The organism is Staphylococcus sp. SM3655, assembly GCF_016917315.1.
GTDB lineage: Bacteria > Bacillota > Bacilli > Staphylococcales > Staphylococcaceae > Staphylococcus > Staphylococcus aureus.
In genome coordinates this window covers 807,400-865,070 of the sequence record NZ_CP070305.1, presented here as the reverse complement: position 1 = coordinate 865,070, position 57,671 = coordinate 807,400, and the positions used below count along the sequence as shown (strand labels likewise).

Genomic DNA, 57,671 nt, shown 5'->3' with positions numbered 1-57,671 from the left:
GCTGCATAATAAATTGACGTCGCACTATGTGCCATAACAATCTTAACTTCATATATTGACACTTCCTCCATTCACAAGTGCTAAGCTATCTGTTATTCGTTGTTGAAAAGCTAATTGACTTTCTTCACCACGATATATTTCATGATATAGACGCCCATCTTTAATAAAAATGACTCGCTCTGCATAAGACGCATCGATATTTGAATGAGTTACCATTAAAATTGTCTGTTCCAATTGATGAATCTCTTGAAATAACATCATCAATGCCTTTGATGTTTTTGAATCAAGTGCACCTGTAGGTTCATCGGCTAGTAAAATCGTCGGTTTAGTAACTAATGCACGTGCAATGGCAATGCGTTGCTTCTGACCCCCAGAGATTTCAGAAGGATACTTGTTTAAGAATCCCTCTAAATGTAATTGTACTGCCAACTGATGTACCCTTTGTTCTATATCTTTTCGTTTAGCACCAGCTAAAATTAATGGCATCATTATATTTTCTTTATTCGTCATTGTTGGTAAAAGATTAAAATCTTGAAAAACAAAACCTACCATTTGTTGACGATACAGTGCTTTACTTTTATTTTTCATATTATTTAAATGTGCGCCATCCACAATAATGTCACCTTCAGTTAGTCCATCAAAAGAAGCAATTAAATTTAGTAGTGTAGACTTCCCTGACCCAGACTCACCCATAATTGCAACAAATTCATCAGCTCCAACTGATAAATTCATTTGATTAAGTGCTGTCGTAGCATTCAAACCTTTACCATAAACCTTTTTTACATGTTTCACTTCTAGCAACATGGCATGCACCTCATTTCTTTGTTAGTTCTATATTAAAACAAAAAAATACTAATAACATTTAAATTAGTAAAAAAATGTTACTAGTATACTTACAATATTGAAAGTTTTTATTCATCTGGAAATTGAATCGTAAATGTTGTACCCTCATTTTGTTTAGATACGACTGAAACAGGATGGTTTGTGTGTGTTGAAATTTGTTTTACGATAAATAAACCAATCCCACTTGAGTTACTTTGGCGCTGGCCATTATAACCTGAATAGCCCTTATCAAATATTTTAGGCAAGTCCGCTTCACTAATACCGATACCATTATCTTTTACGTATAATTGATTGGATTGCTCATCAAATTCAATCCATATATCTTTACCTCTCGCATACTTAAGTGCATTATTTATTAATTGTTCTATCATTAAAGAGGTCCATCTAACGTCAGTTAATACTTCGTGATGACAAGGTTCATAATGGATTTTTGTTTTTTGATCAATAAACTGTATTGAATATTTCATAATAATTGGGCGAATGATATTATTAATCGAAATTTTAGTGACAGAAATATCAGAAGTTTCATTTAATAACTTTAAATAACTAAGTGCTAAACTTGTATAGTTATCAATTTGAATAACCTCTTGACGAACACGATTCACAACATTAGGCTCATCTCTTTCAAGTAACAGTTGTGCTGCAGTAATGGGTGTTTTCATTTGATGTACCCATGTTAAAAAGTAGCTCTCTACATCATTTTTATATTCAATTTGTTCATTTTTAAGCTGATACAACGCAGTTTCTAAGTTTTCAATTTGTTGTTGTTGGCTTATAGTTTTTACAAAACTTAAATATTTAATACCTATGAATATGAGTAATAATAATAAAATAACGCCAAGTGCTAGTAAATATGCTTCTAATGGCAAATGATACAGGTAAAACATTAAGCCAAATAAAGCAAAAATAACTATGACTATTGCTATTTCCTGAGTAATACTTTTAAGAAAGGTCATTGCATTCACCCTATACTTTATATCCGACATTTTTCTTTGTAATGATAAAATCATTAACGCCAATAGTATTTAATTTTTTACGCAGGCGCGTCATGTTAACAGCTAATGTGTTATCATCTATGAAGTTTTCTGATTCCCAACATTTTTCAATTAAAGCAGTTCTACTTACATATTTATCTTCATTTTGAAATAATAACTTTAATATTTGTAATTCAGTCAAAGATAGCTGTATGTTTTGTTCTTGATACACGACTTTTGCTTCATCTAATATTAATGTACAACCTTTAACCGTCAATGAATCATTAGCTACTGACAAGTCATAAGTTCGTCTCAATAATGCTTGAATTTTGGCAATCGTTAATGACAAGTTAAATGGTTTTTCGATAAAATCATCTCCCCCCATTTGTATTGCCATAATTTGGTCCATATTATCAATACGGGAACTAATAAATATAATTGGCACATTAGATGTTTTTCGGATTTCTTGACACCAATGAAAACCATTTAACGTTGGCAAATTAATATCTAGCAATACAAGCTGAGGTTGATGTTGGTTAAAGATAGACAGTATATCATCAAATTGTTCAACGACAATAACACCGTAATTCCATTTTTTAAGTTCAGATGCTAAACTTTCTGCTATAACAAAATCATCTTCAACAATTAATATTTTCATCTATAATCTTCTTCCTTCAATTGAATTATCCTTTGTTATCTTTTTGTTCTTTAGCCTGCTGCAATGACGGCTCTTGATTTGAACTTTCCGTGTCATTTGTATTTTGATTTAGTGTATTTGCTTTTTCTTTCTCGAGTTGCTTTTTCTTCGTACGTTTACGCTCCTCTAAAATAGACAACACTATAAAGAATATGATTAATAATGGAGATAACATTACTAGTATCATTTTTCCACCTCAAATTATATTTAATTCTATATTTTCACACGCTTCTATTCTAACGCTTTCTATAACAAATTGTCATATATATTCATTTTTTGTTATTCTAAATCACTCTGTTTACATATTTTTAACTAAAACTACATAATTGCTCAAAATTCCTCTTTTACACTGAAGACATAGTCATATACTCAGGAGGATGTCTTATGTTATCAGTTAAAAAAGCCACAAAATTTGCAGTTGCTAACCTTATTATCGTGTCAACGGTTTTTAGTTCTGTCACACCTGCAATTGCGCAATCCGATAAAAGTTCTAAAGATGAAAGTTTCGCGGTTGGTAATACTAAAAATCCAAAAAATGTTATCTTTTTAGTTGGCGATGGCATGGGTCCATCATTTAACACAGCTTATCGTTATTATAAAAATGATTCGCATACCAAAGAAATGACCCCTACTGCTTTTGATTCATATTTAAAAGGCACAAATCGTACATATTCAAATGACCCAAAACAGAATATTACTGATTCTGCAGCTGGCGGAACAGCCTTTAGTTCTGGCCATAAGACATATAATGGTGCCATCGGTGTTGACAGTAACAAGCAGAAAGTAAAGACAGTGCTTGAACGTGCAAAAGAAAAAGGTAAGTCGACTGGTCTTGTTTCAACAGCTGAATTAACAGATGCAACACCAGCAGCATATGCTGCACACGTGACTTCTAGAGATGATAAAAACGAAATCGCTAAACAATTTTATAAAGATAAAATCAACGGAAAGCATAAAGTTGATGTTTTATTAGGCGGCGGCGCTAAATATTTCGGTAAAAGTAATGGCAATTTAGATAAAAAATTCAAAAATGATGGTTACGACCTTGCCACGAACAGTAAGGAGTTATCAAAATCTGATAAAGATAAAGTTCTTGGTTTGTTTGCAGATAAAAATATGCCACTTGCAATAGATGCTTCTAAAGATGAACCATCATTAGCTGATATGCAACAAAGTGCACTTAGTAAGCTTGAGCGTAATAAAAAAGGATTCTTTTTAATGGTCGAAGGTGCTTCTATAGATAAATCAGCGCATTCCAACGATATTACAGGCGTTATGTCTGAAATGGAAGGTTTTGAAAAAGCATTCGATGACGCCATTCAATATGCTAAGAAACATAAAGATACACTTGTCGTTGCAACAGCAGATCACTCTACTGGTGGTCTAACAATTGGTAAAGATAAAGGATACGAATGGAATCCTCAACCGATTAAATCTATGAAACACTCTGGATCATATATGACAGAAAAAATGGCTAAAGGTGAAGACCCTGAAAAAGTTATTAATGAAGGTTATGGATTTGAATTTTCACAAGATGATATGAAAAAGGTTAAAAAAGAGAATAAAAAGCTAAAAAGACTACTTAAAAAAGAAAAAGGCGAAAAATCCGCAGAAGTAGAAACGCAAACAAAAGCCCTACAACACGCTATTCAAAAGCCAGTAAATGATAAATCTTATACAGGGTGGACTTCCGATGGACATACAGGCGAAGATGTTAATACCTACGCTTATGGACCTAGATCAGAATCATTTAGTGGTAATATCGAAAATACAGAAAGCGCAAAAATAATATTTGATATATTCAAGTAAAGCATAAAAAAATTCCCGAGCACTATAACAAGGTGTTCGGGAATTTTTTATGGTTTAATTTAGTACTCAATGTTAGGTGCTTGGTTAACACGTTCTTGGTATTTTTTAAATGCGAAGTATAAACCGCCAACTAATGTTAAAATAACTGCTAATTTTTTCATCATTCAAACTCCTTTCTAAGATGTGTTGAAACTGAGTTCAATTAAATTATATGTTTTTATTATACACTTTTTGACATATTTTTTAAATTTAAGAATGCGAAGATTTTTAACATTTCTGATGCTAGCTTTCTTTTTCATCTTTCAAATGCTTAATAAAATCAAAGCCAGGTCGCCCTTTAGCCAATGCTTCCATCACATCATACCAATCCGAACCGACTTGTTGATATATATTTTGCAATAATTCATCTTGCGCCTTGTTCAATTCAGCAATGAGTTGATCGCCTTTATCCGTCGAATATAATTTTTTGACACGTCGATCAGTCTCTAAAACTTTTTCAATAATGAGACCTTGCTCTTTTAATTTTTGAAGTGTTGCATGTGATCCTTGTTTAGAAATTTCTAATATTTCTAGTAATGATTTAATAGTAATACCAGGTAATTTATTGATAAAAAACAAAAAACGATGATGCTGACGACTCATACCATACTTCTCTATAATTTCATCAGCGGTAGTAATAAAGGTTTTATATGCAAAATAAAACAACATATGCTCATAATCGTTTTTATTGGTCGACATGATGATGACTCCTTTCAAAGCGTTAACCTCATTATAATAAAATTTATAATGTAAGTCATACAAATGATGATAAAACTATAAGCTAAATCTAAGTTTCACGAGAAACATTTTTGTGTATCAGCAAATTGCGCCAATCATATTAATACAAAAATAATTTAAACACTTAGAAATGTTAGTCGTGCGTAAATAGTTTGTATCTCTCACTCTGTGTATTTAATGCAGCCACATATTTTCCAAGAAATAATTAATCATTCACCATCCATGTTATAGCACGCTTAATCGCTTGATCCCAATATGCATAATCATGATCTCCTGGTCCATCTTCAAATTGATAAGGAACATTTTTGCGTGATAAATAATCGATAAAATCTAAGTTGTCTTGATATAAAAAGTCTTGTTTACCACACATAATGAGCAATTTTGGAATTTGTTTATCTTCAGCTACAGCTTTGTCTAGCAAGTAATACGGATCATGTTCAGTTTCTTTAACACTTGAAAGATTGCCAATTATGGCCTCTTTTGAAAAATCATTCCACTCTAGATCCATTAAATTTTGCGCTTCAAACACAGCAGATAATGGTACAGCTTTGGCAAATTTATCCCCTTGTGTTAATGCAAATTTAATTGTGCCATATCCTCCCATAGAGTGACCTGCTATAAAATTGTCATCACGCTTTTTGGAAAGTGGAAATATTTGATGAACATAATCATATACTTCCAAAATATAATCATAATAGCTATGACCATATGCCATGTTAGCATATGCGCTATGATCTACATTGGGCATAATCACAGCTAATTTGTGTTCATTCGCATACCTTTCTATGCTTGTATATCTCATATATGTCGTTTCATCACTTGATAATCCATGTAACAACATTAAAGTTTTTAATGGTTTAGCAGTTGTATCGTTATTAAAGAAGCTTTGATCTTCCGGTAAAATGACTGTCAAATTTTGATGCATACCAATTGTTGGTGAATGATAGTTTAATGAAATATAAGCCATACGTCATGACCCCTTTCTAATTCTACTTTATCAACATTTTACGCTTAATCAATTCACTTTAAAATCATTTTCAACAAAAAAAACCGAATACAAATGTATTCGGCCTAAAAAAGTATTTACGCTTTTTCTTTATGATCTTGCTTGCGTTTTCTAAACAATAGTAATGATCCTAATAATGCCATCATTGCACCAAATAAAGTTGCATTTGTGTTTTCGCTCTTATCTCCTGTTTCTGGTAAAGCATCAGTTTTGTGTTGTTTTGATACCTTATTAGAATGGTTTACTTCACCTTTAGGATTTGATGGTGCTTTCTGTTCATTATTTGGTGGTGTAACTCTTGAATCGGAGTCGCTATCTGAGTCCGAATCGCTATCTGAGTCTGAGTCGCTGTCTGAGTCTGAGTCGCTATCTGAGTCTGAGTCACTATCTGAGTCCGAATCGCTATCTGAATCCGAGTCGCTATCTGAATCTGAATCGCTATCTGAGTCTGAGTCGCTGTCTGATTCTGAATCACTGTCTGAGTCTGAATCGCTATCTGAGTCTGAATCGCTGTCTGAGTCTGAATCGCTATCTGAATCTGAGTCGCTGTCTGAGTCTGAATCGCTATCTGAGTCTGAGTCGCTGTCTGAGTCTGAGTCGCTATCTGAGTCCGAGTCACTGTCTGAATCTGACTCACTATCTGAATCTGAGTCGCTATCTGATTCTGAATCGCTATCTGAATCTGACTCACTGTCTGATTCTGAGTCGCTGTCTGAATCTGAATCGCTATCTGATTCTGAATCGCTATCTGATTCTGAGTCGCTGTCTGAGTCTGAATCGCTGTCTGAGTCTGAATCGCTGTCTGAATCTGAATCGCTGTCTGAGTCTGAATCGCTATCTGAATCTGACTCACTATCTGAATCTGAGTCGCTATCTGATTCTGAATCGCTATCTGAATCTGACTCACTGTCTGAGTCTGAGTCGCTATCTGATTCTGAATCACTGTCTGAATCCGAATCGCTATCTGAATCTGAGTCGCTATCTGAATCCGAGTCGCTGTCTGAGTCTGACTCACTATCTGAATCTGAGTCGCTATCTGATTCTGAATCGCTATCTGAATCTGAGTCACTGTCTGATTCTGAATCGCTGTCTGATTCTGAATCACTGTCTGATTCTGAGTCACTGTCTGAATCCGAGTTGCTATCTGAATCTGAGTCGCTATCTGAGTCTGAATCGCTGTCCGAATCTGAATCGCTGTCCGAATCTGAGTCGCTATCTGAGTCTGAATCGCTATCTGAATCCGAATCGCTATCTGAACCTGAGTCGCTGTCTGAGCCTGAGTCACTGTCTGAATCTGAATCCGGATCTGGATCTGGGTCTGGACTTGGTTCTGGATCTGGCGTTGGCTTCGGTTCTGGATCTGGACTTGGTTCTGGGTCAACCGGTGGCCCTGGAGTTGGGTCTTTCGGATTTACTGCTGAATCACCATCAGCACTTCCACCACCATAACGTACAACATTCTCATTATTCCAACCGAAAATACTGTAGTCTTTACCTGTCGCTGGGTCAATATTTTCTTGAATAACCTGTGTTTTCAAGTTTTTACCAGTATTATCATAGTGACCTTCCACTAATACAACATACGTTTTAGTAATATCGCCAAAATTAATACTTGCTACATTTTGGTATTTATAAGTGATTTTATCCTTAAACTCATTCGTTACTTCTTTAAGGTTAGAGTCATTTGGGTCCGCATAGTAGCTATCTGATAATTTAGATGTATCATTCACTTCAAAAATTCTCAGTTTTGTATCTTTAGCACTTACTTTACCGCTACTTTCTTCGATTTTATCTTGGTAACCTTTAATATACACCCACGTATTACCTAAAACTCGTTGCTTAGGGTTAACAAATACTGTTTGCTTGTATGTGTTTTGACCTGAAGCTGTATCTACACCAATAATTTGAGAAGAAATGTTCGCGCCATTTGGTTTATCAATTCCTGCAATTGGCGAACTATAGTTATAAGTAATTTTATTATTAAACATTTCATCCGCAATATTAATATTCGCATCATATGTTCCTGATTTAGGTGCCTTTGCTCGGTCTGTAAATAAAGGTAATGAAAATTGTCCGTTAATATTTTCTTTATTATTTACATAATCTGTAAAGACAAATGTATACGTCTTAGTCAAGATATCATATGTTGCTTTAGCTACAACATCGCCATTCGTACTTTTAATATCTGCAATTGGCATCGTATTATTTGAATTAGAGTAATCCACGTCTCCATTACCAGTTAAACTATCTGGTAACTTCGCTGTAAAATAATCCCCTGATTTCACTTTCCCTGCCACTTTAAAATTTACCGCCATAAATGTGTTACCACTTTGGTTAGGGTCAAATGTAGTCTTTTCTAACTTGAAATCACTTGCCGTAACTTGACCATTTACATTTGTACCTTTAGCATCAGCAGCATTTACTACCGGTTCAGCAACAGCTAAACTACGTACAGCTCTCGTTCTAACACTTGGTTTACTAGTTCTTTGCGCATTGGAAATCGTTTGTGGTGATGATTGTGGTAAATCTAATGTTTGAGGATTTTTAAGCTCACTGTTTGTCGCTATGCTATTAGCATCATTCGTTGTTTTATTATCTACTTGAGAATTTGCTTCTTGAGGAACAGTTTGATCTTGCATTTTTGCAGCAGTTGCTTGATTTTTAATTGCCGTCGGTTGAGGTGTTTCATTTGTTGAAGCTGGCTCTGTTGTAGTGGTATTGCTCGTTTGTGTAGACATTGGTTTTGTTGTGCTATCTACATTCGCACTGTTTGTGTTTGCACTAATATCAGATGTATCATTAGCAGTTGTATTTAATTGAGGTGTTTCTATCATATTGTTTTTTTCGGAATCTGCACTTGCATTATTTTTCGAAGATTGCGTTGTATCGTTCGATTGTTCTGAAGCTTGTGCTTGATGATTGCCTATCCCAAATAGTATAGTTGCCCCTACTATTACTGATGTGGTACCTACTGTAAAACGTCTAATCGAATACTTATTCTGCTTATTCGACAAATAATCAATTCTTTTTTTCAAAAATATTACTCCATTTCAATTTCTAGATTAGTCTAAATTGTATAATGAAATAAGAATTATATCAATTGCTTTTCGAAAAAAATTACGTAAAATTTGTTTTCTTCCTATTTATATAACTTAAAATTTTCTGTTAACTAGCAAAAATCAATATACTATTTTTACACTATTACAAATTTTTTACTTTTCAAAAACTTAGAAGTTCTAAATTTTTCATCACCTTAAATTTTACTGTAATTTCAACAATCAAATTTAACTAACATTTTAAATTATTCATCATGCTAGCAAAAAAGGCCTAACGTATAAATGTACGTTAGACCTCATGTTCAACTTATTCATTTTACATTGTATATTAAACACATACATCATTGAATAAATGTTTGCTTACTAACCAATTTTTATGATCTTTAACAACAAGTTTTTCATCTTTAAGTTCATGAATAATATGACCAGCTGTTTCCCGGGAAATCCCAGCCATATCACTCATGAGTTGAATAGTTAAAAACTGTTTGATTTCATAAAATTCATCTTGATCGTATCCTACTGTCTGACATAGATGGCATATCAATTTGATAATTCGATCTTTAGCAAATTTACTTGTTAATGCCATGTTATAGTTCATGTGTTGCTGCTCATTATCATTTATTAATGCAAAAAGTGTCAAAAATATATCATCATTAGCTTTGCACAAAAAGGCCATCAATTCTCTAGGCAATCCAAGAACTGTACAATCGGTTAATGCTGTACACAATTCGTTAACCTCTTTCGGATGAAATAAGTTACTGATTGGAAATAATACTTGCTCTTTATTAAAATAACGATATACATCTCCATTTTGATTGTAATGTTCTCTAATAATGTTACCTTCAATTAAAAAGTAAATATTGCTACTTTCTTGTGGCGAAAAATAAATAACTTGGCCTTTCGTATAATGTCTGACAAAACATTCACTTTGATATGGTTGTAATATACTATATGGGATATTAATGTAATCTGCTAATGCCTTTAGTTCATGTTCTAATTTATTATTTCTACCCAAAATAAAGTTTTCTGTCATAAGTTAAACTCCTTCAAACCTTGCAAAGTGTCAGCAGACAACTTTTTCATTTGAATCAACGGAGAAACATATTTAATGTTTTGTCGCGTGATAAAGTGCTACATGTGAATGTGTGTACCTTTATTACCAATCAAAGCTTCGTATGCCTGCTCTAAATTGGTAATGATAACTTTTTTGTTTTCCCCACTTTCAACAAATCGTATCGCAGCTTCTATTTTTGGCAACATCGATCCTTCCACAAACTTACCTTGTGCCGCGTATTTTTTCAGTGTTGCTACATCAATATCATCGATTTGTTGTTGATTAGGTTCATTAAAGTTAATAAATACATTTTCTACATTCGTAAGAATCATTAAGGTATCTGCTTCAATCAGCGTTGCTAATTTCTCACTAGCAAAATCTTTATCTATAACCGCTTCAACACCTTCATAGGTATTTTCTTTTTTTATAACTGGAATACCGCCACCACCGCATGCAATGACAATATTTTTACCGTCTGCTAAAGTTCGAATTAACTGGTGTTCTAGTATAGATTGAGGTAGTGGTGACGCAACTACTTTTCTATAACCACGTCCTGCATCTTCTTTAAAGACTGAGTCTGGCTGTTCTTTTTGTAATTCTTCAACTTCTTCTTTCGTATAAAAAGGACCAATTGGTTTAGTTGGGTTATCAAATCGTGGATCATCTTTATCTACTTCCACACGTGTAACGATTGTGCCTACAGTTCTATCACTATTCATTTCAGTTAAAATGCGATTGATTTCAGTTTCCAACCAATAGCCTATCATACCCTGTGACATTGCACCACAAGTATCCAATGGCATTGCCGGCGTTGTGTCACTGTTCGATTTAGCTTGTTGGATTAATAAACTTCCAATTTGTGGACCATTACCATGTGAAATGACAATACGCGCTGGTGAATCAAATAAAGGTTTAAGGTTTTGCATCGCACATCTAATAGCTGTTTGTTGTGCTTCAGCTGTTGCTTCTGTTGTCTGTATCGCATTACCGCCTAATGCAATGACAATTTTCTCTTTCATATTTTTGTCGCTCCTTTTAAAAAACATTTATCGTTCCCATCAATAACTTAATTAACCCGATAACTGCAAGTACGATAATAATCATAAAAAGAATATAGTCTGATTTAATCAAACGTGTCTGATTATTCTTTTGAACGATTGTATAAACAAGAAGAGCTGGAATATAAAGTAACATCGTCAATAATAAGTAATTGATACCTGCTGCATATATAAGCCATATAGCATAAATTGAGGCTATGATACCAATCGTCCATTGTTTAGTAGTTGCTTGCTGTCGATGCTCTAAAGTGTATTTAACTTGGTAAAATGCACTGAACATGTAAGGGTATAAAATAGCACTTGATGCTAGTGAAAATGCAAATTGATACGCACTCTGTGTAAATAGCATACTTATTAAAAATAATTGTACTAATATATTGGTAATAAGCAGTGCATTTACAGGTGCTCCATTTTTATTTTCTTTAGCAAACCATTTTGGAAATAATCCATCTTTTGCAACAATGAAAGGTAATTCACCAGCAAGCAGTGTCCATCCTAACCATGCACCTAGTACCGAAATAATTAAACCAATATTTACAAGTGTAGATCCCCAACCACCTACAATAGTTGCAAGCACCTGTGCCATACTTGGCGAATCTAATTGCGAAATATGATTTTGCAAAATCACGCCTTGAGCTAATACAGTTAATAAGAAATAGATAATTAAAACTGATATAAGTCCTATAACCGTGGCACTACCTACATCTTTTTTATTTTTAGCTCTACTAGAAAAAATTACTGCACCTTCGATACCGATAAACACCCAAACTGTCACTAGCATCGTACTTTTAACTTGGCTCATTGTGCTCGCCCAACTAAATGGCAATACACCCTCTGACGTCATACTGAAAAAGCCTGTTTTAAAAGTGTCAAAATTGAATGCAATTATCATGCATATGATTACAAGTAAAATCGGTATTAACTTTGCAACAGTAACAATACTATTGATAAATGCTGCTGTTTCAACGCCTTTTAAAATCAAGAAATGGACACCCCAGAGTAGTAACGAGGCGACAATAATACTTGGTAATGTGTTGCCTCCTTTAAAAATCGGGAAAAAGTTACCTACTGCTGACATCAATAGTGTTGCATAGGCAACATTGCCTAAAAACGCTGAGAACCAATATCCCCAAGCACTGATAAATCCTACAAAATCGCCAAATCCTGCTTGAGCATAACTATAAATACCACCGTCTAGCTCCGGCCGTTCATTGGTTAAATTTTGAAATACGAACGCTAATGAAATCATTCCTATAGCTGTAATAATCCAACCAATAATAATGGCTAATCCACCGGCTTTACCGCCCATATCAGACATTATATTGAACGCACCGCCACCAATCATGGATCCTATAACTAGTCCAATTAAAGAAGATTTACTGAGTTTGTTATCTCCTGATTCGTTCATATTCATTTCTCCTTTAATACCAATATGAGGTGTCTGTACATGACACTTATATCATCAGACACATCATATTCATATCGTTCCATTTAGTGATTAACTCCCCAATGTTGCTGCCATTACTGCCTTAATTGTATGCATTCTATTTTCAGCTTGATCAAACACTTTTGAATGTTCACTTCTAAAGATTTGGTCTGTAACTTCCATTTCAGCTAATCCATATTTTTCATAAATTTCTTGTCCATAAAGTGTATTTGTATCATGGAATGCTGGTAAACAATGTAAGAATATCGTTGAATCTTTACCTGTTAAATCAAACATCTGTTGATTCACTTGATAGTCTTTTAATAAATTAATACGTTGTTCAAATTCACTTTCTTCACCCATCGATACCCAAACATCTGTATATATAGCATCTGTATTTTCAACTGCTTCTGCAATATTATCCGTAATCATGACTGAACCACCATATTGACTCGCTTTTTCTTTTGCAATATCAACATATGCCTCTTTTGGATTTAATGATTTAGGTGTACAAATTCTTACATTAACACCTAACATAGCACCTGCTACCATTAATGAATGCGCAATATTATTACGTCCATCTCCAACGTAAGTTAAGTTTATTCCTTCTAGATATCCAAAATTCTCTTTTATTGTCATAAAATCAGCTAACATTTGTGTAGGATGCCAATCGTCTGTTAATCCATTCCACACCGGTACACCAGAGAACTTCGCTAAATCTTCAACAGCTTGTTGTGAAAAACCACGGAATTCAATACCATCGAACATTCTACCTAATACTTTCGCAGTATCCTCTACAGATTCTTTTTTGCCTAATTGAATATCATTTTTTCCTAAAAATTCTGGATGCGCACCTAAATCAATAGACGCAACTGTAAACGCAGCACGCGTTCTCGTCGAATTCTTTTCGAATAGTAGTGCAATATTTTTTCCAGATAAGTAGTGATGCTTAATACCGTTTTTCTTATACTCTTTTAATGTAATTGCAAAATCAATAAGTCCTTCGAATTCTGCTTTGGTAAAATCACTTTCTTTTAATAATGATCTGCCTTTTAAATCATACGGTTTTTGAATTTCTGTCATTATTTTCACCCTCGTTTCTATAATTTATTACGTTAAATGTCTTCTCTGAATAATGGTTGACTCATACATCTAGGGCCCCCACGTCCACGTACCAACTCGCTACCAGATATTTCAATGACTTTAATGCCTTTTTGTCTCAATAAATCATTCGATACATAGTTTCTATCGTAAGTCACTACAACGCCTGGTCTTATACATAATGTATTTGAGCCATCATTCCATTGCTCTCTAGCACCATCAATGACATCACCATTTCCTGTTGGAATGAATTGGATATCATCTATACCTAGTACGTCTTCTAAAGTATCTTTTAAATGACTAGATTGTTTGATGGCAATATCTTTATTTACGTCATCATATTCAATAATAAATATATTCATATTGCCTTCTGCCTTTAAAATGGCTGAATGCATTGTAAATTTGTCATAATCTATCATTGTAAATACTGTATCTAAGTGCATAAAAGTTCGACTAGTTGGAATTTCAATTGCTACTACTTTTTTAAACGTCGCCTGCGGATTTTCAAAAATACGTCGCGCTAACTTTTCAATAGCTTGTGCAGATGTACGTTCTGAAACGCCTATAGCCAAGACATCTTTAGATAAAACAAGTTCATCGCCGCCTTCAATATTGAATGGGCAATCTCGATCTAACCAGATTGGAATATTCGCATCTTTAAATCTAGGATGATGCTTTACAATATATTGAATAAATATTGATTCTCGTCGTCGTGCTCTCCAGAACATCCGATTGATTGTTATACCGTGTCCTATTGAGGCTTGTGGATCTCTAGTAAAATAAAGGTTTGGCATTGGATCTAAATAGAATGGATACTTATCATCCATATACTCTACTAGATGTGTACATTTCGGATTAATTTCTTCCTTACGTACCCCTGACATTATTTTATCTACAAGTTCTTGATTAGAAAGTGTCGCAAATAATGCCTTAATTTCTTCTTCATGACCTAATATTGTTTTTTTAGACTCTGCTAATACATCATCAATAAATTCACTTCTTACTTGAGGATTTTCAATACTTTCAGCTGCTAACTTCTCAAGGTAAAGTACTTCAACACCCTCTTCTCTTAGCACCTGCGCAAAATGGTCATGCTCTTTTTGAGCTACTTCTAAATATGGAATATCATCAAATAGTAATCCATCTAAATAATCAGGTACTAAATTTTCTAATTCTTTTCCAGGACGCTTAAGTAACACAGTTTTTAAAGCTCCAATTTCGCTATTTACTTTAATTGGACCATCTGTCATGTCTATTTCCTCCTTTTATCTTTGAATTCATTTAGAGTATAGACAATCTTCAAACGCTTACATGTGATTATATTCACATAAAGAAAGTCGAAAATTTCATATCTTTTTGTTATACAATACATAATAATGGATTTTTATACATAAATAAAGGTATTTTGGGTCAAAATATACATTTTTTATTCAAAAATACCCATAAAAACATGTTGTATAAAGTTTTTTATACAGTCAATTGAATGACTATGAATTCTTTCTTTCCATAAAAAAACGCGTACACAAGTTAATATTTGGTAACTAACTTGAGTACACGTGATACGAAACAAATTTTTATTATTCATTTGATACATGTCTATTTAAATAATTTTGCATATACGTATTCTGCCATATCATTTGAGGCAGTTAAGATTAATGTAGTGTCATTTCCACTCACCGTACCTAATATCTCTTCTATATTTAGCTGATCGATAAAATAGTTTATGCCTTGGGCGAAACCAGGTGAGGTTTTGACGATAATGTATGAACCATTGATGATTGAACTTAGAACTTCATGTTCACAATAGTGTCTAAACTTTTCTCTCATCTCTTGTTCTGTTTGATTATTAATAGCTTTATAAATCCATGTCTCACAATCGATAGGGACACGATATATATTTAGTTCCTTCAAGTCTTTAGCAATTGTTGTTGCACTATATCTTACACCAAAATATTCTTCAATATATGAAATGATTTGTTCTTTTTTATAAATCTTATGCTTTTTAACTATTGTAGAAACAATTTCTAATCGTTTACTTTTCTTCATATTGTAAACTCCTTTGGTAGTTACGTTTCTTGTATTAAAAAATAAATTCATGCATGTTTCATTTATAATTTAACACTTTGTTTTGCAAAAGATAATAAAAATACATGTAAATTTTTTGTGACAACTTTTAAAATGAATTTTGTATTCTAAGTCAGCATTTAATTATCACATATCTACTACTTGTAATGATTTTAGACTGCCGAGTAGTCTTTCGGCAGACAACCCTCACACTCCTCTCATCTAATTACAAAGAGAGGGTATACCTACAAAGTCAATTATCAATGTAGGTATACCCCATATATAAGCTGTATTTAAAATTTAATTATTTATAAGTGTTTAACATTACTTCTTCTTGTTTATATATTTTTACTCCACGCCTACTTCATTCCATGCTTCATACACCTGTTCAGCTGTTTGCTCGTCATATAAATCTTTAGCCGCTTGGTATAATGCATCTTTACAATCTTTGAAGTTTGAATTACTTGTTAAGTATTCCGTTAATGCTCGGTAGTAAATTTGTTCTGATTTAGATTTCCCTATTGCTTGAATCACGTTATAAGCTGCTTTATTTGGAATTCCAGAATTCGTATGTACGCCACCATTATCTTTTTCAGTGAATACATAGTCTTTCATATGAGCTGGTTGACCAAATTGTTCTGGGTTTGACATGCTGCGTAAAGCGTCTCCCTCTTTTCCAGGTGTGTAGACATCTTCACCCATTAAGAAATCCTCGTCATCTACAAAGTATCCAAAAACATCTGAAAAGCTTTCATTTAGAGCGCCTGACTGGTCCTTATATTCTAAGTTCGCTGTCTCTTGTGTCACACCGTGTGTTAATTCGTGTGCTACTACGTCATTTGCACCCGATAAACTTGTGAATGTGCGACCATCACCATCACCATAGATCATTTTGTCACCGATCCATGCGGCATTATTTCTGTTATCTTGACCACCGTAGTTATTAACATGCGTTAATGAAACAATTGGACTACCTTGGTTGTCATATGATTCACGACCAAATGTGTCTTTGTAATAATCATATGTTTGTTTAGCGTAATAATTTGCATCTACGCCAGCACGTTGCTCATCTTTTACGAAGTTTTCATCTTCATTAGTAATCAATGTTGCTTGACCTGTTTGATCATTAAAGCTAAATGCTGATAATTTACCTTGATGCGTTAAATCTTCTAGGCTAAATCCACCGTCAATACTATTGATATTGATATCTTTTGTATCGCCAAGTACACCTTTTCCTTTACCAGTTTCTGCAGCTTCTTTAACTAAGTTCATTTTTTCTAAAATTTCGCCAGTTTGAGCATCAATTTTAACTTTCCAATGTGAAATTTCTGGTGTCACTGTAATTAACTCAACATTATAAACGTATTTATTACTGTCACCATCGATTTCAACTTTGTTTTCTTTAATGACTTTATCTTTAAGATTTTTCGCTTTATTCTTATCAATCTTAACTGCTTTAAATGCTTTGTCGGCTGCGTCATCTTTACTTAATGTCACTTTATTCGTTGGCTTTACTTTCTTCGCATCAGTATCCCCATTGATTAAAACGACTTTTCCTGATTTGTCTGCGTGTACTTTCACTTCTTTGTCAGGTGCATGAACACCATCAACACTCGGTTGCAATGTATAATGCGTAAATCCTTTTTTATCAGTTTTTACATCAGTAACAGCGTAATCTTGATAAATATTTTTTACATTTTCGGATTTAGGCAATTCTTTTAATGCTTTGACCGCATCACTCTTTTGAGTCACCTCAAATTTAATATCAGAATTAGCTGGTTTATTTTTTGAATCAATCGCTAATGCTGCTGGTGATAAAGTGCTCAACAAGGTTAATGCTGCCATACTTGTAAATGCATATCTTGAAAATTTCCTCACATTTCATTCCTCCTGAAATCTTAAAAACAGCTTATAAATAAAATATTAATTTAATTTTTCAGAAAAGTAAATGATTATTTCTATTTATTTCTATACTTTTTGTTCGTTGATTTTATTTATTGATTCTTTTCTTTTTTAAAAATGTTATCTGTAGCTAAATAAAATTTTAAAAATTGAGCTTAATTATATTTTAAAATTTATCAAGGCTTTATTTTTGTGAAAATATTAACAAATACAAAATAGTGCTCTATATACTTAATCAATGCTTGAAATATGTGAAATAACTATTTAAATAATCATGATCAAATAAACATTTTTATCAATTTCAAACAACTATGTAAGACGCAATAATCGTTATTATTTAATAAAAAAGACTAGAATGCGGTATCTCTCCTCACACTCTAGCCTTAATATGCCATTATTTTATTTACTTGTTTTGTATGGTGTATGTCCAACTGTTACTTCGACAACTCTATTATGATCAACGACAAACCAGATGCCTAATGTCTTTTTAGCATTTTGATAGTAAAAAATACCGCTATCAGCTTCCTTTGTTTTACCATTTTCTTTTTTCAAGTCCTTGCCATAAGCTTTTTGGATATCTTTTAATGAAATATTATTTTTAACTACAAATTGCAATTGACTTGCTTCGTTTCCTTTTGCAGAAACACCTTTAAAAGTTTGATCATATTTCTCTACTTTTTTTATCGTATTCGTTTTAGCTAATTTAATACCATTGAATTTCACATTATCATACTTAATCGCGTTAATAAAATTCTTATCCAGAATAAAATTAGCATTATTACCAATATAACCATTATAAGTATAATATGGGGTTATTGCTGCCTGTGCCTGTTTACTTGTTGGCGCCGAATTTTCAACAACTGTTACTCCAATCAGTGTGCCCAATGCTAATGTTGCTGCTACACAAACTTTACTGGTTTTATTCATAATTATCTCTCTTTTCCATACAAATATTTTATTCCTTACACTTTTATTATAACTTTTTCAGCCATAAAAATACTAATGATTATATTTATAAATACATAACAGTTTTGTTATACTAATTGAAGTACACAAAAAACAATGAAAATATTAATATCGCCTACTTTTCTAATATTTATTTTTTTAAAATGATTATGGCAATATTGAAATAAATTATTTAGCTTCACGTATCAACTACTTTTCATTAACATGGAGGCGTTATATTTGAAAAAACTTCTTATTACCATCGTAATTATCGTATTAATCGGAGCACTTGGGTTCGCAATTTATGCTGCAATAAATCATTCTACATCATCAAGTAATAACCAAGAACAAGAAAATAAAGCTACGCATAAAAAGACAGAAACCGAAGAAAATGATCAACAAGATGATAGTGCAGACAAAGCAGATAAAAATCAAAATAATGGCAATAACGTTACTAATGACAATCAACCATCTTCACAGTCAAATGTTCCTAACAACCATTCAACAGCACCATCGAATACGCAACCAGCTCAGCCAAAAGACTCAAATTCAAATAAAAATAATACTCACGATGGTGGTAGTCAATCGTCAACAAACAACCAAAATAATCAACAACAGAACACACCACCTGCTAATAAATCAAATAATACCAATACGTCTTCTAAACAAACACCTCAAGCACAATCACCTAAAAATTAATCATTTACCTGATACGTCCACAAGTATCAGGTACATAAATTCAGAAGAACAGCAATATGATATTTTTCTATTTGAAATATCTTACTGCTGTTCTTTATTTGCATAATTCGCACTCTGTTAAATTCATATAAAAGTTCGCTTTAATGTCATTGACGTATGTATAAGCTCTCATGTTTAATAATATTAATACACCTTTAAAAACGCTTACACGGAAAATTTAGAAAGGAGGTACATGTTAAATGCTTGATAGACACTTAAAACTACTCCAGTTTTTTATTAAAAATCCATCAAAGCACATTAGTTCTAATGAAATTGCTGAACATGTCAATGTTTCAAACCGCACAGTTCGCAATGATATTCATGTTATCAATAGCAATTTTATGGATGATATCATCGTTAGTATTAAATCTAAAGGATATCAATTAAATACATCGCAGTATACCTTAGAAACGATAACTGAACGTTACACGCATATTCAATCATATAAAGAAAAACTATTATTATCTATGGCGTATCAACTGCTAATGCACAATAAATCGCAGACATTGCAACAACTAGAGCAAGATTATCTATTATCTAAAACTGTGCTCAACGACTATTTCGTTCGAATTCAACAATGGTGTCAAAAATTTAATATCGCTTTAACAATCAAGAAAAAACAAGGTATTGTGGTCGATGGAACAGATAATGATATCACTAATGCCATCATCCATTTAAATCAATTATCATCAGGGCATGTACATGTTGAAGACCTAATTTTAAATGAATTACCTGATTCACACCAAAGGATGATTTCGCATATTATACAAGAGACACTTCAACAACATAGTATTGAAACAACTGATATTCAAATACAACAGCTTTTAATTCATCTCATTTTAATCATTAAACGTAAGCAATCTTTAAGTGAGCTAGACACGTTAAACCACGATTCAAAATTGATATCTCAATCTTGCATTAAGCAAATCAACGAAAGATTAGGTTATGACTTGAACGAAAAAGTAATCAATATGTTTTCATTCTTTATTGCTTATCATTTTAATAAACTCGATATTGGCATAGAACGTATATTTATACAAAGTTATATTGATCGCTTAATCGAATTGATGCAGCAACGTATTCATATACCTTTCAATGAAGATTCGATTTTACAACAAAATTTATATAATCATTTTAGTAAAGCATATTTACGTATCACTCAAAACATTTATTTAAACAATCCTTTAGTTATAGAGATTAAAAAACTCTATCCCTTTGTGTTTAACACACTTTTTGAAGCGATTGATAAATTAGCAATTGATACTGATATAGAGATGAGCGAAGATGAAATTGCATTTTTAACAATTCATTTTCAAGCTGCCATCGAGCGTCGTACCAAAACACAATTAAATGTAGTCATTGCTTGTTATTATGGTCTAGGTGTGTCGAATTTTTTAGAAACTAAAATAAATAACTTATCCGAAGAGTTGTCAGTGATAAATACGATTAAACTAGAAAATATAACACACTATCACTTTGACAATGTAGATTTATTAATAACGACCCATGATATTCCAAAACAAACGCTAAACATACTTCCTAAGCACCTAACGACTATCAAGGTTGCACCATTATTTTCTGAAGATGACCGTCACAAAATCAGACTCGTTGTGAAGCAAAAGCAAAATCCAGTTCAAGCACATCATCATATGGACACTGTCAATTTCCTTGTCGTAAATACTGAACAAAAATCACGGCATACTGTGCAAATTTTTGAAGAAGCTCAAAAAATATTACAAGCACATCATGCGATTGTAGAAGGATATATCGAATCAGCTTTAGAGCGTGAGAAATCATCTTCTACATACATAGGTAATTTTATGGCGATTCCTCATGGAGATCCTGAAAAAGTTTTACAATCACATGTGCTTATTTTTCGCACAAAAGATGTTTTTCCTTGGCGACAACACGATGTCAAACTTGTCTTTTTCTTAGCGATTTCGCATAAAGACAAAGCTTTTACAAAACAAATGATGCAATTAATTGCTAACTTGGATGATGATTCAGTGAACCATTTATGTAGTTTAGATGATCATAGTTTAAAGCAACAGTTATTTGAATACTTACAAGAATAATTGCCACTAGTAACGGTAATTATTCTTTTTTTTAGTATCGAGAATACGCTTACAATATAGAAAAGGAGATGATTTTATGAAAATTGTAGCTATTACCTCATGCCCAAATGGCATTGCACATACATATATGGCTCAAGAAAAGCTTGAGCAGGTAGCAAAAGAAATGGGTGTGGATATTAAAGTAGAGACACAGGGCGGTGTTGGTGCTGAAAATGTTTTAACTACGCAAGACATCGAAGAAGCTGACGGTGTCATAATTGCAGCTGATAAACAAGTTGATCTGTCCCGATTTGTTGGTAAACGGTTGATTAATGAAAATGTTCGCGAAGGGATTCATAATCCGAGAGGTCTAATTCAACGTATCATTAATCAAGATGCGCCTATTTATCAATCTGAAACAAATTATCATTCGAAAGATCGCGGTAAGTCTAAAAGTGGTATTCAAATGGTGTATCAACATTTAATGAACGGTGTATCGTTTATGGTTCCTTTTATCGTAGTTGGTGGACTCCTTATCGCCATCGCGCTGACTCTAGGCGGTGAAACGACATCAAAAGGATTAGTCATCCCAGATGATTCATTTTGGAAATCCATTGAAAACATTGGTAGTTTAGCCTTTAAATTTATGGTTCCAATACTAGCTGGATATATCGCTGTTAGTATCGCTGACAAGCCCGGTCTTGTTCCTGGTATGATTGGCGGCGCTATCGCTGCTGACGGTAGTTTTTATGGCAGTGATGCAGGCGCAGGATTTTTAGGTGGTATTGTTGCTGGTTTCTTAGCAGGTTATATCGCAAAGTGGATTAAAGATATTAAAGTTCCAAAAGCAATGGCACCAATTATGCCTATCATTATTATTCCCATTATTTCATCGGTCGTTGTAGGATTGATATTTATATTTTTAATCGGTGCACCAATTTCTAATATTTTTGAGGCATTAACAACCTGGTTAAAAAGTATGCAAGGTGCTAATATTATTATACTTGCGATGATTATAGGTGCGATGATTGCCTTCGATATGGGCGGTCCAGTAAACAAAGTAGCATTTTTATTTGGCTCAGCACTTATTGCTGAAGGTAATTACGCCGTTATGGGTATGGTCGCAGTTGCTGTATGTACACCACCAATCGGTTTAGGTTTAGCAACGTTTGTTCAAAAGTATAAATTCAATCATTCCGAAAGAGAAATGGGTAAGGCTTCCTTCACTATGGGACTGTTTGGTATTACTGAAGGTGCTATTCCTTTCGCAGCCCAAGATCCATTGCGCATTATACCTGCAAACATCATTGGTGCAATGATTGCATCAGTCATTGCAGCCATTGGTGGTGTCGGCGATAGAGTCGCACATGGAGGTCCAATCGTGGCTGTATTAGGTGGTATTGATCATGTATTATGGTTTATCTTTGCAGTGATAGTAGGTAGTCTTGTCACAATGACTACTGTACTATTATTAAAACGCAATACACCAGTTATAGCAGTAGATGCACCAGCGCAACACACGCAACTTCATGATACAGATATTACACAACATGATACAGAGGTTGACAATGTAGATAACACCGCGAAACATTCAGATCTCAATAAACCTTCTCATGTTTTTGATCAACAAACTATGATAATTACTGATCACGACATGTCTCGAAACGAAGCAATTGATATGTTGATTCATAAACTTAAAATTTGCCGTTATGTAGAGCACACATCGCATTTAAAAAATGCAATCCTAGAACGTGAAATGGAGTCTACGACAGCTATTGGCATGAACGTGGCCATTCCACATGCAAAGTCTGATGTTGTAAAACAACCGATTGTAGCTGTTATGAAAAATAATCATGGTGTTAAATGGGAGAGTCTAGATGGTAGTCTACCTCAATTGATATTCTTAATTGCCGTACCAAACAACAGTCAGGATACACATTTAAAAATACTTCAGCGCTTATCTAAAGCGTTAATGAATGATGAGACACGCCAATCACTAATTAATGCAAACAGTACTACAGAAATTTATAACTTATTAATGAAAATATAGAGGAGTTTTAACTATGGCATTATTTTTACAACCCGTTTTTAAAGACAGAATTTGGGGCGGTCATGCATTAAAAGCATTTAACTATGATATCCCTAATGAAACAACTGGTGAATGCTGGGCAATTTCTGCACATCCAAATGGTCCTAATACAATTATCAATGGTCCATACAAGGATATGACCCTAGATCAACTTTGGTCACAACATCGTGAATTATTCGATAATGATTCACGAGATAGTTTCCCTCTGCTAACTAAAGTATTAGATGCCAATGATAAATTATCTGTTCAAGTTCATCCAGATGATGACTACGCTTTAAAACACGAAGGCGAACTAGGTAAAACAGAATGTTGGTATATTTTAGATGCAGCCCCAGGTGCTGAAATTATATATGGCGTACATGCACATAATAAACAGACGTTAATCGACATGATTGATAATCATGAATTTGACAGTCTTTTCAAACGTATACCTGTTAAGCCCGGTGACTTTTATTATGTTCCTGCTGGCACTGTCCATGCCATTGGTTCGGGTATTTTAATTTTAGAGACACAACAATCATCCGATACGACATACCGTATTTATGACTATGATAGACGAGATCAAAATGGTCAATTGCGTGATTTGCACTTAGAGCAAAGTAAAGATGTGATTGAATTAGGCAATCATGAACCAAATACTACTCCTATAACAACTCACATCGACACACACACTGTAACTCAATTTGTAGATAATCAATATTTTGCAGTATATAAATGGGATATTCATGGAGATTTAAAATTCAATAAACCACATGCTTATTGCTTAGTTACTATTATCGATGGTACTGGTACTTTAACAGTAAACGATAAGCACTATGACATCCAAAAAGGTTCTAGCTTTATTTTAACTACGGAAGACGAGGATATTCACTTTGTCGGTAATATTAGTGCTATAGTAAGTCATCCTGGATAATAGCAATGATAACACCCGTCCCATAAAAGACAGAAATTACTATCTCTTCTGTCTAAAAACATAAAAATCCACACATTAAGGAGCTATAACCCTAATGTGTGGATTTAATTTTTATTCTGTAACGTTACTTTGGTCAACTTTTTCAGATACGCGCTTCATCAATGGATCTGTTACAGGTTTTAAAATTAAACCTACAACGAAGAATCCTATGCCAAATAACGTTAATATAATTAATTTTGTAATTAGGATTTCCGGAACAATACCGCCTACTGTTTCACGTAATGAATCAATTGCATACGTAAATGGTAAGTATGGCGAAATGTTTTGGAAAAATTGTGGCGTAGTTTGAATTGGGAATGTTCCTCCACCACCTGCAATTTGTAATACAAGCAATACGATTGCAATTGCTTTACCTGGGTTACCAAGTAATGATACGCACGTATATACGATTGAGTTGAAAATAATCGAACAGAAAATCGTTATAAGTACAAATAATACAGGTGACTCAACTCCTGCTTTTAGGATTAACAAATCTCCAACCGATACAATGAGTGCTTGCAACATACCAAGCATTATAAAGAATCCTGCCTTACCTAAGAACACTTGTCTTGTCGTTAAGACTGACTCTAGACTCTTATGTTTATTATCAACCGTTAATAAACTTACCATCAAGAGTGCACCTACCCATACTGACAGTGCAGTATAGAATGGTGTCATACCTGAACCATAATCCTTAACTGAGAAAACATCAACAGTCTTCTTATTAATAGGATTTGCAATAATACCCGCTTGCTTTTTCAAATCATTCTTAAGTGTGTCGATTAATTTGTCGACTGCATCATCTTTGTCTAATTTCTTGAAAATTTTATTCGCTTTTTTCAAATCTTTTTCAACATCAGGCAATTTATTTTGAGAAAAATCAGCTAAATCTGATAAAGCCTTTTTCGCTTGTGGCTGATTTTTATTTAGTAATCCTACCGCTTGATCATAACCATTTAATAACGTTGGTAAATTTTTATTCACACTTGCTGTCGCATTAGTTAATCGCTGTTCCAACTGTGGTAAGTCATTGCGCACAAAGTTAGCAGCTTTAGCTACATCACTTTTCACTTTCGGGAAGTTTGCTTGAGCATTTTTAACAGCACTAATGTATTGTTGTTCAATACTTGGTAATACTGTTTGTAAGCGATCAATACGTGTTTTACCATTTTTTAAAATAGCTTGTCCACTGTTAATGACTTGATCAATTGTATTTAATTTAGACTGAACATTGGATAATGCAGTTTGCCCTTTGTTCAATTCATCCATAATACGTTGTGATATTGATACTAAAGAGCTGTTAAGATCTTTTTTAACATAATCTCTAAATGATGATAATGATGAATCTAGTTTTGAAAGTTGATCTAGTAATTTAGTAGCTTCAGCAGTTCCTGAACTACCATTCTTTAATGCATTGCTTAATTGATTAACTAACCTTAATGATTCATTAATTCGATTATTAGCTGCTTTTACCTTATCAATTTCTTTTGATAAATCAACATTTTCATTCTTCTCAATCTCTTTTAATGTATCGATAAATTGTTGATTATATTGCGTTGTGTATTCTAAACCGGACTTAACATTATCTAAAGACTCTCTAAAATCAGAAGGCTTGTCCGATGCTAAAATGCCATACGAAATATTACGTAATGCCTGACTATCTTTTTGTGCGGCTTTCGCTTGGGTATCTAAATTATTTGATAATGATAATAAAGAGCCCGTTAATGCCGCTTCCATTGATTTAACATCTTTATCTGTAATGTTTTGTGTGTTCTCGTTAGCTGTGCTGACTTGTGTTGTTGTTATATCTGCAAAACTTTGACCATCTTTTTTCCCGCTTGTACTTTGTGGTGTAGTCGATACAGGCGCATTATTACTATTTGGTGCGGTATTTTGCGTAACATTATTATTTGGTGCAGTATCGCCACTTGGTGCACTTGGTGGCGTTGATGCTACACCATTACCAGCTGCAGGTGCACTATTTGATGTTTCGTTGTTCGCCGCGCTATTTTGAGGAATCTGTTGCTGGTTTCTTCGATTTAAATCTTGCGCGCGTCGAATTGCATCTTGATAATCACCGACTCTACTTCTAACTTGTGTGACGAAGCCTTTGGCATCATTTAACTGTCCATTAGCTTGATCAATACCTTGACTCGCAATGTTAAGTCCTTGATTAATTTTAGGGAACTGCGCTGGCACGTCATCAGCTACAAAATTTAACGCTTTTTCAATTTTCGGCATATAATTATTTAAAGCTAATATCAACTTAGCCTTTTCATTAAGTTGCGGAATAGCACCATTGACTTCGTTTAATTTTTTCTGAGCATCTAAAATATCACCTTTATAATTTCCTAGTTTTCTAAAATCATTGGCATATTTATCTAAATCCGCTTGGTGGTTATTCAAATATACAATTTTATTCGCAAAGTCATTAATCTTAGGTAAAGCTTTATCTGCTGAATATACCGCATTTTTTATCTTGTTAATTGTCGGCACATTTTCTTCAATAGTTAAACCTGCTTTGTTAGCTTCTTCTAATAATGCTCGAGTTACTGTTTTATTAAATTGTTCATTCGCTTTTTCAACGACAACTGACGAACCAGTATCTGTTAGCTTAGACGCAACAGCGTTAATCTTCTGATTCACCTTAAATTCTACATCTGCTTTTTGAGGCTGCTTACGTAGTGTCCCTGTAATTTCATGTGTAAACTTAGATGGGATGTAAATACCTGCAAAATATTTACCCATTTTTATCTCATGATCAGCTTTCTCTCTACTTACAAACTGCCAATCAAAACTTTTATTTTTCTTGAGTGTATTAACCATCGTATTACCGACATTAACTTTTTTCCCTCTGATTGTGTCGCCTTTATCTTCATTAACGACTGCGACCTTGATGTGTCCCGTGTTGCCATATGGATCCCACATTGCCCATAAGTTAAACCAAGCGTAGAACGATGGCAAAATAGCTAAGCCTGCTAAGATAATCCACACAGCTGGCGTCTTAGCTACTTTCTTCAGATCCATTTTAAATAATTTAAATGCGTTCTTCATTGTCACACTCCTATGTAGGAATTATTCATATTTTTTATATATTTTTTGTAAATTAATTTATTTTTGCGTTGTGAATTAGTATAATCAATTTACTGGAAGATATTTAGTCGATTGATACCTATCAACTATTTTCAGCATACGATAAATTATAACAAATCATAGTTTATTATCACACTTAATTATTATATTTTTCAAGGGAGAATACGAAATATGCCTAAAAATAAAATTTTAATTTATTTGCTATCAACTACGCTCGTATTACCTACTTTAGTTTCACCTACCGCTTATGCTGATACACCTCAAAAAGATACTACAGCTAAGACAACATCTCATGATTCAAAAAAATCTAATGACGATGAAACTTCTAAGGATACTACAAGTAAAGATATTGATAAAGCAGACAAAAATAATACAAGTAACCAAGACAATAACGACAAAAAATTTAAAACTATAGACGACAGCACTTCAGACTCTAACAATATCATTGATTTTATTTATAAGAATTTACCACAAACCAATATAAACCAATTGCTAACCAAAAATAAATACGATGATAATTACTCATTAACAACTTTAATCCAAAACTTATTCAATTTAAATTCGGATATTTCTGATTACGAACAACCTCGTAATGACGAAAAGTCAACAAATGATTCGAATAAAAACAGTGACAATAGCATCAAAAATGACACTGATACGCAATCATCTAAACAAGATAAAGCAGACAATCAAAAAGCACCTAAATCAAACAATACAAAACCAAGTACATCTAATAAGCAACCAAATTCGCCAAAGCCAACACAACCTAATCAATCAAATAGTCAACCAGCAAGTGACGATAAAGCAAATCAAAAATCTTCATCGAAAGATAATCAATCAATGTCAGATTCGGCTTTAGACTCTATTTTGGATCAATACAGTGAAGATGCAAAGAAAACACAAAAAGATTATGCATCTCAATCTAAAAAAGACAAAAATGAAAAATCTAATACAAAGAATCCACAGTTACCAACACAAGATGAATTGAAACATAAATCTAAACCTGCTCAATCATTCAATAACGATATTAATCAAAAGGATACACGTGCAACATCATTATTCGAAACAGATCCTAGTATATCTAACAATGATGATAGTGGACAATTTAACGTTGTTGACTCAAAAGATACACGTCAATTTGTCAAATCAATTGCTAAAGATGCACATCGCATTGGTCAAGATAACGATATTTATGCGTCTGTCATGATTGCCCAAGCAATCTTAGAATCTGACTCAGGTCGTAGTGCTTTAGCTAAGTCACCAAACCATAATTTATTCGGTATCAAAGGTGCTTTTGAAGGGAATTCTGTTCCTTTTAACACATTAGAAGCTGATGGTAATCAATTGTATAGTATTAATGCTGGATTCCGAAAATATCCAAGCACGAAAGAATCACTAAAAGATTACTCTGACCTTATTAAAAATGGTATTGATGGCAATCGAACAATTTATAAACCAACATGGAAATCGGAAGCCGATTCTTATAAAGATGCAACATCACACTTATCTAAAACATATGCTACAGATCCAAACTATGCTAAGAAATTAAACAGTATTATTAAACACTATCAATTAACTCAGTTTGACGATGAACGCATGCCAGATTTAGATAAATATGAACGTTCTATCAAGGATTATGATGATTCATCAGATGAATTCAAACCTTTCCGTGAGGTATCTGATAGTATGCCATATCCACATGGCCAATGTACTTGGTACGTATATAACCGTATGAAACAATTTGGTACATCTATCTCAGGTGATTTAGGTGATGCACATAATTGGAATAATCGAGCTCAATACCGTGATTATCAAGTAAGTCATACACCAAAACGTCATGCTGCTGTTGTATTTGAGGCTGGACAATTTGGTGCAGATCAACATTACGGTCATGTAGCATTTGTTGAAAAAGTTAACAGTGATGGTTCTATCGTTATTTCAGAATCCAATGTTAAAGGATTAGGTATCATTTCTCATAGAACTATCAACGCAGCTGCCGCTGAAGAATTATCATATATTACAGGTAAATAAGTATTATATTAAACCCGTAAAATTTATAAGTATAAACAAGGAGTTCGGACTTAAACATATTTCTGTTCATAAGTCCGATTTCTTATTCAATTAAACCCGAGGCATTCAGTTCGAACGCCTCGGGTCATTTTATATAAATATATTATTTTATGTTCAAATGTTCCTCATCATATCCGTTTCAATTGCCATCTCACACATTTTATAAATATGAGCAAATGTACTTATTCTTAAACATTACTGCCGAGCTTTAATTGACGTTATATTAACTATAAACTACTTTTCCATGACTCTACGGATTCAATGTCACATGAGCGTGATAAAATTTGTTCAATAATAAAGTCATGTTTATCATCTGATCTATCACCAACAGCATCTTCTAAAACAGTAATATAATAGTCTTTATCTACACTTTCTAATGCCGTGCTCAATACAGCTCCACTTGTAGAGACACCCGTTAATACTAAATGATTAATATCATTTGCACGTAAATAAACTTCCAAGTAACTACCTGTAAATGCGCTAAAGCGTCGCTTAGAAATAATCGGCTCATCTTCTAGTGGTGCTAAGTCTTCAAGTATTCGTGTAGATGCATCTGCTTCAGTAATCGCATATCCTTGAGCTTTAATTGTTGAAAACACTTTATTACTCGAGGAGACATCATTAAAATGCTTATCTAACACTAAACGTATGAAAATGACTGGTATTCGATGTTGTCTTGCTGCTTCAATTGCTCTCTGATTCGCTTTAATAATATTTTTTATTCTAGGTACACTACTCGCTATACCTTCTTGCATATCCAAAACTAATAGCGCCGTTTTTCGAGACATCTTCATTCTCCTTTACTTCTGTAGTTCTAAGTCGTTAAATTCATTATAACGTTAAAATGATGGACAATCTATTCATTGCATTTTGCATATACTTCACAATAATTTAAGGGGGAAATAAGACGTCTTATATACTTAAAAAAATATATAGATGCTCTTCCCCCAATATAATTATGCTTTATTTTTCAACTTATTGCGTCGTGATAACCAAATCATTAGTACACCCATTGCACCAACAATTACAGATATCGGCAACCAATGTTCTTTTATCGTTTCCCCCGCTTTAGGCAAAGATACATTACCATCAGCATTTAATAATCCACTTAACAATCCATTACCTTTACCAAGTGTTAACGTCTTTTCTGGCTTTGGTGTGGGTATATCTGGAATACTGTCTAATAAATTTGATCCTTGATTCATTAAATTTGCTAACTTATTTAAATCCGTTGTTTTCCCATTTTTATTCAATCGATCTAGTAAACTTGGACGATTTACTATTGGTGATAAAATATAGTCTATATCTTTTTTCGTTTGATTGAGTCTCTTTTGTAAATTCAATAAATCATCCGCTTTACCATTCAATGCCGATTTAACTAAATTAAAAATTTTATTTTGATCTGTTTCTATTTTAGTAATTAAATCTGCCAGTAATTTTGCCTTTTGTCTTTCTATACGTGTTGCTAAAATCGTTTCAATTGCTTGTTTTTTATCTTTGGCATTATTCAAAATTTCTTTTAATATATCATCTGAAGACGTGTCGCCAGTTGATGCAAAATGTTTCTTCAATTGGTCAACGATTTGGCGATTTGATAATCCTTTATTCGTCCAATCTTTAGCCAATTTATCTGCTTCAGCTTTTCCTAATTTCGTTTGTAAAATTTGAGAAATCAATAGCGACTTATCTTGTGATTGATCAATCAATGACGTTAATAAATCATCACTCGTTGTCAGAGATAGTTGATCAATATGACGAGTAATTTGATCTGCAATTTGTTGATCCGTTTTACCATCAACACGTATATCTTTTAGAATTTTATCTGCCTCGTCTTTATTAAATATACTTTCTAAAATGCTTTGTGTAGCATACTTTTTATCATCAGTACGTGCAAGTTCTTCCAAAATAATATTTCGTTGACTTTTTATACGCTCTTTCGTCTTATTTACTTCGCTCATTAAGTCTGATTTTTGATTTTTAGGAAGTTGCGTATTTGCAATACGTTGATCTAAAGATTGTAACGTATTTAGTTTATGATATGTGTAATGTTGCGTTGAGGCATTACTTTTAGCCAATTTTTCAATCATAGCATGATTAATTTTATCGCTTCCTTGTAATTTATCAGTGAGTCGATTACTATGGCTTTGATTCTCTTCATTTGAAAGGAATTTATTTAACACAACATGTCCAGAACCATCATTATTTGGCGTTTTAGCTACTTCATGATTACTATCTGTTGTAGACACTGCTGGATCTTTCGATGCATCTTTCAATGCATCTTTCGATTTGTGTATTTGCTGATTCAAATGGTCTAGGTCTTCTAACGCCTTATTTACCATTGCTTCATCATTTTTATCATCTTTTTCTCCATGTTTTGTTGTAGCCGTTTGTGACATATCATTTTTCATTGCATTAAGATCGTCCTCGCCACTTTGTTGACCCCTATCAACATTTGAAGAAACCTCATTTAAATCTTTAAGCAATTGATCTAATTTACTGTCTATATCACTTTGACCGTTCATTTCAGTGTGAGAACTTTTATTGTCTTTGCTATCCAACTCATTAGCTCGTTTTATGATTTCATCTATTTGCGATGCTGTTTTCGCTTCATTTAGTTGTGCTTTATAATGTGCTTTAGATGAAGCCGATAACTGTTTTAATTGCTCAATTTGACGAATTGCTTTGTCAACTTTGTCTAATAAATCTTGCTTAGATAATATCTCTTTTGAAATTTCAGTATTCTTTTCAGATGCAGCTTGGGCATCGTACGGCAAGATATTCGTTAAAATGATACTTGTCGCCATCATTGTCGAACACGATAACTTTACATATAATTGAAACGATTTCCCTCGATATTTAGCCATCAACATACTCCTTTCTCACTTACTTCCTTCAAAGAATTACATACTATTATATACCTGTTTACAAGAAATTTACACTTATCTATCTAGTTATTGTTGTTAGTAATTATCCACTTATTACTTAGCTTATATTTAAGTAAACAAAAAAGCATGACGTAATATCATATTGTCCATGTCGCTAACATCATATTACGTCAAATCTTTTATATTAAATGATGTTTTATTTTAGACTGCTTTTTCTTTTTAGCTTTCGAGCGCCTGTTTAAAAACTTGCTCGAATTGTTCACGCGAGATTTCGTGTGCATGTGCTTTTTGTGCTAATAAAGCATCTCGAAACTGTTGTTGATCTTTCAAACTCTCTAACATTTGTATTAATTGGTCTTTACTTTCCATTGTTATCTCATCATTATGCTCAAATAAGTGCTCTGATAATGTTACTTTAGCATGGTGTGCGGTTTGACGATAACCTAAAATCAACAACTCATAGTCAAACGCTTGTTCCACCGCATTTAAAATTTCATTACCCTCATTGATATCAAGATAAATATCACATAACTGGTATAGTTCATTTACCCTGTCAATATTAATAGATGGGTATAAATGCACATTAGCATATTGATCAAGTTGCATTAGCTTATCAGACATCTCTGTAATAGCAGCGATGTGAAACTTAAAATCTGGTAAAGTTTCAACCAATACCTTGATGTTACGAAGTTGATCCGAGTTAGTTAATATTACAATTTCTTTAGTATATCTATTACGACTACGATAGTTATATAGATATCCGCCTTGTAAAATACGAGATTGAACCTTTGCGTCTGCTATATTGAGCATCGTTTCATATTCGTTTTTATCTGGAATAATAATATTACAATGTCGTTTCATATCACCTTTACACATCAATTGCATATTTCCCGGGACATTACCATTACAGTGTTCTTGCCATACCAAAACATCACTACCTTTTGATGGCAAATTATATAACACTGAAAATGGTAGGGCTAGTGAGTTAATAACGAAATGATGTTCCGTAATTTCAAGTTGCTTGATAAAAAATAATACGAATGCGAGCTTTGAAGGGAAAAAGTAAGACTTCCCTTGCCAATCCAATATGACATCAGATGTTACAAAATTTTCATAAATCACTTCTTTACCTTCTGCTGTCATATATTTCTTCAAGATCGCTTTACGATTTAAATCGTAAACAGTTTGTGCAAATTTAATACCATTCTTAGAATAATAATCGACAAATCGGACACGTTGTTGGTCATCAAACCATTCGACACGACTAACAATTCTAGGGCGCTCTCCACTTTGATAAAATATTTTGCCTCGTAGACGTCCCATATCATTAATTGTAGCCGAATTGTTGTTACCTTTAATTTCCCAAAAAGCTGGTACAGTAACCTGATTAAAAAATCGTGGTTTCATATTTTCTGTATTATGATTATCTGCAAAAAATTGATACGGTGATATAACATCGTCCGGTAAAAAGCCATTGTCATTGAGTACAATTGTTAAATCTTCTTCCAACTTACTCGCTTTAAAAGACTCATATAACTTTCGTGAATGATCGTTAAAGTAATCAAATAATTTAATCATGTAGCACCTCTTGAACTAATGTTTCCCATTTTAAAATAATATCTTGAGTCATAAATTGCTGTGCCACTTCATAAGAGATGTCATGTGGTGTCTGGGGACCATTGTTAAAATACATTACAATGGCATGAGCTAGTTTTGCGATAACATCATCCACACTATCTTCGTCGGTATCAAAAGGTACCAAGTAGCCATTTTCCCCATCTCGAATAAAGGTTGGGTTACCATAATTCACATTTAATCCAATCATACCTAGTCCTGAGCCTACCGCTTCCATTAGTGTTAACCCAAAACCTTCGCTAGTTGATGCAGAAAGAAATAACTCATAATCATTATAAATTTCATCAAGTTTAACATGCCCTAGTAAACGAATATAATCTTGTGCGCGGTGTGTATCAATAATTTTACGCAGTCGCGTCTTCTCGCTACCTTCTCCATAAATATCAAATGTTAATTCTGGCACTTGTCGTTTAGCCACGATAACCGCTTTGACAAGCCAATCAATATGTTTCTCATTCGCTAAACGAGATGCACTAATCATCGCATATGGCTTTCTTGATAATGTTGGATATGATAATGCATCAATGCTTCCCACAGGAATAGTATAAACACGTGGGCGATAACCTTGATATTGCTCAAATTGTCGACAAACCATATGATTTTGAATATCTGTTGCTGTAATAAAGAAATCAATGTATTTAGCTTTTGAAAATTGATATTCATAATAATTGTTCCATAGTATATGCTGCTCACTCATCATATTATTACTATAATGATCAGCATGAATCACAACACCAACTTTACTATCACCTTTATGCTGCAAAACAGCCTGACCAATATCAGAAGCGCGGTCTAATATGACAATATCGTCTCGGGTTAAATTCAATCGTTGTAAAAAGTATGCAATAAATTCCGTTTTGTTATACAACACCGCATCTTCAAACACATATATAGAGCTGTCTCCATCAATATATTCGTTATAAGCGATGGAACCATCTTCATTATAGAATTGTCGCATATATAATTTCGCTTTATTATCAGCTGGTGCATAATACTCAGAAAATATACGCGTATAACTATAAAAATCTTTACGTACTAACATACTATTAATTACAAATTCTGCACGATCCACAACATCTTTTTGTTCATTTTGTAGATAACATGTTACAAATGATGATTTCCCATTAAAATATAGACGGACTATCTTACCATTTCTTTCTCTAAAACTAATTTCATGACCAAGCTCACGTTCAATGTCATCTAACGTGTACGTTGTTGGTGCTATAGAAATATCACTAAAATACTGATACAACCAAATAACTTCTTGATCTTTAAACCCAATGTTTTGCGTTAATGTCTGTATGTTCTCTGACTGTATAAAATCTAAAAACACAAATTTAGTGTCTTGATTTGTACGTCTCAATAATTTAGCACGGTAAGCTTGTGCATATTCAACACCGCTACTCGCCCAGCCTATACCAAAGTTTATATTATATATTGTCATGCGCTACCCCTTTTCATTTATGGAAAATGTATAACTGGCATACCCTCTTTATCAAATGTAATCATGCTTTGACAAATATTTTTCACCATTCTTTTTTTGATATTTCGTGTCATAACTTCAAATGAATCTAATGCAACTCTATGTATTCAAAAATAGCGTTACGTTGCCCATTTTGTCGTTGATTAACGCTTGCTTTTAATTGTTGTAAATAGTCGACTTGTTCTAACCAACATGAATCAATTGCTTTCAAAAAGACTTTTTGAACGAAAATATTATAATAATATGCACTTTGCATGTTTTTACGATTCAAAGCTAATTGCTTTTCAAATTGCTCTAATAAAAATGTCACTACTGCTTGCTTATCTTTAAAATTAACACAAGCCACATCTTTATTAAATTGGAAACTTAAATTTTGATAAATATACTCGACAACACGCGATTTTGTTAGCACCTTTTCCTCATTTACAAACATTTCAAATACATCTTTAGCTAACGCTTTAAAATCTCGATTCTCAGCATCATCTATTTCTAAAACTCGATTGCGTTCCTCGTATACAAGATCTCGCTGTATACTAATGCTTTTTTCAAATTCATTAGCCATTTCACGAGCTTTAACCCCTTGTTCTTCCGAGATACGCTGCGCTTTAACTACAATTTGCTTAACTTTGCGATTAAACAAATTACTTTGCGATAATCGTTGTGCATCTAATGAATATAATTGATTATTTTCCGCTAAATTACTATCGCTCCATCGCTTAACTAAATAATCATCTAGTGAAATATATATACAAGATGATCCCGGATCCCCTTGTCTACCAGAACGACCACGTAATTGCCTGTCTACACGGCTATTTTCCATATGTTCATGAATAATAACAGCTAATCCACCTAATGCTTCGACACCTTCACCAAGTTTAATATCTGTGCCTCGACCTGCCATACTAGTCGCAACAGTCATGGAACCAATTTGCCCTGCTTCAGCTATCATCTGCGCTTCTTTTGCAACATTTTGCGCAATGAGTAAATTATTAGGAATATCCATTTGGAATAATACTTTCGAAAAGTATTCAGCCGCTTCAGCAGTTCTCGTTATGAGTAAAACCGGTCGCCCCGTTTCATGAAGTTCAACTATATCATGAATCATCGCGATGTTTTTCTCATCAACTGAACGAAACACTTTATCTGGTTCATCGATACGTTGAATCGCTTTATCAGTTGGTACTTGTACGACTATTTTTGAATACAAATCAAAGAACTCTGATTCGCCTAATTTTCCTGTAGCTGTCATACCTGAAAATGATTCAAAAAGTTTAAATAAATTCTGGAAGGTAATTGTTGCCATAACACTTTTATCTGTTGAAACCTCCATACCTTCTTTCGCTTCAATAGCTTGGTGAAGTCCAGCTTGCAACTTAGTTCCCGGTAACATACGACCTGTAATACGGTCAATTAAAACAATATCACCATTATATACAAAGTAATCGACATTAGATTCAAACAAATATTGTGCGCGCAGTGCTAAATTAATATTACGCACTAGGACCATCGCTTGTTCGCTATATAAATCTTCAACATTAAAGTATGATTGTGCCGCTTCAATACCTTGATTTAACAGCCATATTTCTTTTTTGGTCTTCTTCATTTTAAAATGCACGTCTTCAATCAATGTATCTACAAACTCTTTCACAATATGAAATAGATTTGATTGTAATCTTGGTGCACCCGAAATAACTAATGGTGTTTGAGCAGCATCTAAAATGATTGAATCCACTTCATCAATGATACCGTAATTTAATTGTGGTAAAAATTTCCCTTCCGCACTATCAGCCAAATTATCAATTAAATAATCAAAACCGAGACGTCCATTAGTTGTATATATAATATCATGTTCATATATATTACGTTTTTCCCCTTTTTGATACTCATAATCCACAATATCAACAAAACCTAATGAAGCAGTTAAACCTAACCATTCATATAATGGTTGCATCTCTTCAAAATCTCGCTTCGCTAAATAATCATTCGTTGTAATTAAATATGTTCCTTTTCCCGAAAGAGCATTTAAATATAAAGGCATCGTTGCCGTTAATGTTTTACCTTCGCCTGTTTGCATCTCCGCAATGTTACCTTCATGCAATACAATCGCTCCGATTAACTGAACTTCTTTAGGATACATACCTAATACTCTCCAGCTCGCTTCACGTGCCACTGCATAAGCTTCAGGTAACAATGTATCTAGTGTATCAACTCCTGATGCTAAACGTTCTTTAAATTCTATTGTCTTTTGTTTTAACGCATCATCAGAATATGATTTAACTTCATCGCTCCATGTATTGATGCGTTTCACTATTTTTCTAATCGACTTTAGTCTTAATTCGTTTATCGTAACATCTAGTTTATGTTTCATTTACTTCCCCACCATTCAGTTTCGATACATCTAAGTAATCTAAAAATCGTACTGGATTCATTAAACGTGACATATAATTTAGATGTTTGTCTTGCTCTTCTTTAAAATAAACCTCGACATTTGTATCTTTTAGTTCATGATTTCCTGGGACATGTTCTGTAAGCCATCCTTTTAAATCATCATCTTCATGGCTTGTACGATACACTTTGCAACCCAAATGCTGAGCGACATAAGTTGCAAAAACATTTGACTTTGACCCATAACTAATCAAATTAATAGCCTTTAGGGTATCTTGACTTTGCAAATCATTCTTTAGTTGCTTAATATTTCCCTCGATATTGTCGTCCATCCAACGTTCAACGAGCCAAACATGACCAAACAGTTTCAAAAAATCATTCGAAATAGTTGGATAGGTGTCAGATGGTTCTGCAATAATGACATTGATCATATCATTTCCATATTGGTCATCGCCTATCTTCGTCACCCGCATGCTTTTATACTCTAAATCATCTTGATGCGTCATCTCTGTGATTGTTAAACATCTAAATATAAGACTCGTCGATGCTGCATTCATCATTTTTATTTTATAAGCATAGGCTTCATCAGGATATTGAATCGTAATACTATTTGACTTTACAATCTCAGTACTTAGTTTTGTGCCATTTTTATTATAAAAAATGATGATAAAATACACTGAACCAGCAGGCGTTGCATCAAAATCAAAATGCAATTTATAATGCTGTCCTCTACGCAAAATTGGTAAACTTGGCGCACTTTTATATTTTGAAAATTGCTTTAACATCAACCACTCATGAATCGGTAATCCAGAGGGCATCAAAGGATTTATAAAAGTCACTTCACCATTTGAAAATGATACTTTAGAGCCATACATAAATGTAGTTTGTGAAATATAATTCCAAGTAACTTTAAATGTTTTGTTTTTCAGCATGTTGAACTCTCCCAAACTTGTCTTCCAAAATAATGTTGTAAAAATTAACAAACCAACTTGCAATGGTAGGTGAATCATCATTATGTCGCCCAGGAATACTGCGATTCATCACTCTTGCTTGGTGTGCTGTCAATACAGGTAATAGCTCTTGAAATGCATGTGGATCATAATCATCATGTTGCATATATGCTATGGCAAAAACAGTTTGTGACAATGATTTCTTTTGAAATGTTTGCCAAAATTTTTGATTTAATGCCTGTATCGACGCTTGAGATGTATCACCTTCATTAGACACCAGGACGTCTAATGCTGTACCGAACTCTTCTGGTCTAAGTAATCGCATATGTTCAGCAATCGTTCCAATATTAACAAGTGGTTTACCAACAATAATTGCCTGAGGATTTAACTGAGCACCATAATACAAGGCACCAAATGAACCCATAGATAAACCAGATAATATTAATTCATGTGATTTAAAATTCAGCTTTTCTAATGTCTCGTCAATAACATTGATAATACCTTGTTCATATTCAGATGAACCGATATAAAAACTACCACCTTCAACACGAGGATCGCCGATAAGTAAAAACGGTGCATTCATACGTTTCATCATATAATATCCTTCGAAACCTTCCGCTGTTCGATAACCACTAAAATATACGTTTAGTGGCGGTTTCATATCACCAGGGTGGAAATAATAAATAAATTCCTGTCGTTGACTATCTACGAAACGACTACCACCAAGTAAAAATTGACCCATGTCTAATCTAGACCATCGTTTGTGTATAGGTCCTAAATGTACCGTCCCGTTCCCACGCGCCTTAACAGTTACACTTATATAAGCATCAAATGGTTTCGCAGGTATCTCTAAGGGACTGTCTAACATATCATCAGTCAATACGATTTGTTCAATTAATGCACCATCAGCGCCAGTCTGAATCAATCTAAATGTATATTGCAACTCGAACGCACCATCAATATCAAATTCTGGCCATATTTGAATGACTTTATCTTTATCGTAAACGAGATTATTTTGCCAAGATGCGATAGGTTTAAATTCTTTCCCAAATTCTCCACTCAATGTGAGCTCTGAATTACCTTGGTAAACGACATCTCCTTTAAAATTCGGATGCACAAGTGCTAACTTAGGAGAAACCTTATCTCCATACTGTCCTGAGAAGCTAACTGCCTCTAATTTATTATTACGTTCTTCAATATTCCGGTAATGTAATGGTTGAACAACGTATTTTTGGACATTTTCGTCTTGTTCATATTCAACTGACCAAAATGATTCATCAACATACGTATTGTATGGTTCGCTTATCATTTGTAATAAATTCGTTAATGTCTCCGAGTATGGTGCTTGAATATAGATAAAATCAAAGCGCCCTTCTGCTTCAACAATCGCTTCAATAGCCTCTACATAACCACTATCAAATTCAAACAATCCAATATCGAAGTAATCCCAACTCACACCTTTTTTGTGTTGAAAAATAGGTTCTAAATCGTCTCCTCCAATTTGCAAAACTCTAAATTTACGTGGCATCATTTTCACCTTCTATTAACTCATCGAGCTGATTAATAATATTCTTAGAAGCATATGCATCTATTAATTTTAAAGAATAGGCGTACGCATAATTCCAATTTTTCAAATAAAATAAATAATAATTTAACGCATCATCTAATTCATCAACTGTATTTATAATACGGCCATTGTCATAATCAGAGACGTAATCTGTTTGTTGACCATTAATTTGTGGAATCCCAGCGCTAATTGCACTAATTTGTAAATACAAGTCAGGTTCTTTTGACATATCTATCACAAGTCGCAACGTCCGCAATGCTTCTACAACATCATGTTCAGCATGTATCGTCTTAACAGCAATGATGTCATCTTGATCTTCAGGTGTCATTAATGCTGAAACATTAACATCCGCATTCTGTTTAGCTTGGTATTCCTCATTTACCGACGTAATACATTCACGAAGCCACATCGGTATGTCATTTTGATGGCGCGATAATAAAATTAAACGGTAATAATCTTCCTGTGCGATATAATCCACAAGTCGTTGCATCATTTGTTGCAAATCAGCGTCACTCATACCATCTATCCATACACCTATAAATGTTTCCATCAATTGACTACTTATATTAGGTGATTGTCTCGTTTCAAATGGTGTGATTCGAATCATTGTATTCTCCCGCTGATACTTCTCTTGATGACTAATTAAATCACGTTCTAGTTGCACACTATCAACAATTAAATGGGCATTCTTTACGATAGATTGATATTCCTCATCTGACACAGTTTCATTTCTATTTTTAAAAAATGAATAACTTAACAATTTCGCTGGAATATGATTGGCTATTTGTCGATTGTGCCTAGCATCTGAAGCCACAATCACATGATCATCTTCATGTATTTGTTGTGCAATCATTGCTTGAAATTTTTCTTCAATTAGTTGAGCCATATTGTTATATTCTGTTTGTTGATAGTGATGTTGATATCTTTTTGATACAGTGACTCTGCCATTTTTCAAATCTTCATGAAGTACACAATCTCCATTAATCGTTAAATATTCTTGGTAAGAAGCCTCTCCCTGATCATCAAAATAACGTATCGCTGATAAATAACCTCTGTCATCAAAAATATAACGCCGTTGTAACTGATCTCTTTCAAATTCTTCAAACCAAATTGAATACCCTTCTTGACTAAAATAAATATTTGTATAGGTCTGTTCACTCGTCACACATTTTAATAAATACGGTGTGTACACAAACTCAACATCATCCGGCCATTTTAAGTGATGATAATTAATCGCTTGTGGCGCATGGTGACTGAATCCTTGAATTTCATCAAACACAGACGAATACTTTGTCTCATATAAGTCATATCGATGTAAAAATGTTCTTAAATTTGGTGCATGATTGAGAACAATCAGTTGATAATCTAAGTCATTTTCAAGGTGCATTCCCATTAAACTAATCATATCGTCAAATTCCGTCTTATTTTGTAGTTGATAATACGGCACAGTCGTGTCTTGCCACCATCGTTGGTCATCGTACCAAGCTGGAATAAAGTATTTCATAATTACCTCCTTACCAATACTGGTTTAAAAATGGCTTATATTTATCAAAATATAAATATGTACGAATTGTTTCTGCAATATTAATACTGATGTAAACTAATACAATCAGTTGTACTGAGAAATAAATTTCAGTAGATAAATGCGGTACAAACAATGTGAAATAAAGCGGTATACCAATAATGACTGTAACTAATGCCGATCCAAACCAACATACGCGTCGTGCTTGATAATTTAAATAACGTTCTGTATCCTTACCAGGTTTAACTCCTGAAAAATAATTGCCACTCTTTAAGAAATCTTTGGATTTTTGTTTAGTATTGATTAAAAATCTCGATAAAAAATAACCCAATAACATTTGAATCACTAAATATACTGAAATACCTACTGGACTATCAAATGTCAGCATTGGCATGTCATCTGATATGCTTTTATTAAACATAGATAAAATAAAATGAATGCCACTTTTCAAGAAAACAAAAGCTGAAATACTCATCATTAAAGTAATACTGCCTGCAGGGTTAACTTTCCAAGATAAATAAGATTTCATATTTGTTGCGGAAACGTTCATTAAATCGATATATGGTATTCTCACTTCTACTAATTCAATAAATAATAAGATAAACAATGTGATTATCACAAGGATGATTAACAACGCAATCACAATATGACTTGCATCTATATATTCCATTTTTTGATGCATCATTGATTTAATAATACTAACCATTAAAATCGGCATTGGTCCTGCGATGCCGTAGCGACTATTTTTGTCAGCTAACCAAACTAATAACATCGTTCCAGTAACCAAAATCAATATTGTTAAGTAAATATTGTCTTGATGAACACGTTCTTTCGAAACATATTCATGAATCACAAAATAACTTTGAATAACACTTAAAATTAATGTTAAGATGCGCTCTTTATAATGCTTCTCAAGACTTGTTTGTTTCATGTATTTATCCATATTCCGATAAGAAATCAGCATCAAGATAATCATTGATGTTAACCACGGACCTAATCCTAAAGTGAAAATGTTTAAAGTATTAACGTCTCCACCCATATTAGAAATAGCTATTTTAAAAAATGACTCATGTTTTACTTGCATATCGTTATAGGAAACGATGGAAATGTTTGTGCCTAATATATAAATAAACAAGATAAAACATGTGTATAGCATACGTTTATATATAATTTTATATTCGTATTGTTGTAAAAGTTTTAACATGTTGCACCTCTTTTATATCAAAAACATTAAAAAGACTAAGGGTTCATCACTAATTATTAAAATCCTATATCGATTTTTCTAGTGATTGGTGCCTCAGTCTTTTTAATTTTAGCCAGCTATAAATTCAATTTATGCTTGAGAATCATCTTGATCATTTTCATCTTTCTTTTTCTTTCTCTTCATTAAACCTAAACCAACTAATAATGTCATAACGCCACCTAGTAATCCATTTTGTTTTATTGAGTCACCTGTATCTGGCAATCTTTTTTCACTTTGTGCTGGCGTGCCATTATGTTTAGTCACTTCAGATGTTGCACTTAATGTAGACTGAGATTCACTCGTGCTCGTTGTTGCTTCACTTGATAAGCGAGATGTGCTCGTGCTGTGAGTATGATGCATACTCATTGAGTCTGACGGATGCATTGAGTTAGATTCAGATGTACTTGTTGAGCCGGACATACTTGTTGATGTTGAGTCAGAAATGCTTTGTGAACCAGACATAGATGTACTCAGTGATTCGGATGTGCTTGTCGAATCGGATGTGCTCAATGACGTTGATGTGCTTGTTGACACTGATTCTGAGTCGCTCACTGAAGTCGAGTTGTGCGTTGAACCGGACATACTTTGTGACATTGAAACACTTGTTGAATCGGATTCACTCATTGATGTTGAGTCAGATACGCTCGTTGAACCTGAACCAGACGTACTTAATGATTCAGATATGCTTGTTGAAGTTGAACTACTTGTTGAGTCCGATGTACTTGTCGATGTCGAGTCTGAATCTGATGTACTCAATGATTCTGAGTCACTGATAGAAGTTGAATCACTTGTAGATTCTGATTCTACTGTACTTTGTGAACCACTGATACTTATTGAAGTAGAATCACTGATACTGTCTGATGTTGATAATGATGTCGACACCGACGTGCTTTGTGATGTCGATGTACTTGCACTCATTGACATTGATGTTGATATCGATGTACTTAAGGAACCAGATGCACTTGTACTTGTTGACTGGCTTTGTGCCATAGAATCACTTAACGACTCTGATGTACTCGTTGAGCTTGAGTCACTTACACTTGTTGAACCTGATATTGAGTCACTTAAACTTGTCGATGTTGAAACTGATACGCTTCCGCTCATTGAGTCAGATGTTGAAAGTGATGTACTCGTTGAATTTGATCCACTGATGCTAGACGAATCACTTGTAGACATTGAGTCGCTTTCTGATGCACTGATGCTCATAGAGTCAAATTGACTATTACTTGTTGAGCTTGACTGCGAATCGCTCACACTTGTTGACGTTGATTCTGATCCACTCATACTTTGCGAGCTACTCAATGATTTTGAATCACTTAATGAATCCGAAGTGCTAAGACTTGTGGAACCACTTAAAGATATTGATCCACTTAATGAGTCGGAGTCACTTGTACTAGTAGAATCACTCATTGATATTGAATCACTTAGCGAGGTAGACTCGCTTACGCTTTCTGAACCACTTAATGATGTTGAGGTACTCAATGAACCAGATGTACTTGTTGAAGTCGAACCACTTGTCGATTTTGAATCACTTAATGAATCAGATTCACTCACGCTTTCCGAACTTCTTAGTGACGTCGATACACTTAATGATGACGAATCGCTTGTGCTTACTGAATCGCTCATCGATTGTGAGCCACTCAATGAACTAGACTCGCTTACACTTTCTGATTTTCTTAATGACGTTGAGACGCTCAATGAGCCAGAATCACTTACGCTTGTTGAACCACTCATCGATTTTGAGTCACTTTCAGAATTAGATTCGCTTACACTTTCTGAATCATTTACAGATTCTGACATACTTTGTGAATCAGATATGCTTGCGCTCATTACTTCACTAGCCGATGTTGATGTGCTTGTCGAATCACTTAACGATATAGACACACTCATCGAACCAGATGTACTCGCACTTGTTGAGTCTGATGTTGAATCACTAACACTATCAGATAATGACGTTGAATCACTCATACTTGTTGATGTACTTGTTGAAAGCGACATACTTTGTGAATCACTTGTACTTGTACGCATCGAAGTACTAGTTGAAGCTGATGTACTACGAGAGTCACTTGTTGATGTTGATGTACTTGCTGATCCAGATGCACTTGTACTTCTTGATGTGCTTTGTGAATCGCTTAATGATGTTGATGTTGAATCGGATTCACTTGTACTTTCTGATGTTGAGCCAGATTCTGATGTACTTACCGATGTTGATAAACTTGCAATGGTCGACATGCGGTTTGAAGTTGATGTACTTAGCGAATCACTTAATGATGCTGATGTGCTTTGTGAATCGGATTCACTGCTTTGCATTGACGCAGATGTTGAATCACTTAAAGATGTTGACGACGAATCGGATTCACTTGCGCTTGCTGAGTTACTGAGCGATGTTGACGTACTTGCTGATCCTGAGTTACTTGTACTTGTTGAGTCACTAAGCGATGTTGATGTACTTTCTGATGTTGACTCACTTGCACTTGTTGAGATACTTTGTGAATCAGATTCACTCTCTGAACCACTTAATGATGCTGATGTGCTTGTTGAACCTGATTGACTCGTACTTTTAGATATACTTGTTGAATCGCTTAGTGACGTTGATGTCGATGTGGATTCACTTTGGCTTGTTGACTGACTTGTATATGATGATGTGCTTTGTGAATCGGATTCGCTCGTGCTTGTACTTGTTGAGTTTGAGGCACTTTGGCTTGCTGAGTTTGAGTCTACTCCGCTTTGATTCATTGATGCACTTAGTGACAATGACGTACTCGTTGAGTCAGACAAACTTGTACTCGTTGACGTACTTGTACTTCCTGATGTTGATTGAGACATACTTATGCTCATTGATGTTGAATCGGATTTACTTTCACTTGATGATGTTGAGTCGGATTCACTTTCACTTGTAGAACCACTTAATGATGTGGATGTACTAATGGAATCAGATTTACTTGTACTGATTGAATCACTTGTCGACATTGATGTACTTAATGAATCAGACTTACTATCACTTGTGGAATCACTTAATGATGTTGACAAACTTGTAGAGTCAGACAAACTTGTACTCGTTGACATACTCAGTGATGTTGAAACACTCTCGCTCTTAAACGTTGACGTTGATTCACTGATACTTGTCGATGTTGAAATGGACGTACTACCACTTGTTGAATTACTTAATGATGTTGATGTGCTACCAGATTCTGATGTACTGTCTGATAATGACGTACTCTCACTTGTCGAACTACTCACTGACTCTGATGTTGATTCAGACGTACTTTCACTTAATGATTCACTTAAAAAGGCAGATGCACTTTGTGATTCTGAATCGCTAGTACTATTTGATTCACTTAATGATATAAACGTGCTCTCTGAAGCAGATATTGCTTCACTTATAGAGTCGCTCGTTGACGTTGATTCACTTATTGAATCAGACTCTGATGTACTTAAGCTTGTGGAATCACTCATAGATGTTGATGTACGTTCTGAATTACTTGTACTTAACGATGTCGAAGTACTTACCGAACCAGATGTGCTCGTAGAAGCACTTTGTGATATTGATTCACTTGATGCAGTTGATGCTGATTTGCTATCACTCGTTGAATCACTAAACGACGTTGATATGCTCATTGAATCGGATTGACTTGCACTCATTGAACCAGACGTACTTTGTGATTCCGAAGTACGTACTGAAGCACTTGTCGACGTTGATGTACTTGTTGAACCTGATTGACTAGTACTTTGTGATAATGACTTACTATCAGAATCAGATGTACTTTGTGAATCACTTAATGATTCTGATGTACTACCTGACTGAGACGTGCTCATTGAACTACTTACGGACATTGATTTACTGTCTGATGCAGATAATGACCCACTTGTACTGATAGAGTCACTTACTATCTCTGAAGTACTCATCGAGTCTGATGTACTTGTTGAGACACTTTGTGATGCTGCTATGCTTAGTGATCCAGAAACAGAACCACTTGTGCTCGTCGAATCGCTCAATGATTCTGATGTACTCATCGATTTTGAATCACTTGTACTTAATGATATTGATGTACTTTGTGAATCTGATTTGCTTGTTGACGCACTTTGAGAGTTGGCTATGCTATTTGAAATACTGATAGAGTCCGAGGTGCTAGCTGACTCGCTCAATGATGTTGATGTACTAATTGCATTCGATGTACTGTCACTTAATGATGCTGATGTACTAGACGACCCTGATATACTCGTTGATAAGCTTTGTGACTTAGACAAGCTTCCTGATGTACTCATACTTAATGAGTCACTGAGTGATGTTGATGTACGCAATGAATCAGATGTACTTGTTGATAGACTTTCGGATTTTTCAGTACTGCTAGAGTTTGAAATAGAATCGCTTAATGATGTTGATTTACTAGCTGAATCCGACATGCTTGATGATACACTTTGTGAATTCACTAAACTTGTGCTTGTTGAGCTTGATACACTATTACTTTCAGATGTGCTTAATGACTTAGATGCACTCACAGAATCAGATAGGCTTACACTTGTCGATTTCGAGGTACTAGCTGATGTAGATACCACAATCGATCCTGATGTACTCGTTGATGCACTTTGTGAGTCAGCTTTACTTGTTGACACACTTTGAGATTGTTGTGTACTTCCTGATGTTGATACGGAATCACTCATGCTATTTCTTGTTACTTCATATTTAAAAGTTGTCGTCGTTTTGTTACCGCTCGCATCTGTAGAAACGATTGATATAGTACTTGTACCAATGTTTGTTGGTGTACCACTAATAGTATTATTTGTACTATCAAATGTTAGTCCGGATGGCAATCCAGTCACTGTATTCGTCACCGCATTTCCACTGTTATCTTGCGTAGCAATTTTAATCGGGGATATTGGTGAATACACTTCTGATGATTGATCTCCTATTGGTGTCACTGTTGGTGCTGTCGTATCCACAACATTTATTGTAAAAGTTGTCGTCGATTTGTTATTTGCTTGGTCAGTAGACACAACTGTCACTGTTGATTGACCAATTTTTGTTGGTGTCCCAATGATTGAATTCGTTGCACTATCGTAACTTAATCCGCTTGGTAATCCTGTAACTGTATTTGTCACAGTCCCAGTACCATTATCCGTTGTAGTCAATACAATAGGATTCATTGTTTTACCCACTTCTATGGTTTGATTGCCTACAGTTACAGTTGGTGCTTTTACATCAGTAAAATAATATGTCACTGATTGTCCAGCATTCGTCATTTTTACAGTTTTATTTGTATCATTATAAGTTGACGCATATGAACTATCGACGGACGTGTAGTTATATCCTTTAGCAGTCAATGCAGATTGCTGATTATCGATTGTCACGACTTGATCAACATTTCCTGAATATGTTTTTGGTGGAATAATATCTTTACCTGTTGTTACATCAACGTATCTCACTTGTGTAACAGCAGACTCTGTATATTCGAATGTTCCAAATTGTACTTGTTGTAAATTTGTCGCGCCACCTGTTGAGGCTGTCATTGATAATGAAAAGTTGGTCGTACCACTTTTCGCAATCCAATCTGAAATATTACGTGTCCATGTTTGACCTGCATATTTGACAGTCATAACCTTTGTATCACCATTATAGTTAATATCAAAATCTTGGAACGTGTTATTTGTAGGTTGAACATTTAACTTCGCAGCATTATCAGCTGTTGAACTTGATGTATACGTTGTCGCAACACCATAACTATCTGTTGTTACAAATGCACCAAACGCACCTCCACCAGCTACATTAGATGGGTCAGCATTCGCCTTTGCAGCTGAATTTGGTTTAGATGTATTGTGATACGTATCCAATTTGAAGCCAAATGCGTTACTTAAGCCACCAATACCTACTGCGGCACCGTTTAACCCTGTTTCACCTAATACACCTGGTGAAAAGGCAAAACCGATACCATCTCCACCATTTCCATGCCCTTCATATTTGTTACCTAAATTTACTTTTCCAGAAAAATGAAAACTCTTATTAGAGTCAATACGTGTTCCTAATGTAATAGCACCTTTTTGGCTGTATGCATCCTGTGTTAACGTCACAATACCGGTACTTTGATCATAGGTAGCATTACCTGACGTTGTCATATATTGTTTTAAGTTATCTTTATTAACTGTAATTGTATTAGCAGTTACTGCGGTTGTCGTCGCTGCTGACGCAAATGTTGACATAGCTAAGCGACTGAAAGTTCGAAGTTTTACTGGTGCGGTGCTAGTTGACGTTGTGCTAGTTTTGTTTAAGTTGACCGAAGATGGCGTTGTGCTTTGTGAAGTGTTATTTGATGCAGTACTTTGATTTGTTGATGTATTAATTGGTTGTTCTGTACTTGAAGTTGAAGCTACAGATTTAGTATCAGAACTTGATGTAGTATTCTTTGAGGATGTTGATTCTGATGTAGATGTCAATTTCTCTTGTTGATTGCTTGTACTATTAGTTGTCGAAGTGACCTTTTCAGACTTTTCACTTGAGACTGTGTCACTATTTGATGTTTGTACCGAACTACTATTTTTCGTTACACTTGTGGAATCGGCTGTTGATGTTGATGCTTCGATTGTCGTTGAGTTTTGATTACCTACTGTTTCACTTTGTGTGTTTAATTCAGAAGTTAATGGTGCATCAGAAGCCGCAAAAGCTTGCTGGTCATGCAACATATTTACCGTGAATGCACCACCAATAACCGCCGTAGTTTTCAGTCCGTATCCCGTCATTTTTTTACTAATGCTTTGATTATCTTGACTCACTAAACTATGACTAATAAATGGTAGCCCCATAATTTTGAACATTTCTATTTCTTTAATTCCGGATTTTACCCAATTTTTTCCAGATTTATAAAGTCTTACTCTTGTTTTTTCGTTTGCTAAGCTGTCATGAAATGCTTTCTGTCTTTTACTCATGTAATAACTCCTTGTATTATCTTTACATTCATTAGATTATAATATATGCCACTATTCAATTTAATACAACTCTTTTTTGATACAAAAATACTCATTTTGTTAAAATTTGTAAAAATTCATTTTTATTCGTCTAAATGTAATCGTTTTCATATTTTTAAAATTACTTTTTCTCGTTTATGCGTATAATCTTTTTTTATATAAATTTGGCTAATTGGCTTTATGTTTAATCATTATAATTGTTTCGTTTTTAAAATAATTATTGTATTAATATATCTATACCATCCACCTTTTATTTATAAATAGTTAATTTACAACTAAACGATAAATATTATATGCAAAATACATCTTTAATATTAAAGTAATACCAATATTTTTTCAATAAACCTAGTGTAATATATGTGTAATTCTAAAAGATTCTTCTTTAAAAATATAAATACCACGACATATTGCTTTAACATTTTCATTTATAAAGCGAAAAAATGCATCGCTACTAAGTTGAATGTTTAGTAAGGATGCATTGAATTCACTAAAATGATTAAATTACTTATATCTTTTCATCTGATTGATTATCGAAATTTCTTCCTTCTAAACCTGCTAACTCTTCTTTAGAAGCTGCAGGTGCTTTCATTTCAAATATCTCATTCACTACTGTGTAATCGTAATATCCTAATCTGGCAATAGGTTTAATCGACTTAATGTCCAATTTACCATTATCAAGAATAACCTTATCGTCAATATGAACTTGGGCAACTCTTCCTATAACAATATCTACGGTAGATACTGGATCTCCAGTTGGAATACGAATCGTTTGAACGTACTCACATTCAAAATGAACTGGCGATTCTTTTACACGATATCCTGGAGCTTCTATACATTTTTCCTTTGTTACACCTGCAAAATTAAATTCATCCTCTTCTGGTGGCAATGCTTTCGATGATAAATTAACTGCTTCTCTTAAATCATACGTTGCCATATTCCACACAAACCAACCTGTCTCTTCAGCATTTTTCACTGTATCTTTACGTTCGTGATCACCAAGAACGGATTGATTTGCTGCGAACATAACCATAGGCGGATCCCAAGTTAAGTTTTGATACTGACTATAAGGCGCTAAATTATCTTTCCCATCTTTCGATACAGTAGAGATCCACCCTATTGGACGTGGTACTGTACTACTTTTAAATGGGTCGTGCGGTAAACCATGACTTCTTACACCTTGTTTTGGCGAATAATTCATACTATCTTCACCCCTTATAAGTAATTACATTTAAGGTTACGCCCTCTTTACATAAGCGTCTAATATAAATAAACAATTTATTTATAAGTAGAAACTATATATGACGTGGTTGCTTATAATTTGCGTTCTTGATTCGAAAAATTCAGATAAGGATTTATACAATTAATATTTATGATATCTTTTGTAAATTTAATTAATTATAGTTACTTCAATCATGATTAGTTTATAATAATAAAGTGAAATTGAAAAAGACAGCTATTATGCGATGAGCGAAAAACTTCAAGTAAAACAAGAATTTAACGGCGTTACAAGGCAATACTTGAATTTCAGAACAGATAGTATCGATGATCTGGATAAGTTCAAAAAAGAATTCAAACCTGTTATGCACTTAAAAGGTGATGCATTCAATCAACAGTTACAATCTTTGATTAACAAATATCCACAAATACAAAAAAATATGAAATCAGAGTTCATTGCTTATTATGATAAAGAAAAAAATAGAGAAACAGTAAAAAACTATGCTTGGAACCTTCAAAAATCTATAAATGACATTATGCAATCATATCCTAGCACAAAATTTGTACAGTTTTATAAAGATGATGTTTCCCCGTCAATGGTAGATGGAAATGGCCGTTTAAAATCGGATACTAATGTAATTTCCATCGAGGGAGGAAAGTATGATGAGAACAAATGATCATATAACCGATTTAGATGCTATTGAGTTAAGTAGCGGTTGGAATTACAATTCGAAATTGGAGACTGGCAAAAATGCACTACTATCAGATAGCCTTTTAAGAGATATTAAAGTATTAAGTTCTAATGCTAAAGGCGACGCTGACATACTAGAAACAGAACTTCGTGCTGTAATAAACTCAATGTCTCAAAACGAAGGTAAATCTGTTGATGCACTTAAAAATAGTACCGCTTCTCTAAAAAACAATCTAACCAAATTAAAAGAGCAACTCGACAAAACTACACATTAATTTCATACATTTTGAGTGAACAGAATTATATTTCCATAGCAAACATTCCTAAACTACACATACGTTACATAATTGATTCATTTTTATAGAAACGGGTAAAAATGATAAAGTAATCATCTTTCACAAAAAATCAAATATTGGGAGGAATTAAATATGATTTTGCGTTACGCAACGAATTTAAAACTTGCGAAAGAGCTATACCAAGCCAGTAAACCTAAATTGCAAGAAGATAAGGGTATGATTGAACTGTTTGAACATACTTTTGGCTTGCAAAAAGAACTTGTAAAATACGTCGGCATTGCAGAAGCAACTACTGCTGCTTTATACTCAGCTAGCTTTATCAATAAAAACATTTCTCGCCTTGCATCACTATCAACGATAGGCATTTTAAGTGTAGCTGCTTACAAACATTTCGAAGCTGGCCAAGGTAAAAAAGGTGCACAACATGCATTAAATTTATTAGGTCTTGCTACTTTAAGTTTACTAGATACATTTTCTTGTAATAAAAAATAGTCTTCATTTTAGAAGCACATACTTTAGCACCTGTGTACTTTTGATTCAATTCATAAACGGTATACCGCTATAGCATGTGTTTTATTATTTTTCTGGTCTCTTTATCGTAAATATTCCCCCTAATTTAGCATAATCATTTCCGGCTAAACGAGAAACAGCCTGTAATGCGTGTGGATTGATTTTAAAATCACCCTCATAAATACTGTCATCAATATGATAAGTTACAATTTCACCTATTATTAAATCAGCCCCATCTAATACATCTCCAAGCAATATCATTTGCGATAGTTTACATTCGAATCTCATTTTCGCATCTTTAATTCCTGGCGTCTTAATCGTTGTAGATGTTAAAAGTGATAATTCTGTACGACTCAACTCACTGTCACCATATGCTAACGGCGCTGCAGTCTCATTAATATCTTGAACATTATCTTCGTCTGTAATATGCACAACAAAGTCTCCAGTCCGTTCTATATTTAATGCAGTATCTTTTCTCTTACCTCCTGCACGTTGAACTGCAATAGCAATCATTGGCGGATGATTATTAACAATATTAAAAAAGCTAAATGGTGCTGCATTTACTGATGCATCTTGATTTAATGTTGTAACAAAAGCTATAGGTCGTGGAATAATTGAACCAATTAATAATTTATAGTTTTCTCTAGCAGTTAATGATTGTGCATCAAACGTATACATAATACCTACCTCTTTTCTAAGTATATCTAGGTATTTCTCCGATTTTGGTTAATTTAAACATCTATTCTCCTCTGAAAATCACTTGTATTTATTTAGCAAATCTTTTGAAATATGACACATATGCATATCTTCTGGATATTTTTCTAAATGTTGCTGATGTTCTTCAGCACTTTTAATGTAGTTAGACAGCGGTAAGACTTCCACTGCAATTTGATCTCTGTCTTTACGTCGTTCAATGAACTGACGCGCTTCAATTAAGTGGTCATCTACACAACTATATAAACCCGTTCGATACTTTTGTCCAATATCATTTCCTTGTTGATTCACACTGTAAGGATCAATGATTTCAAATAAATAATTCATAATGTCTGTAATTGTTAACATACGATCATCGAAATGAAGTTTGACACATTCAGCATAACCATCATACGGACCGTCTAATTTAGAGCTTCTTCCATTTGCTCTTCCTGCTTCTGTATGTATAATTCCAGGTATTGTTGCAAAAAATGCTTCAACACCCCATAAACATCCTCCTGCTACATAAACAACTGCCATATTTACACCTCATCATCCTTTTTTATATTTTTAACAAGGTTATACCATTTAATACCGCCATGACATGATTCTGATACACCTTCATTACGATACCCATATTTTTCATAAAATGAAATTAATGATTCTCGACATGTTAACGTTACACCATGTCGATGATGATTCTTAGCAAGAGTTTCAAAATAGTTTAGTAAGCGACCTGCAATACCCTGACCTTGATAATTTGGTGCTACAACAAGACCTAACACACTAATATAGCCACCTTCACTATTATTTGTGGAGACATTTTTAAATAAATCATCGCTAATGTAACGCTCTTTTATGACTGGACCGTTGATGTATCCAATTACTTCATCATTCTTTTCAGCTACAATAAAAGTTTCTTGAATTTGTTCAATTCTCAATTTCAATGCCTCTCGTGTTGCAGCTTCTTCCGGTGAAAAACCAATATTTTCAAGTGCAATAATTTGATCTAAGTCCTGCATGATTACTTTTCTTAATACCATAAAAACACTTCCTTAGCCCTATATATCAAAAGTAATACCTTCATCTTTATATTCATTATTTTCAAACTACCTTCACTATAAAAAACGAGTCTTTTTATTGAAAGCCATTCGCCTTAATCAATTAGACAAGTTGTATTATACGAATTAGTAAATAATCATGATTATAATTCATTTTAAGCATACTCAAAAAGACTGGTACATGTATACCAGTCTAATTCGAAAAAATATATTTAGTTAAAACCATTTCAAAAACGACTTCACTTTTCCTGGCTTAGTCGGTCTGTCTAAATAAACAAAATTATCATTGATTACTGAACTGGCATTTCGAAGTAATGCTTCAATATCATTCGAATATTTCTTCAATTTATGATTGTGAAATAATTCTTGCATCAAAAATGGTCTTTGGTCACATGAATGTGCATCTGAAGCTACAAAATGAGCCAAATTACATTCTATAAATTGTAATGATAACTTTTGAATGTTTTTTCCAAATCCACCAACTAAAGAACTCGATGTTAATTGACTCAATGCCCCATTTGCAACAAGTTCATATAATATTTCTGGATTTTTGGCGATACTTCTATTTCTTTCAGGATGTGCAATGATTGGTATGTAGCCTCTCGATTGTATTTCAAAAAACAATTGTTTTGTATAATGTGGTACTTCGCCCGTTGGAAATTCAATTAGTAAATATTTCGAACGATTAATACCTTGAATACTACCATTATCTAAGCCTTGCAGAATCGAATCTGTAATTCTAATTTCTTGCCCGGGAAATAATTTAATATCCAATGCTTGAACTTCTGGATGCGTTCTTAACTCCGCCAATTTCACAAGCACTTGTTGAAATGTATTATCATATCTCGGATGCAAATGATGAGGTGTCGCTACAATACTTGTTACACCTTCATCCTTAGCTTGCTTTAATAGTGCAATACTCTTTTCAATTGTTTTAGGACCATCATCTATATCAACTAATATATGGTTATGAATATCAATCATGATTCATCAGTCCCATAATATGCATAGTAACTAGCACTTTTATCTTTAGGCATTCTATTTAAGACTACACCTAATAATTTAGCACCTGTTGCTTCGATAAGTTCTTTTCCTTTTTTAACTTCATCTTTATTATTATTTTCCGAATTAACTACGTAGACAACATTGCCGGTAAACTTTGAAAATAATTGCGCATCTGTAACTGTGTTCACTGGTGGCGTATCGATAATGACAAAGTTATAATTCATCAATAATGTGTCATACAAATTTGCAAATGCCCTTGATGTAATTAACTCTGACGGATTCGGTGGGATTGGCCCAGACGTCAAGACGTCTAAATCTTGAATTTCAGTTGAGATAATACTGTCTTGATAAGTTGACCAATTTAGCAATAAACTTGAAAGTCCTTCATTGTTTGGCAAATTAAAAATATAATGCTGCGTAGGTTTACGCATATCCCCGTCTACGATTAGTGTTTTATAACCTGCTTGTGCATATGCAACTGCTAAATTTGCTGCAATTGTAGACTTACCTGCGCCTGGTGCCTCTGAAGTGATTACAATGCTTTGAACTGCACTGTCAGGATTTGCAAACATAATATTTGATCTTATGCCTCGAAATTTCTCGCTAATAGGTGACTTTGGTTGTTCATGGACAATTAAACTTGATGTACTTCTTCGTGTATTCGTCATGGTAATTCCTCGTAAATTAAAATTTTTGTATTGAACCTAAAATAGGTAATCCTAGTTGCGATTCAACATCTTCTTCCGTCTTAATACGCTTATCTAATAATTCTTTTAAGAAAATAATCAATATTGCTAAAACAATACCAACAATAATGCTGATCACTAAGTTGACAGATACTATTGGAGATACTTTTACAGCATTATCATGTGCTGAGGAAAGTATCGTAACATTATCAACACTCATAATTTTAGGCATGTCATGAGCAAAAACTTTAGATATTTTATTAACAATTTTGTCAGATTCAGATTTATTCCCAGTGGTAACTGATACAGTAATAATTTGAGAGTTTGTTTGATTGGTTACTTTTAAAAATGAATTCAACTCAGCTGTTGAATACTGACCATCAAATTCTCTAGATACTTTATCTAGAATTCTAGGACTTTTGATAATTTCCGTATATGTATTAACAGACTGCAAACTACTTTGAACATTTTGAAAAGCTAAATCACTTGAAGACTTTTTCATGTTCACTAATATTTGAGTAGAAGCAGTATATTTGTCAGGCATAACAAAAAAGGTTAATGCCGCACTTACTACAAGACATATTGCCGGTAAAATAAGCAATAATTTAATATTCTTCTTTAGAATATTTAATAGTTTTACTAAATCAAATTTTTCTTTCATGGTTTCCTCCACATAATCAATCATTGTATTCATTATGTATGTTTTATAAATCGGACAATTATATCTAGTTTAACGACTACAAAACATACACAACTACATTTTCTCTAATTATTTATATAAATATTTTATCGTTTAAAATTATATCACGATTCTTGACCATTATGTATAACTTATTTATATTTTTGTACAAGATATAATATTGTCCAACTTCAAATATCCAAACCTATTAATAATAAACCTAGATACCATCGTACGCTATCATGGCTTTCTTATAATCGAGTAGAAGCATCATCATTACTTGATTATTTGCTCTTTACAACACCGAGCGTGCCCGTACTCGGTAGTTCAATACCTTGCGTAACCCGTCACTGTGAATTGGGTTAATGATAATAAAGACCACACCTTTTAAAAAGATGTGGGTAATTTATATAATTTTTATTTACATTTTTAACTTATAAAAAAAAGCGCCTATGTCATGATTTACCATCACATAGGCGCTTATCAATAAATTATTACTT

General features: G+C 33.7%; 43 protein-coding genes and 2 pseudogenes (1 of these 45 running past the window's edge). 9 read left to right on the top strand and 36 right to left on the bottom strand.

Annotation, left to right across the window (positions count from 1 at the left end; genetic code table 11):
* The 5 genes from JQN76_RS04205 to JQN76_RS04185 form a co-directional block, all read right to left on the bottom strand.
* Nucleotides 1-52, bottom strand: partial view of an ABC transporter permease gene (locus JQN76_RS04205; protein ID WP_000776734.1) — the 5' end (the start) only. The gene continues 1,949 nt to the left of window position 1, outside the view; the window shows 52 of its 2,001 coding nt (coding positions 1-52); its start codon is at nucleotides 50-52; its stop codon lies off the left edge, out of view.
* Entirely contained in the window at nucleotides 49-804 is a 756-nt protein-coding gene (locus JQN76_RS04200) for an ABC transporter ATP-binding protein (RefSeq protein ID WP_001836721.1), read from the bottom strand. The genes JQN76_RS04205 and JQN76_RS04200 overlap by 4 nt, the downstream gene beginning before the upstream one ends.
* A 107-nt stretch (nucleotides 805-911) precedes the next feature.
* The gene (gene nsaS / locus JQN76_RS04195; RefSeq protein WP_000143426.1) at nucleotides 912-1,799 is read right to left on the bottom strand and encodes a nisin susceptibility-associated two-component system sensor histidine kinase NsaS; all 888 of its coding nucleotides are present in this window, start codon (nucleotides 1,797-1,799) and stop codon (nucleotides 912-914) included.
* A 10-nt stretch (nucleotides 1,800-1,809) separates the two neighbouring features.
* A complete protein-coding gene (gene nsaR / locus JQN76_RS04190) occupies nucleotides 1,810-2,475 on the bottom strand; it encodes a nisin susceptibility-associated two-component system response regulator NsaR (RefSeq protein ID WP_000697877.1) in 666 nt (221 codons plus the stop codon).
* Nucleotides 2,476-2,500: 25 nt separating this feature from the next.
* Nucleotides 2,501-2,701 carry a hypothetical protein gene (locus JQN76_RS04185; RefSeq protein WP_000604727.1) on the bottom strand — a complete coding sequence of 67 codons (201 nt, stop codon included), beginning with the start codon at nucleotides 2,699-2,701 and terminating at the stop codon, nucleotides 2,501-2,503.
* A gap of 197 nt (nucleotides 2,702-2,898) precedes the next feature.
* Here JQN76_RS04185 and JQN76_RS04180 point away from each other — a divergent pair, with 197 nt between their 5' ends.
* A complete protein-coding gene (locus JQN76_RS04180; protein ID WP_000953758.1) occupies nucleotides 2,899-4,323 on the top strand; it encodes an alkaline phosphatase in 1,425 nt (474 codons plus the stop codon).
* Nucleotides 4,324-4,382: 59 nt separating this feature from the next.
* Here the strand turns inward: JQN76_RS04180 and JQN76_RS14255 are convergent, their stop codons facing one another.
* The 13 genes from JQN76_RS14255 to isaB all read right to left on the bottom strand — a co-directional run bounded on the left by JQN76_RS14255 (nucleotide 4,383) and on the right by isaB (nucleotide 18,694).
* Complete coding sequence (locus JQN76_RS14255) at nucleotides 4,383-4,484, bottom strand: SE2200 family small protein (protein ID WP_000731972.1); 102 nt, start codon at nucleotides 4,482-4,484, stop codon at nucleotides 4,383-4,385.
* 121 nt (nucleotides 4,485-4,605) lie between these two features.
* On the bottom strand, nucleotides 4,606-5,061 hold the full coding sequence (locus JQN76_RS04170; protein ID WP_000106185.1) for a MarR family winged helix-turn-helix transcriptional regulator: 456 nt from the start codon (nucleotides 5,059-5,061) through the stop codon (nucleotides 4,606-4,608).
* 244 nt (nucleotides 5,062-5,305) lie between these two features.
* Nucleotides 5,306-6,067: an alpha/beta hydrolase gene (locus JQN76_RS04165; RefSeq protein ID WP_000323442.1), complete on the bottom strand. Its 762-nt coding sequence runs from the start codon at nucleotides 6,065-6,067 to the stop codon at nucleotides 5,306-5,308.
* A gap of 116 nt (nucleotides 6,068-6,183) precedes the next feature.
* Nucleotides 6,184-9,141: an MSCRAMM family adhesin clumping factor ClfB gene (gene clfB / locus JQN76_RS04160; RefSeq protein ID WP_000745838.1), complete on the bottom strand. Its 2,958-nt coding sequence runs from the start codon at nucleotides 9,139-9,141 to the stop codon at nucleotides 6,184-6,186.
* A gap of 349 nt (nucleotides 9,142-9,490) precedes the next feature.
* Nucleotides 9,491-10,195 carry a Crp/Fnr family transcriptional regulator gene (locus JQN76_RS04155; RefSeq protein ID WP_000138214.1) on the bottom strand — a complete coding sequence of 235 codons (705 nt, stop codon included), beginning with the start codon at nucleotides 10,193-10,195 and terminating at the stop codon, nucleotides 9,491-9,493.
* A 98-nt stretch (nucleotides 10,196-10,293) separates the two neighbouring features.
* Nucleotides 10,294-11,235 carry a carbamate kinase gene (gene arcC / locus JQN76_RS04150; RefSeq protein WP_000660034.1) on the bottom strand — a complete coding sequence of 314 codons (942 nt, stop codon included), beginning with the start codon at nucleotides 11,233-11,235 and terminating at the stop codon, nucleotides 10,294-10,296.
* A gap of 16 nt (nucleotides 11,236-11,251) precedes the next feature.
* Nucleotides 11,252-12,682 (bottom strand): arginine-ornithine antiporter, encoded by a 1,431-nt coding sequence (arcD, locus tag JQN76_RS04145; RefSeq protein WP_001005840.1) that lies wholly within the window; start codon nucleotides 12,680-12,682, stop codon nucleotides 11,252-11,254.
* Nucleotides 12,683-12,772: 90 nt separating this feature from the next.
* A complete protein-coding gene (argF, locus tag JQN76_RS04140) occupies nucleotides 12,773-13,783 on the bottom strand; it encodes an ornithine carbamoyltransferase (RefSeq protein ID WP_000136166.1) in 1,011 nt (336 codons plus the stop codon).
* A gap of 32 nt (nucleotides 13,784-13,815) precedes the next feature.
* Entirely contained in the window at nucleotides 13,816-15,051 is a 1,236-nt protein-coding gene (gene arcA / locus JQN76_RS04135) for an arginine deiminase (protein ID WP_000129411.1), read from the bottom strand.
* A gap of 176 nt (nucleotides 15,052-15,227) precedes the next feature.
* Nucleotides 15,228-15,395 (bottom strand): hypothetical protein, encoded by a 168-nt coding sequence (locus JQN76_RS04130; RefSeq protein ID WP_001792441.1) that lies wholly within the window; start codon nucleotides 15,393-15,395, stop codon nucleotides 15,228-15,230.
* Nucleotides 15,396-15,397: 2 nt separating this feature from the next.
* The gene (locus JQN76_RS04125) at nucleotides 15,398-15,847 is read right to left on the bottom strand and encodes an arginine repressor (RefSeq protein ID WP_000748760.1); all 450 of its coding nucleotides are present in this window, start codon (nucleotides 15,845-15,847) and stop codon (nucleotides 15,398-15,400) included.
* A 366-nt stretch (nucleotides 15,848-16,213) separates the two neighbouring features.
* Nucleotides 16,214-17,743, bottom strand: coding sequence for a zinc metalloproteinase aureolysin (gene aur / locus JQN76_RS04120; RefSeq protein WP_001225019.1), 1,530 nt, complete (start codon nucleotides 17,741-17,743; stop codon nucleotides 16,214-16,216).
* A gap of 423 nt (nucleotides 17,744-18,166) precedes the next feature.
* The gene (gene isaB / locus JQN76_RS04115; RefSeq protein ID WP_001044560.1) at nucleotides 18,167-18,694 is read right to left on the bottom strand and encodes an immunodominant staphylococcal antigen IsaB; all 528 of its coding nucleotides are present in this window, start codon (nucleotides 18,692-18,694) and stop codon (nucleotides 18,167-18,169) included.
* A gap of 258 nt (nucleotides 18,695-18,952) precedes the next feature.
* Here isaB and JQN76_RS04110 point away from each other — a divergent pair, with 258 nt between their 5' ends.
* From JQN76_RS04110 to manA, 4 genes are all read left to right on the top strand, one after another.
* On the top strand, nucleotides 18,953-19,411 hold the full coding sequence (locus tag JQN76_RS04110; RefSeq protein WP_000734795.1) for a hypothetical protein: 459 nt from the start codon (nucleotides 18,953-18,955) through the stop codon (nucleotides 19,409-19,411).
* A 239-nt stretch (nucleotides 19,412-19,650) separates the two neighbouring features.
* Entirely contained in the window at nucleotides 19,651-21,525 is a 1,875-nt protein-coding gene (locus JQN76_RS04105) for a BglG family transcription antiterminator (protein ID WP_000887016.1), read from the top strand.
* A gap of 76 nt (nucleotides 21,526-21,601) precedes the next feature.
* Nucleotides 21,602-23,554, top strand: a complete 1,953-nt coding sequence (locus tag JQN76_RS04100) for a PTS fructose transporter subunit IIABC (RefSeq protein ID WP_000706112.1) — start codon at nucleotides 21,602-21,604, stop codon at nucleotides 23,552-23,554.
* Nucleotides 23,555-23,567: 13 nt separating this feature from the next.
* On the top strand, nucleotides 23,568-24,506 hold the full coding sequence (gene manA, locus JQN76_RS04095) for a mannose-6-phosphate isomerase, class I (protein WP_001173201.1): 939 nt from the start codon (nucleotides 23,568-23,570) through the stop codon (nucleotides 24,504-24,506).
* Between the two features lie 111 nt (nucleotides 24,507-24,617).
* On the opposite strand, the gene JQN76_RS04090 is transcribed toward manA, so the two are convergent.
* Nucleotides 24,618-27,599 carry a YhgE/Pip domain-containing protein gene (locus tag JQN76_RS04090; protein WP_000786121.1) on the bottom strand — a complete coding sequence of 994 codons (2,982 nt, stop codon included), beginning with the start codon at nucleotides 27,597-27,599 and terminating at the stop codon, nucleotides 24,618-24,620.
* Nucleotides 27,600-27,809: 210 nt separating this feature from the next.
* On the opposite strand from JQN76_RS04090, the gene JQN76_RS04085 reads away from it, so the two are divergent.
* Nucleotides 27,810-29,669 (top strand): amidase domain-containing protein, encoded by a 1,860-nt coding sequence (locus tag JQN76_RS04085; RefSeq protein ID WP_001125609.1) that lies wholly within the window; start codon nucleotides 27,810-27,812, stop codon nucleotides 29,667-29,669.
* Between the two features lie 266 nt (nucleotides 29,670-29,935).
* Here JQN76_RS04085 and JQN76_RS04080 read toward each other — a convergent pair whose 3' ends face one another.
* The 11 genes and pseudogenes from JQN76_RS04080 to JQN76_RS04030 form a co-directional block, all read right to left on the bottom strand.
* Nucleotides 29,936-30,496, bottom strand: coding sequence for a cysteine hydrolase family protein (locus tag JQN76_RS04080; RefSeq protein ID WP_000088195.1), 561 nt, complete (start codon nucleotides 30,494-30,496; stop codon nucleotides 29,936-29,938).
* 168 nt (nucleotides 30,497-30,664) lie between these two features.
* Nucleotides 30,665-32,572 (bottom strand): cell-wall-anchored protein SasF, encoded by a 1,908-nt coding sequence (gene sasF, locus JQN76_RS04075; protein WP_001151919.1) that lies wholly within the window; start codon nucleotides 32,570-32,572, stop codon nucleotides 30,665-30,667.
* A 240-nt stretch (nucleotides 32,573-32,812) separates the two neighbouring features.
* Complete coding sequence (gene gtfB, locus JQN76_RS04070; protein WP_000593155.1) at nucleotides 32,813-34,171, bottom strand: accessory Sec system glycosylation chaperone GtfB; 1,359 nt, start codon at nucleotides 34,169-34,171, stop codon at nucleotides 32,813-32,815.
* Nucleotides 34,164-35,672, bottom strand: a complete 1,509-nt coding sequence (gene gtfA, locus JQN76_RS04065) for an accessory Sec system glycosyltransferase GtfA (RefSeq protein WP_000158426.1) — start codon at nucleotides 35,670-35,672, stop codon at nucleotides 34,164-34,166. The genes gtfB and gtfA overlap by 8 nt, the downstream gene beginning before the upstream one ends.
* A 17-nt stretch (nucleotides 35,673-35,689) precedes the next feature.
* A pseudogene (gene secA2 / locus JQN76_RS04060) lies at nucleotides 35,690-38,079 on the bottom strand (accessory Sec system translocase SecA2).
* Entirely contained in the window at nucleotides 38,069-39,028 is a 960-nt protein-coding gene (asp3, locus tag JQN76_RS04055) for an accessory Sec system protein Asp3 (protein ID WP_000916731.1), read from the bottom strand. Before asp3 ends, secA2 begins: the two are co-directional and overlap by 11 nt.
* Entirely contained in the window at nucleotides 39,006-40,574 is a 1,569-nt protein-coding gene (asp2, locus tag JQN76_RS04050) for an accessory Sec system protein Asp2 (protein ID WP_001137464.1), read from the bottom strand. Before asp2 ends, asp3 begins: the two co-directional genes overlap by 23 nt.
* Nucleotides 40,564-42,117 (bottom strand): accessory Sec system protein Asp1, encoded by a 1,554-nt coding sequence (gene asp1, locus JQN76_RS04045; protein WP_000873196.1) that lies wholly within the window; start codon nucleotides 42,115-42,117, stop codon nucleotides 40,564-40,566. The genes asp2 and asp1 overlap by 11 nt, the downstream gene beginning before the upstream one ends.
* Before the next feature lie 10 nt (nucleotides 42,118-42,127).
* Complete coding sequence (gene secY2, locus JQN76_RS04040; RefSeq protein ID WP_000916116.1) at nucleotides 42,128-43,339, bottom strand: accessory Sec system protein translocase subunit SecY2; 1,212 nt, start codon at nucleotides 43,337-43,339, stop codon at nucleotides 42,128-42,130.
* Nucleotides 43,340-43,468: 129 nt separating this feature from the next.
* Nucleotides 43,469-50,296: a serine-rich repeat glycoprotein adhesin SasA gene (gene sasA / locus JQN76_RS04035; protein WP_001836726.1), complete on the bottom strand. Its 6,828-nt coding sequence runs from the start codon at nucleotides 50,294-50,296 to the stop codon at nucleotides 43,469-43,471.
* A gap of 544 nt (nucleotides 50,297-50,840) precedes the next feature.
* Entirely contained in the window at nucleotides 50,841-51,533 is a 693-nt protein-coding gene (locus JQN76_RS04030) for a flavin reductase family protein (RefSeq protein WP_001109879.1), read from the bottom strand.
* A gap of 235 nt (nucleotides 51,534-51,768) precedes the next feature.
* Between JQN76_RS04030 and JQN76_RS04025 the strand changes: the two are divergent.
* The 3 genes and pseudogenes from JQN76_RS04025 to JQN76_RS04015 form a co-directional block, all read left to right on the top strand.
* A pseudogene (locus JQN76_RS04025) lies at nucleotides 51,769-52,227 on the top strand (hypothetical protein); the annotation flags it as partial.
* Nucleotides 52,214-52,516: a hypothetical protein gene (locus JQN76_RS04020; protein ID WP_001260013.1), complete on the top strand. Its 303-nt coding sequence runs from the start codon at nucleotides 52,214-52,216 to the stop codon at nucleotides 52,514-52,516. The pseudogene JQN76_RS04025 and the gene JQN76_RS04020, both read left to right, overlap by 14 nt.
* 153 nt (nucleotides 52,517-52,669) lie before the next feature.
* Complete coding sequence (locus JQN76_RS04015) at nucleotides 52,670-53,029, top strand: hypothetical protein (protein WP_000603480.1); 360 nt, start codon at nucleotides 52,670-52,672, stop codon at nucleotides 53,027-53,029.
* Between the two features lie 84 nt (nucleotides 53,030-53,113).
* Here the strand turns inward: JQN76_RS04015 and JQN76_RS04010 are convergent, their stop codons facing one another.
* The 6 genes from JQN76_RS04010 to JQN76_RS03985 form a co-directional block, all read right to left on the bottom strand.
* Entirely contained in the window at nucleotides 53,114-53,725 is a 612-nt protein-coding gene (locus JQN76_RS04010) for a flavin reductase family protein (protein WP_000287917.1), read from the bottom strand.
* 78 nt (nucleotides 53,726-53,803) lie between these two features.
* Entirely contained in the window at nucleotides 53,804-54,280 is a 477-nt protein-coding gene (locus tag JQN76_RS04005; protein ID WP_000301926.1) for a peptide-methionine (S)-S-oxide reductase, read from the bottom strand.
* 2 nt (nucleotides 54,281-54,282) lie between these two features.
* Entirely contained in the window at nucleotides 54,283-54,783 is a 501-nt protein-coding gene (locus JQN76_RS04000; RefSeq protein ID WP_000244278.1) for a GNAT family N-acetyltransferase, read from the bottom strand.
* Between the two features lie 234 nt (nucleotides 54,784-55,017).
* A complete protein-coding gene (locus tag JQN76_RS03995; protein ID WP_000565312.1) occupies nucleotides 55,018-55,785 on the bottom strand; it encodes a tyrosine-protein phosphatase in 768 nt (255 codons plus the stop codon).
* Nucleotides 55,782-56,474, bottom strand: coding sequence for a polysaccharide biosynthesis tyrosine autokinase (locus JQN76_RS03990; RefSeq protein ID WP_000185863.1), 693 nt, complete (start codon nucleotides 56,472-56,474; stop codon nucleotides 55,782-55,784). The genes JQN76_RS03995 and JQN76_RS03990 overlap by 4 nt, the downstream gene beginning before the upstream one ends.
* A 16-nt stretch (nucleotides 56,475-56,490) precedes the next feature.
* On the bottom strand, nucleotides 56,491-57,153 hold the full coding sequence (locus tag JQN76_RS03985) for a Wzz/FepE/Etk N-terminal domain-containing protein (RefSeq protein ID WP_000659675.1): 663 nt from the start codon (nucleotides 57,151-57,153) through the stop codon (nucleotides 56,491-56,493).
* Nucleotides 57,154-57,671: the final 518 nt, after the last annotated feature.

Bases quoted from the DNA above. Each gene is read 5' to 3' on its own strand.
- gtfB (WP_000593155.1), bottom strand. From the start codon at position 34,171: ATGATTAAATTATTTGATTACTTTAACGATCATTCACGAAAGTTATAT.
- JQN76_RS04180 (WP_000953758.1), top strand. From the start codon at position 2,899: ATGTTATCAGTTAAAAAAGCCACAAAATTTGCAGTTGCTAACCTTATT.
- JQN76_RS04125 (WP_000748760.1), bottom strand. From the start codon at position 15,847: ATGAAGAAAAGTAAACGATTAGAAATTGTTTCTACAATAGTTAAAAAG.
- nsaS (WP_000143426.1), bottom strand. From the start codon at position 1,799: ATGACCTTTCTTAAAAGTATTACTCAGGAAATAGCAATAGTCATAGTT.
- JQN76_RS04170 (WP_000106185.1), bottom strand. From the start codon at position 5,061: ATGTCGACCAATAAAAACGATTATGAGCATATGTTGTTTTATTTTGCA.
- manA (WP_001173201.1), top strand. From the start codon at position 23,568: ATGGCATTATTTTTACAACCCGTTTTTAAAGACAGAATTTGGGGCGGT.
- JQN76_RS04030 (WP_001109879.1), bottom strand. From the start codon at position 51,533: ATGAATTATTCGCCAAAACAAGGTGTAAGAAGTCATGGTTTACCGCAC.
- JQN76_RS04130 (WP_001792441.1), bottom strand. From the start codon at position 15,395: ATGTATCAAATGAATAATAAAAATTTGTTTCGTATCACGTGTACTCAA.
- JQN76_RS04085 (WP_001125609.1), top strand. From the start codon at position 27,810: ATGCCTAAAAATAAAATTTTAATTTATTTGCTATCAACTACGCTCGTA.
- JQN76_RS03990 (WP_000185863.1), bottom strand. From the start codon at position 56,474: ATGACGAATACACGAAGAAGTACATCAAGTTTAATTGTCCATGAACAA.
- isaB (WP_001044560.1), bottom strand. From the start codon at position 18,694: ATGAATAAAACCAGTAAAGTTTGTGTAGCAGCAACATTAGCATTGGGC.
- JQN76_RS04000 (WP_000244278.1), bottom strand. From the start codon at position 54,783: ATGGTATTAAGAAAAGTAATCATGCAGGACTTAGATCAAATTATTGCA.
- JQN76_RS04100 (WP_000706112.1), top strand. From the start codon at position 21,602: ATGAAAATTGTAGCTATTACCTCATGCCCAAATGGCATTGCACATACA.
- JQN76_RS04005 (WP_000301926.1), bottom strand. From the start codon at position 54,280: ATGGCAGTTGTTTATGTAGCAGGAGGATGTTTATGGGGTGTTGAAGCA.
- asp2 (WP_001137464.1), bottom strand. From the start codon at position 40,574: ATGCCACGTAAATTTAGAGTTTTGCAAATTGGAGGAGACGATTTAGAA.
- arcD (WP_001005840.1), bottom strand. From the start codon at position 12,682: ATGAACGAATCAGGAGATAACAAACTCAGTAAATCTTCTTTAATTGGA.
- JQN76_RS04080 (WP_000088195.1), bottom strand. From the start codon at position 30,496: ATGTCTCGAAAAACGGCGCTATTAGTTTTGGATATGCAAGAAGGTATA.
- sasA (WP_001836726.1), bottom strand. From the start codon at position 50,296: ATGAGTAAAAGACAGAAAGCATTTCATGACAGCTTAGCAAACGAAAAA.
- JQN76_RS04020 (WP_001260013.1), top strand. From the start codon at position 52,214: ATGAGAACAAATGATCATATAACCGATTTAGATGCTATTGAGTTAAGT.
- JQN76_RS04090 (WP_000786121.1), bottom strand. From the start codon at position 27,599: ATGAAGAACGCATTTAAATTATTTAAAATGGATCTGAAGAAAGTAGCT.
- nsaR (WP_000697877.1), bottom strand. From the start codon at position 2,475: ATGAAAATATTAATTGTTGAAGATGATTTTGTTATAGCAGAAAGTTTA.
- sasF (WP_001151919.1), bottom strand. From the start codon at position 32,572: ATGGCTAAATATCGAGGGAAATCGTTTCAATTATATGTAAAGTTATCG.
- JQN76_RS14255 (WP_000731972.1), bottom strand. From the start codon at position 4,484: ATGAAAAAATTAGCAGTTATTTTAACATTAGTTGGCGGTTTATACTTC.
- JQN76_RS04200 (WP_001836721.1), bottom strand. From the start codon at position 804: ATGTTGCTAGAAGTGAAACATGTAAAAAAGGTTTATGGTAAAGGTTTG.
- arcC (WP_000660034.1), bottom strand. From the start codon at position 11,235: ATGAAAGAGAAAATTGTCATTGCATTAGGCGGTAATGCGATACAGACA.
- asp1 (WP_000873196.1), bottom strand. From the start codon at position 42,117: ATGAAATACTTTATTCCAGCTTGGTACGATGACCAACGATGGTGGCAA.
- JQN76_RS04165 (WP_000323442.1), bottom strand. From the start codon at position 6,067: ATGGCTTATATTTCATTAAACTATCATTCACCAACAATTGGTATGCAT.
- JQN76_RS04015 (WP_000603480.1), top strand. From the start codon at position 52,670: ATGATTTTGCGTTACGCAACGAATTTAAAACTTGCGAAAGAGCTATAC.
- JQN76_RS03995 (WP_000565312.1), bottom strand. From the start codon at position 55,785: ATGATTGATATTCATAACCATATATTAGTTGATATAGATGATGGTCCT.
- asp3 (WP_000916731.1), bottom strand. From the start codon at position 39,028: ATGCTGAAAAACAAAACATTTAAAGTTACTTGGAATTATATTTCACAA.
- arcA (WP_000129411.1), bottom strand. From the start codon at position 15,051: ATGACAGATGGTCCAATTAAAGTAAATAGCGAAATTGGAGCTTTAAAA.
- JQN76_RS04155 (WP_000138214.1), bottom strand. From the start codon at position 10,195: ATGACAGAAAACTTTATTTTGGGTAGAAATAATAAATTAGAACATGAA.
- gtfA (WP_000158426.1), bottom strand. From the start codon at position 35,672: ATGACAATATATAATATAAACTTTGGTATAGGCTGGGCGAGTAGCGGT.
- argF (WP_000136166.1), bottom strand. From the start codon at position 13,783: ATGACAGAAATTCAAAAACCGTATGATTTAAAAGGCAGATCATTATTA.
- JQN76_RS04185 (WP_000604727.1), bottom strand. From the start codon at position 2,701: ATGATACTAGTAATGTTATCTCCATTATTAATCATATTCTTTATAGTG.
- JQN76_RS03985 (WP_000659675.1), bottom strand. From the start codon at position 57,153: ATGAAAGAAAAATTTGATTTAGTAAAACTATTAAATATTCTAAAGAAG.
- secY2 (WP_000916116.1), bottom strand. From the start codon at position 43,339: ATGTTAAAACTTTTACAACAATACGAATATAAAATTATATATAAACGT.
- JQN76_RS04010 (WP_000287917.1), bottom strand. From the start codon at position 53,725: ATGTATACGTTTGATGCACAATCATTAACTGCTAGAGAAAACTATAAA.
- JQN76_RS04105 (WP_000887016.1), top strand. From the start codon at position 19,651: ATGCTTGATAGACACTTAAAACTACTCCAGTTTTTTATTAAAAATCCA.